43 protein-coding genes and 2 pseudogenes (1 of these 45 running past the window's edge) are annotated in these 57,671 nt (G+C 71.2%); 29 read left to right on the forward strand and 16 right to left on the reverse strand.

The annotated features are described in order from the left end of the window. Positions 1-101 precede the first annotated feature (101 nt). Positions 102-1,100, forward strand: coding sequence for a sugar phosphate isomerase/epimerase family protein (locus tag ACH4TL_RS36705; protein ID WP_398327773.1), 999 nt, complete (start codon positions 102-104; stop codon positions 1,098-1,100). Between the two features lie 75 nt (positions 1,101-1,175). On the opposite strand, the gene ACH4TL_RS36710 is transcribed toward ACH4TL_RS36705, so the two are convergent. Together ACH4TL_RS36710 and ACH4TL_RS36715 are read right to left on the reverse strand one after the other, a co-directional pair. Then, positions 1,176-1,544, reverse strand: a complete 369-nt coding sequence (locus tag ACH4TL_RS36710; RefSeq protein WP_398327776.1) for a hypothetical protein — start codon at positions 1,542-1,544, stop codon at positions 1,176-1,178. A gap of 89 nt (positions 1,545-1,633) precedes the next feature. Continuing rightward, positions 1,634-2,581 (reverse strand): methionyl-tRNA formyltransferase, encoded by a 948-nt coding sequence (locus ACH4TL_RS36715; RefSeq protein ID WP_398327779.1) that lies wholly within the window; start codon positions 2,579-2,581, stop codon positions 1,634-1,636. Between the two features lie 249 nt (positions 2,582-2,830). On the opposite strand from ACH4TL_RS36715, the gene ACH4TL_RS36720 reads away from it, so the two are divergent. The 10 genes from ACH4TL_RS36720 (at position 2,831) to ACH4TL_RS36765 (ending at position 24,396) form a co-directional block, all read left to right on the forward strand. Continuing rightward, complete coding sequence (locus ACH4TL_RS36720) at positions 2,831-4,201, forward strand: lysine N(6)-hydroxylase/L-ornithine N(5)-oxygenase family protein (RefSeq protein WP_398327782.1); 1,371 nt, start codon at positions 2,831-2,833, stop codon at positions 4,199-4,201. A gap of 19 nt (positions 4,202-4,220) precedes the next feature. Further along, a complete protein-coding gene (locus ACH4TL_RS36725; protein WP_398327785.1) occupies positions 4,221-5,279 on the forward strand; it encodes a FecCD family ABC transporter permease in 1,059 nt (352 codons plus the stop codon). After that, positions 5,276-6,340, forward strand: a complete 1,065-nt coding sequence (locus ACH4TL_RS36730; protein WP_398327788.1) for a FecCD family ABC transporter permease — start codon at positions 5,276-5,278, stop codon at positions 6,338-6,340. Before ACH4TL_RS36725 ends, ACH4TL_RS36730 begins: the two co-directional genes overlap by 4 nt. Positions 6,341-6,378: 38 nt before the next feature. Further along, a complete protein-coding gene (locus tag ACH4TL_RS36735; protein WP_398327791.1) occupies positions 6,379-7,230 on the forward strand; it encodes an ABC transporter ATP-binding protein in 852 nt (283 codons plus the stop codon). Positions 7,231-7,335: 105 nt separating this feature from the next. Then, the gene (locus tag ACH4TL_RS36740) at positions 7,336-8,391 is read left to right on the forward strand and encodes an iron-siderophore ABC transporter substrate-binding protein (RefSeq protein WP_398327794.1); all 1,056 of its coding nucleotides are present in this window, start codon (positions 7,336-7,338) and stop codon (positions 8,389-8,391) included. Beyond that, entirely contained in the window at positions 8,388-10,175 is a 1,788-nt protein-coding gene (locus tag ACH4TL_RS36745) for an ABC transporter ATP-binding protein (RefSeq protein ID WP_398327797.1), read from the forward strand. Before ACH4TL_RS36740 ends, ACH4TL_RS36745 begins: the two co-directional genes overlap by 4 nt. A gap of 108 nt (positions 10,176-10,283) precedes the next feature. Continuing rightward, positions 10,284-21,188 (forward strand): amino acid adenylation domain-containing protein, encoded by a 10,905-nt coding sequence (locus ACH4TL_RS36750; protein ID WP_398328107.1) that lies wholly within the window; start codon positions 10,284-10,286, stop codon positions 21,186-21,188. Further along, positions 21,185-22,885 (forward strand): ABC transporter ATP-binding protein, encoded by a 1,701-nt coding sequence (locus ACH4TL_RS36755; RefSeq protein WP_398327800.1) that lies wholly within the window; start codon positions 21,185-21,187, stop codon positions 22,883-22,885. The genes ACH4TL_RS36750 and ACH4TL_RS36755 overlap by 4 nt, the downstream gene beginning before the upstream one ends. A 75-nt stretch (positions 22,886-22,960) precedes the next feature. Next, a complete protein-coding gene (locus tag ACH4TL_RS36760) occupies positions 22,961-23,953 on the forward strand; it encodes an immunity 49 family protein (RefSeq protein ID WP_398327803.1) in 993 nt (330 codons plus the stop codon). A 20-nt stretch (positions 23,954-23,973) separates the two neighbouring features. Continuing rightward, on the forward strand, positions 23,974-24,396 hold the full coding sequence (locus ACH4TL_RS36765) for a PH domain-containing protein (RefSeq protein ID WP_398327806.1): 423 nt from the start codon (positions 23,974-23,976) through the stop codon (positions 24,394-24,396). A gap of 56 nt (positions 24,397-24,452) precedes the next feature. Here ACH4TL_RS36765 and ACH4TL_RS36770 read toward each other — a convergent pair whose 3' ends face one another. From ACH4TL_RS36770 to ACH4TL_RS36780, 3 genes are all read right to left on the reverse strand, one after another. Continuing rightward, positions 24,453-25,550, reverse strand: a complete 1,098-nt coding sequence (locus ACH4TL_RS36770) for an alpha/beta hydrolase-fold protein (protein ID WP_398327809.1) — start codon at positions 25,548-25,550, stop codon at positions 24,453-24,455. 194 nt (positions 25,551-25,744) lie between these two features. After that, on the reverse strand, positions 25,745-26,812 hold the full coding sequence (locus tag ACH4TL_RS36775) for an AI-2E family transporter (protein ID WP_398327812.1): 1,068 nt from the start codon (positions 26,810-26,812) through the stop codon (positions 25,745-25,747). 79 nt (positions 26,813-26,891) lie between these two features. After that, positions 26,892-28,127 (reverse strand): MFS transporter, encoded by a 1,236-nt coding sequence (locus tag ACH4TL_RS36780; protein WP_398327815.1) that lies wholly within the window; start codon positions 28,125-28,127, stop codon positions 26,892-26,894. A gap of 158 nt (positions 28,128-28,285) precedes the next feature. Between ACH4TL_RS36780 and ACH4TL_RS36785 the strand changes: the two genes are divergently transcribed. Continuing rightward, the gene (locus ACH4TL_RS36785; RefSeq protein ID WP_398425424.1) at positions 28,286-28,915 is read left to right on the forward strand and encodes a DUF4132 domain-containing protein; all 630 of its coding nucleotides are present in this window, start codon (positions 28,286-28,288) and stop codon (positions 28,913-28,915) included. A gap of 185 nt (positions 28,916-29,100) precedes the next feature. On the opposite strand, the gene ACH4TL_RS36790 is transcribed toward ACH4TL_RS36785, so the two are convergent. Next, positions 29,101-30,108, reverse strand: a complete 1,008-nt coding sequence (locus ACH4TL_RS36790; RefSeq protein ID WP_398327822.1) for an ArsR/SmtB family transcription factor — start codon at positions 30,106-30,108, stop codon at positions 29,101-29,103. A gap of 56 nt (positions 30,109-30,164) precedes the next feature. Between ACH4TL_RS36790 and ACH4TL_RS36795 the strand changes: the two genes are divergently transcribed. Next, positions 30,165-30,932, forward strand: a complete 768-nt coding sequence (locus ACH4TL_RS36795) for an SDR family NAD(P)-dependent oxidoreductase (RefSeq protein WP_398328110.1) — start codon at positions 30,165-30,167, stop codon at positions 30,930-30,932. A 3-nt stretch (positions 30,933-30,935) separates the two neighbouring features. Next, a complete protein-coding gene (locus tag ACH4TL_RS36800; RefSeq protein WP_398328113.1) occupies positions 30,936-32,300 on the forward strand; it encodes an MFS transporter in 1,365 nt (454 codons plus the stop codon). Here ACH4TL_RS36800 and ACH4TL_RS36805 read toward each other — a convergent pair. Further along, positions 32,194-32,955: a Tn3 family transposase gene (locus ACH4TL_RS36805; protein ID WP_398327825.1), complete on the reverse strand. Its 762-nt coding sequence runs from the start codon at positions 32,953-32,955 to the stop codon at positions 32,194-32,196. The genes ACH4TL_RS36800 and ACH4TL_RS36805 overlap by 107 nt on opposite strands. A 38-nt stretch (positions 32,956-32,993) precedes the next feature. Here ACH4TL_RS36805 and ACH4TL_RS36810 point away from each other — a divergent pair. Next, a pseudogene (locus tag ACH4TL_RS36810) lies at positions 32,994-33,485 on the forward strand (APC family permease); the annotation flags it as partial. A gap of 52 nt (positions 33,486-33,537) precedes the next feature. Further along, the gene (locus tag ACH4TL_RS36815; protein WP_398328116.1) at positions 33,538-33,666 is read left to right on the forward strand and encodes a hypothetical protein; all 129 of its coding nucleotides are present in this window, start codon (positions 33,538-33,540) and stop codon (positions 33,664-33,666) included. A 6-nt stretch (positions 33,667-33,672) separates the two neighbouring features. Here the strand turns inward: ACH4TL_RS36815 and ACH4TL_RS36820 are convergent, their stop codons facing one another. Continuing rightward, positions 33,673-34,593, reverse strand: coding sequence for a LysR substrate-binding domain-containing protein (locus tag ACH4TL_RS36820; protein WP_398327828.1), 921 nt, complete (start codon positions 34,591-34,593; stop codon positions 33,673-33,675). Between the two features lie 172 nt (positions 34,594-34,765). On the opposite strand from ACH4TL_RS36820, the gene ACH4TL_RS36825 reads away from it, so the two are divergent. Further along, a complete protein-coding gene (locus ACH4TL_RS36825; RefSeq protein ID WP_398327831.1) occupies positions 34,766-37,660 on the forward strand; it encodes an FAD-binding and (Fe-S)-binding domain-containing protein in 2,895 nt (964 codons plus the stop codon). 4 nt (positions 37,661-37,664) lie between these two features. On the opposite strand, the gene ACH4TL_RS36830 is transcribed toward ACH4TL_RS36825, so the two are convergent. Then, positions 37,665-38,846, reverse strand: coding sequence for an ROK family protein (locus ACH4TL_RS36830; RefSeq protein ID WP_398327834.1), 1,182 nt, complete (start codon positions 38,844-38,846; stop codon positions 37,665-37,667). A 170-nt stretch (positions 38,847-39,016) separates the two neighbouring features. Here ACH4TL_RS36830 and ACH4TL_RS36835 point away from each other — a divergent pair, with 170 nt between their 5' ends. The 5 genes and pseudogenes from ACH4TL_RS36835 (at position 39,017) to ACH4TL_RS36855 (ending at position 44,275) form a co-directional block, all read left to right on the forward strand. Next, entirely contained in the window at positions 39,017-40,354 is a 1,338-nt protein-coding gene (locus tag ACH4TL_RS36835; RefSeq protein WP_398327837.1) for an ABC transporter substrate-binding protein, read from the forward strand. Then, the gene (locus tag ACH4TL_RS36840; RefSeq protein ID WP_398327840.1) at positions 40,351-41,331 is read left to right on the forward strand and encodes a carbohydrate ABC transporter permease; all 981 of its coding nucleotides are present in this window, start codon (positions 40,351-40,353) and stop codon (positions 41,329-41,331) included. The genes ACH4TL_RS36835 and ACH4TL_RS36840 overlap by 4 nt, the downstream gene beginning before the upstream one ends. After that, a complete protein-coding gene (locus ACH4TL_RS36845; RefSeq protein WP_398327843.1) occupies positions 41,328-42,182 on the forward strand; it encodes a carbohydrate ABC transporter permease in 855 nt (284 codons plus the stop codon). Before ACH4TL_RS36840 ends, ACH4TL_RS36845 begins: the two co-directional genes overlap by 4 nt. Positions 42,183-42,245: 63 nt before the next feature. Further along, positions 42,246-43,274, forward strand: a pseudogene (locus tag ACH4TL_RS36850) (Gfo/Idh/MocA family protein); the annotation flags it as partial. Continuing rightward, the gene (locus ACH4TL_RS36855) at positions 43,271-44,275 is read left to right on the forward strand and encodes a Gfo/Idh/MocA family protein (protein ID WP_398327845.1); all 1,005 of its coding nucleotides are present in this window, start codon (positions 43,271-43,273) and stop codon (positions 44,273-44,275) included. The pseudogene ACH4TL_RS36850 and the gene ACH4TL_RS36855, both read left to right, overlap by 4 nt. 33 nt (positions 44,276-44,308) lie before the next feature. On the opposite strand, the gene ppk2 is transcribed toward ACH4TL_RS36855, so the two are convergent. The 4 genes from ppk2 to ACH4TL_RS36875 form a co-directional block, all read right to left on the reverse strand. After that, the gene (ppk2, locus tag ACH4TL_RS36860) at positions 44,309-45,211 is read right to left on the reverse strand and encodes a polyphosphate kinase 2 (RefSeq protein WP_398327847.1); all 903 of its coding nucleotides are present in this window, start codon (positions 45,209-45,211) and stop codon (positions 44,309-44,311) included. A gap of 17 nt (positions 45,212-45,228) precedes the next feature. After that, positions 45,229-45,462, reverse strand: coding sequence for a hypothetical protein (locus tag ACH4TL_RS36865; protein ID WP_398327850.1), 234 nt, complete (start codon positions 45,460-45,462; stop codon positions 45,229-45,231). Positions 45,463-45,489: 27 nt separating this feature from the next. Then, on the reverse strand, positions 45,490-46,644 hold the full coding sequence (locus ACH4TL_RS36870) for an anion permease (protein ID WP_398327852.1): 1,155 nt from the start codon (positions 46,642-46,644) through the stop codon (positions 45,490-45,492). A gap of 79 nt (positions 46,645-46,723) precedes the next feature. After that, entirely contained in the window at positions 46,724-47,680 is a 957-nt protein-coding gene (locus ACH4TL_RS36875) for a LysR family transcriptional regulator (RefSeq protein WP_398327855.1), read from the reverse strand. A gap of 131 nt (positions 47,681-47,811) precedes the next feature. Between ACH4TL_RS36875 and ACH4TL_RS36880 the strand changes: the two genes are divergently transcribed. From ACH4TL_RS36880 to ACH4TL_RS36895, 4 genes are read left to right on the forward strand one after another with little or no spacing between them, the layout of a single operon-like run. After that, positions 47,812-48,723 (forward strand): ABC transporter substrate-binding protein, encoded by a 912-nt coding sequence (locus ACH4TL_RS36880; RefSeq protein ID WP_398327858.1) that lies wholly within the window; start codon positions 47,812-47,814, stop codon positions 48,721-48,723. Then, complete coding sequence (locus tag ACH4TL_RS36885) at positions 48,720-49,670, forward strand: amino acid ABC transporter permease (protein WP_398327861.1); 951 nt, start codon at positions 48,720-48,722, stop codon at positions 49,668-49,670. Before ACH4TL_RS36880 ends, ACH4TL_RS36885 begins: the two co-directional genes overlap by 4 nt. Then, positions 49,667-50,431 (forward strand): amino acid ABC transporter ATP-binding protein, encoded by a 765-nt coding sequence (locus ACH4TL_RS36890; RefSeq protein WP_398327864.1) that lies wholly within the window; start codon positions 49,667-49,669, stop codon positions 50,429-50,431. Before ACH4TL_RS36885 ends, ACH4TL_RS36890 begins: the two co-directional genes overlap by 4 nt. A gap of 26 nt (positions 50,432-50,457) precedes the next feature. Further along, complete coding sequence (locus ACH4TL_RS36895) at positions 50,458-51,618, forward strand: NAD(P)/FAD-dependent oxidoreductase (RefSeq protein ID WP_398327867.1); 1,161 nt, start codon at positions 50,458-50,460, stop codon at positions 51,616-51,618. Between the two features lie 13 nt (positions 51,619-51,631). Here ACH4TL_RS36895 and ACH4TL_RS36900 read toward each other — a convergent pair whose 3' ends face one another. Next, positions 51,632-52,339, reverse strand: coding sequence for a DUF2470 domain-containing protein (locus tag ACH4TL_RS36900; protein WP_398327870.1), 708 nt, complete (start codon positions 52,337-52,339; stop codon positions 51,632-51,634). 254 nt (positions 52,340-52,593) lie between these two features. Here ACH4TL_RS36900 and ACH4TL_RS36905 point away from each other — a divergent pair, with 254 nt between their 5' ends. The 3 genes from ACH4TL_RS36905 to ACH4TL_RS36915 all read left to right on the forward strand — a co-directional run bounded on the left by ACH4TL_RS36905 (position 52,594) and on the right by ACH4TL_RS36915 (position 56,214). Next, positions 52,594-53,379, forward strand: a complete 786-nt coding sequence (locus ACH4TL_RS36905; RefSeq protein ID WP_398327873.1) for an FHA domain-containing protein — start codon at positions 52,594-52,596, stop codon at positions 53,377-53,379. A gap of 82 nt (positions 53,380-53,461) precedes the next feature. After that, entirely contained in the window at positions 53,462-54,232 is a 771-nt protein-coding gene (locus ACH4TL_RS36910) for a polysaccharide lyase family 7 protein (RefSeq protein WP_398327876.1), read from the forward strand. A gap of 95 nt (positions 54,233-54,327) precedes the next feature. After that, entirely contained in the window at positions 54,328-56,214 is a 1,887-nt protein-coding gene (locus ACH4TL_RS36915) for a serine/threonine-protein kinase (protein WP_398327879.1), read from the forward strand. Positions 56,215-56,224: 10 nt separating this feature from the next. On the opposite strand, the gene pip is transcribed toward ACH4TL_RS36915, so the two are convergent. Together pip and ACH4TL_RS36925 are read right to left on the reverse strand one after the other, a co-directional pair. Continuing rightward, the gene (pip, locus tag ACH4TL_RS36920; protein ID WP_398327882.1) at positions 56,225-57,187 is read right to left on the reverse strand and encodes a prolyl aminopeptidase; all 963 of its coding nucleotides are present in this window, start codon (positions 57,185-57,187) and stop codon (positions 56,225-56,227) included. Positions 57,188-57,409: 222 nt separating this feature from the next. Then, positions 57,410-57,671 carry the final stretch of a LacI family DNA-binding transcriptional regulator gene (locus ACH4TL_RS36925; protein ID WP_398327885.1) on the reverse strand. Its footprint extends 812 nt past the window's final position, so only the last 262 of its 1,074 coding nucleotides appear in the window; its start codon lies off the right edge, out of view; the stop codon is at positions 57,410-57,412.

Raw genomic sequence — 57,671 nt, forward strand, 5'->3', positions numbered from 1 at the left:
TCCCGGAGGACCGGGCGGCCATTCTCCCTGAGCCATCAACGGCAACACCTCATCAGCCACACCCGGTCCTCCCGGACCGCCAACATTCTTAGGGACACCTCATGGCTCTCAAGCTCGGCGCCTACACCGCCTGTCTGCACGACCGCACCCTCACCGAGGCCCTCGACATCCTCAAGGAGAACGGGCTGACCTCCGTGGAGGTCAACACCGGTGGCTTCATCCCCGCCCCGCACTGCCCGGTCGACCTGCTGCTGTCCTCGGCCACCGCGCGTGAGGAGTACCTGGCCACCTTCGCCGACCGCGGCGTGGAGCTGACCGGCCTCAACTGCAACGGCAACCCCCTCAACCCGCTCCCCGGGGTCGGCCCGAAACACGCCGACGACCTGCGCCGCACCATCCGGCTCGCGGGGCTGCTCGGGGTGAAGCACGTGGTGACCATGTCCGGCACACCGGGCTCCGACCCCGACGCCAAGTACCCCTCCTGGGTCGTGAACCCGTGGGACGGCGTCTACATGGACGTCCTGGACTACCAGTGGGGCGTGGCCGTCGAGTTCTGGAAGGAGATCGACGCGCTGGCCCGGGAGAACGACGTCCGGGTCGCCGTCGAGATGCACCCGCACAACCTGGTGTTCTCCCCGGTCACCCTGAAGCGGCTGGTCGACGAGACCGGCGCCACCAACGTCGGCGCGGAGATGGACCCCTCGCACCTGATGTGGCAGGGCATGGACATCGTGGCCTCCATCAAGTGGCTCGGCCCGCTGGTGTTCCACGCCGCGGCGAAGGACGCGATGATGTGCCCCGGCGCCGACATCCGCGGCGTACTGGACTCCTCGTTCACCCGCGTGCCCGCCGACGCCCCCGGCAAGGTGCCCACCGGCTACGGCTTCTGGTGCAACGCCTGGCCGGAGAACCCGGCGTGGAAGTTCGTCGCCGTCGGCATCGGACACGACAACGCCTACTGGACCGAGTTCCTGCGCGCCCTCGCGGAGGTCGACCCGGACATGGCCGTGAACATCGAGCACGAGGACGCCGCCTACTCGCAGACCGAGGGCCTGGCCCTGGCCGCCAAGAACCTGCGCAGCGCCGCGGCCGACCTCTGAGCCACCCCCTTACGTGGCACAGCGGCCCCGTACCCGCGAGCAGCGGGTACGGGGCCACGGCCCGTCGGGGACCTCTTACCGGGTGGGGAACAGGGCCAGCTTGGCCTTGTGGCCGGATGCCGACTTCACCCAGATCTTCAGGTTGTTGAGCTTGACGGTGCCGCCCGGGCTGGTGCTGCCGCTCAGGCTGATGCCGCCGCTGGTGGCAGAGAACTTCACGGTCCGGGAGCTGATGTGCGTGACCTTCAGCTTCCCGAACCCGAACGTGTGGCTGTTGACCGCGATGCTCCGGGGCTTCGACACGGTGATGGTGCACCGCCCGTCGTAGCAGGGCCCGTGACCGGCCCCGTACGCCATCGGCGTCATCACGCCGACTCCCAGTGCGCCCGACATGGTCAGCGTCGCGGCCGTCGTCGCGGCGCGCCGCCGCATGCCCGTGTTCATCAGGGGAACCTCCGGTTCTTTCGAGGGGTTGCTGCCCGGAGTTTGTAACCCGGCGGTCCCGGGACCCCTCCCGAAGTGCCCGGAAGGGCTCATGGGCGGCTGGTCAGATAGCCGCCCATGGAGGTGAAGTACTCGGTGGCGGCCATCTCGTGGCCGTCCTCGGTGCGTACGCGCGTGACGGCCAGGCCGTGGTTGCGGCCGGTGCGGGCGTCGGCTCCGGCGACGATCACCACGCCGTCGCCCTCGCGGTAGAAGATGCGCCCGGGTGTGCCGCCATACCGGGCCTCGGACACGAACGCGGCCAGGATCTCGAGGCGCTTGCCGCGGTGGAAGGCGTAGGCGCTGGGGTACGGCTCGGACTGGGCGCGGACCAGGCGTTCGAGGTCTTCGGCGGGCCAGGTCCAGTCGATGCGGATGTCCTCGGCGGACCGCTTGTGGAAGAAGCTCGCCTGTGACCGGTCCTGCTTGGTGAACTCCGTCCGTCCGGTGGCGATGAGGTCGAGCGCGCCGATCGTGACCGGGGCGATGAGGCCGACGGTCTTGTGGAAGAGGTCGGTGGCGGTGTCCCTCGGCCCGACCGGAACCGCCTCCTGCCGGACGATGTCTCCGGCGTCGAGTTCGTCGTTCATCATGTGCGCGGTGACGCCCACCTCGGACTCCCCGTTGATCAGGGCCCAGATCAGCGGGGAGAACCCGGCGTACTTCGGCAGCAGCGAGTCATGGACGTTCAGCGTGCCGTGGCGCGGCAGGCCGAAGATGCGCGGGGGGATCCAGGTCCGCCAGTTGTTCGCCACGATGATGTCCGGGTCGGCCTCCTTGAGGCGCGCGAACAGCTCGTCGTCGTCCGGGCGGTTGCGGATCAGCACCGGGACGCCGTGTTCCTCGGCGAGGTCGGCGACGGAGTCGCTCCAGATCTTCTCGTACGCGTGCTCGCTCTTGGGGTGGGTCACGACCAGTAAGACGTCGTGTTCGGAGTCCAGGAGGGCTTGCAGGGTGCGGTGCCCCCAGGTCTGGTAACCGAACATGACGACCCGCATGGGGGTTCCTCCTCGTCGCAGGGGATGACCGGGGTCAGTAAAGCAAGGCTTACCTTATCTTGCAACGGGTCGTTGAAGTCCCTCAGTTGGCGGCGAGTGGGCACGTGATTCCCCTGTGGTGACCTATCGACAGCCCCACGGGTTTAGCTTAGGCTCGCCTAAGTTGTTGGCGTGTCGCTCCGTCGGCGTGCCCACCCTTCGCACCCTCCGCACGCCGCACAGGCGATTGCCCCGCACGATGGGAGTGACATGTCACGGGATTTTCCTGGTGACGCATTGCCGGTCCGCGACTTACCGGTCCACGACCTCATTGGCATCGGCTTCGGGCCGTCCAATGTGGCCATGGCGATCGCGCTCAGCGAGCACAACGCACGTGTCGGCGGACACGTGGCGATCAGCGCGCACTTCTTCGAGCAGCAGCCGCGCTTCGGCTGGCACCGTGGCATGCTCATCGACGACGCCACCATGCAGGTGTCCTTCCTCAAGGACCTGGTGACGCTGCGGAACCCGGCCAGTGAGTTCAGCTTCCTCTGCTATCTGCAGAGCAGGGGACGGCTGATCGACTTCATCAACCACAAGAACCTCTTCCCGCTGCGGGTGGAGTTCCACGACTACTTCGAGTGGGCCGCGGCCAAGGTCGGGGACATGGTCTCCTACGGCCACGAGGTCGTCGGCGTCGCGCCCGTCGTCCGCGACGGGGCCGTGGAGCACGTGGACGTGACGGTCCGGTCGGAGGAGGGCCTTGAGGTCCACCGGGCCCGCAACCTCGTCATCGGCACCGGGCTGCGCCCCCTCATGCCGGAGGGCGTGGAGCGAGGCGACCGCGTCTGGCACACCTCCGAACTGCTCGCGAAGGCCGACGGGCTGGAGGGCACCTCGCCCTCCCGGTTCATCGTCGTGGGCGCCGGACAGAGCGCCGCCGAAAACGTCGCCTACCTGCACCGGCGCTTCCCCGGGGCCGAGGTTTGCGCGGTCTTCTCCCGCTACGGCTACAGCCCCGCCGACGACAGCGGCTTCGCCAACCGGATCTTCGATCCCTCGGCCGTCGACGACTACTTCGCCGCGCCCCAGGACGTCAAGCGCCGGCTGATGGACTACCACGGCAACACCAACTACTCCGTGGTGGACATCGACCTGATCGACGACCTGTACCGGCAGATGTACCAGGAGAAGGTCCTCGGCGCCGAGCGGCTGCGCTTCCTCAACGTGTCCCGGCTCACCGATGTGAAGGAAACACCCTCCCAGGTCCGCGCCACTGTGACCTCCCTGGTCACCGGCGAGGAGACGCCGCTCGACGCGGACGTGGTGGTGTTCGCCACCGGCTACAGCCCCGTCGACCCCATCGGCCTCCTCGGCGAGGTCGCCGACCGCTGCCTCCGTGACGACGAGGGCCGTGTGCGCGTCGAGCGCGACTACCGCATCGCGACCGAACCCGGTCTGCGCTGCGGCATCTATCTCCAGGGCGGCACGGAGCACACCCACGGCATCACCTCGTCCCTGCTGTCCAACACCGCCATCAGGGTCGGCGAGATCCTGGACTCGCTCCTCGACCGCGGCGTCACCTCCGCTTCCGGCGAGGCCAGGCGGGTCGCCGACGGAGTCGGCAGCACCGCGCGGTAGGGGATGGCGTACGAAAGAGATGGGCACAACCACAATCGAACGCCCCGTGGCCGGGGTTCCCGCGCGGATGGGCCGCCGGCGGGGGGTGGGGCTGGGCGCGCTCCTGCTGGTCCTCGTCGCCGCGGGCGCGGTGTCGCTGGCCGTCGGCGCGCGCGCGTTGAGTCCCGCCGAGGTGTGGCACGGGCTGTTCGCCGGGCCGGACCCCGACCAGCGGCTCACCGAGATCAGGCTCATCGTGCGGACCGTGCGGGTGCCCCGGACGGTGCTCGCGATCGTGGCGGGTGTCGCCCTGGGGGTGAGCGGTGCGCTGATCCAGGGGCATACGCGCAATCCCATCGCCGACACGGGACTGCTGGGGGTGAACTCCGGTGCCTCGTTCGCGGTGGTGTCGGTGGTCGCCGTGTTCGGGTTCGCCGACCCGTTCCAGTACGTCTGGTTCGGCTTCCTGGGGGCGGCGGTCGCCGGGGTCGTCGTGTTCGGGCTGGCGAGCATCGGCCGCGGCGCGGGCAATCCGCTGACGCTCGCCCTGGCCGGGCAGGGGATCACGGTGTTCCTGGCGGCGATGACCTCGGCGGTCGCGCTGGCGGACCAGAAGTCGCTGAACGCGCTGCGGTTCTGGAACGCGGGCTCCGTGGCCGGTGTCGGATTCGGCGTCATCTGGCCGGTGACCGTGTTCATCGCGGTCGGTCTGGTGCTGGCCCTGACCACGCTGCCCGCCGTCAACCTGCTCAACCTGGGGGATGACATGGCGCGGGGGCTCGGCGTGAACATCGCGCTGAGCCGGACCGTCGGCATCGTCGCCATCACCCTGCTGGCGGGCGCGGCGACGGCGGCCTGCGGCCCCATCGCGTTCCTCGGGCTGATGGTGGCCCATGTGGCCCGGTATCTGACCGGTCCTGACTATCGCTGGCTGGTGCCGTACGCGGGTCTGCTCGGGGCCGTCGTGCTCCTGGTGTGCGACATCGTGGGGCGCTTGGTGGTGCGGCCGGGCGAGCTGGACGCGGGTGTGGTCGTGGCCCTCCTGGGCGCCCCGTTCTTCGCGGTTCTGGTGTGGCGCGGAAAGTTCAAGGACACATGAGCGGAACAGATGTGAAGCGATCGGTGGTCGCGCCGGGTGTGCGGCTCGGTCAGGTGTCGTTCGTGTGGCGGCCCTGGCTCGTCTGCACCACGCTGCTGCTGGCGGCGGCGACCTTTTTGGTGTTCTGCGTGTCCATCGGGGTGGGGGAGTTCCCCATCGGACTGTCCCGGGTGATCGCCACGGTTTTCGGCGAGGGCGAGCGGGTCGACCAGTTCGTGATCATGGATCTGCGGATGCCACGCGCCCTGGCCGGGATCGTGGTGGGGATCGCACTCGGGGTGTCCGGGGCGATCACGCAGTCCGTCGCGCGCAATCCGCTGGCCAGCCCGGACATTCTGGGGATCACCGCGGGCGCGGGCGCGGTCTCGGTGTTCCTGGTGACGGTGTCGGGCGGGGCCACCGCGGCGGTCGTCGGCGCCGTGGGCCTGTCCGCGGCGGCGCTCGTCGGTGGTCTGGCCACCGGGCTGCTGGTGTACTTCCTCGCGTGGCGGCGCGGGATCGACGGCTTCCGGCTCATCCTCATCGGCATCTCGGTGAGCGCCGTGATGCAGGCCATCACGACATGGCTGCTGGCCACGGCCGACATCAAGGACGTGGCGCGGGCGCAGGCGTGGCTGGTGGGTTCGCTGGACAACCGGTCGTGGGGCGAGGTCCGTACGGCGCTGTGGTGCACCCTCGTCCTCCTGGTGGTCGTGTCCTGCGTCGCGTTCCAGTTCAAGCCGATGCACCTGGGCGACGAGGTCGCCGCGGGCCTGGGCGTGCGGTACTCGATGGTGCGGGCCGTCCTGCTGCTGTGCGCGGTGCTGCTGGCCGGTGTGGCGGTGAGCGCGGCGGGCCCGGTCCCGTTCGTCGCGCTGGTGGCGCCGCAGGTGGCGATGCGTCTGGCGAGGTGTCCGACGCCGCCGATGGCGGCCTCCGGCATGGTGGGCGCGCTGCTGCTGATCGGTGCGGATCTGGTGGCGCGTACGGCGCTGCCGATCACGCTCCCGGTCGGCGTGGTGACTGCCGCGATCGGCGGCCCCTTCCTGGTCTATCTGCTGGTGCGGGCGAACCTCAGGTAGGGGGCAAGACATTGGCAATCCTGAATACAGGGGGACGCGTGAGCGCCGAGTGCATCACCGGCACCGAGACCGACACCGAGTCAGGGGCTCAGGGCCCTTCGCGGCTGGCGGCCAGGGACATCACGGTCGGGTACGGCGGACGGAACGTCATCGACGGCCTGGACGTGGTGATCCCGCCGGGCGTGATCACCACGATCATCGGCCCCAACGGCTGTGGGAAATCCACCCTGCTGCGCACCCTGACCCGACTGCTCAAACCGTCCAGGGGGAGCGTCGTGCTGGACGGCGAGGACATTGTCACGCTCCGGACCAGGGACGTGGCGAAGAAGCTGGGCCTGCTGCCACAGGCGCCGGTCGCTCCGGAGGGGCTGACGGTGGCCGATCTGGTCGCCAGGGGGCGCCATCCGCACCAGAGCTGGCTGCGGCAGTGGTCATCGGACGACGCCGGTGTCGTGGAGCGAGCGCTGGCCATGACGGGGGTGGCGGATCTGGCCGACCGCCCGGTCGACTCGCTGTCCGGCGGGCAGCGCCAGCGCGTCTGGATCTCGATGGCCCTGGCCCAGGGCACCGATCTGCTGCTCCTCGACGAGCCGACCACCTATCTGGATCTGGCGCACGCCATCGACGTGCTCGACCTGGTGGACGACCTGCACGAGTCGGGCCGCACGGTGGTGATGGTGCTGCACGACCTCAACCTGGCCACGCGGTACAGCGACAACCTCGTCGTGATGCGGGCGGGTTCGATCCTGGCGCAGGGGCACCCGCGCGATGTGATCACCGCCGAGCTGCTGGACGAGGCGTTCGGGCTGCGTGCCGCGGTGGTCGACGACCCGGTGGGTGACCGGCCGCTCATCGTACCGATCGGCCGTACCCATGTCCGGCCCGACTGAGGAATTGTGTCAAGTAAGGCTAGGCTAGCCTCACTTACTCGGGATAAGGTTTGCCTGCCCTGTGACGGGGGCGTAACGGACGGCGCGACAGCAAAGGGATTCCGGATGCTCCTCCAGAGAACGACGCGTATGACGCCCTGGCGGCGGTTAGCGGCGGTGCTCTCCGCCGCGGCCCTCGGCGTCGGCCTCCTCGCGGGATGTGGTTCCGACTCGTCGGACACGACGAGCGACGACGCCCCGGCCGCCGCGTCCGGCGCCTTCCCGGTCACCGTGGAGCACGCGTTCGGATCCACGAAGATCAGCCAGGCGCCCCAGCGGGTCGTCTCCGTCGGATACACCGACGACCAGGCCATGCTGGCGCTCGGCGTCAAGCCGGTCGGCATGGTCGACCAGTACCCGAACCCCTCGGGCAAGGAGCCCGACATCAACACCCAGTGGCCCTGGGTGAAGGACAAGTGGGGCGGCACCCGGCCCGAGGTCGTCATGAAGAACGGCGACTCGGGACCCGACTACGAGAAGATCGCCTCCCTGCGGCCGGACCTGATCGTGGCGGTCTACTCCGAGATCGACAAGGCCGCCTACGACAAGCTCTCCAAGATCGCCCCGACCGTGGGCCGCACCAAGGGCGAGAAGGAGCCGTTCAGCGCCCCGTGGCAGGACAACGCGGTGCAGATCGCCAAGGCGCTGGGCAAGGAGGACGAGGGCACCGAACTGGTGCGGGGCATCCAGGACAAGCTCGGCGCGGCCAAGGAGGCGCATCCGAAGTTCGCGAACCAGACCGCCGTCGCGCTGTCCTGGTACAAGAACTCGGTGGCGCCGTTCACCTCCATCGATGTGCGCGGACGGCTGGTGACGGGCATAGGCTTCGGCTATCAGACCAAGATCGACAAGGTCGCTGACGGGCAGTTCTACACCGTCCTCTCGCCCGAGCGCGTCGACCTGGTCGACGTCGACCGCATCTTCGTCGTCAACGACGAGGCCGACCAGCAGGCGCTGAAGAAGTTCAAGCTGTTCACCAACCTGGACGCCGTGAAGCAGGGCAAGGTGTCGTACCTGCTGGACAGCGAGGGCCCGGCCGTCGGCGCGGCCATGTCGCAGAGCACCCTGCTGTCCCTGCCGTACGCGATCGACCAGCTGGTCAAGTCGGCCGGTCAGGGGTGAGCGTCACCGACGCGCGTACCATCCCGGCCACCCTGCGCACGGCCACCGGACGGGTGGCCACCCGATGGGTCGCGGCACACTGCCGCGCGGTGCCCTGGCTGACGGCCGCCACCGTGCTCACCACGGTGGCCGGGGCGGCGCTCCAGGTGCTCCCGGTGCTGCTGCTCGGCCGCGTGGTCGACGGAGTGGTCGAGGGCGAACCGCGTTCGGCGCTGGTCACGGTCGGGGTGCTGATGGGGGGCGCCGCACTGCTCGGCGCGGCGGCCACCGCGGTGTCGACGTACCTCATCGGGCGGCTGGGCGCGGATCTGCTCGCGCGGCTGCGGGAAGGTGCCGTCCGCGCGGTGCTGGGGATGCCGAGCGCACGGATCGAGCAGGTCGGCCGGGGCGATGTGCTCTCCCGCGTCGGTGACGATGTGGCCGTGCTGTCCAAGGGCATCCGCACGGCCGTCCCCACGGTGTTCTCGGCGGGCGTGCTGGTCCTCATCGCCACGGTCGGCATGTTCGGCCTCGACTGGCGGCTCGGCCTGGCGGGCGCCGGTGCGCTGCCCGCCTACGCGCTGGCCCTGCGCTGGTACCTCCCCCGGTCCGCCCCGCTCTACCAGAAGCAGCGGATGGCCCAGGCCGACCGCGCACAGGCGCTGATCAGCGGTCTGAACGGGATCGACACGGTCCGGGCGTACCGCCTTGAGGGCGCCTTCCGCGAGAAGGTCACGAGCGAGTCGTGGCGGGTGCGCGATCTCGGTATCGAGGTGTTCCGGTTCTTCGGCCGGTTCGTCGGCAGGGAGAACCGCGCCGAGTTCATCGGGCTGACCCTGATCATCGTGGTGGGGTACGCCCTGCTGGAGGCCGATGCCGCCACCCTGGGCGACGTGTCGTCGGCACCGTTGATGTTCCACCGGCTGTTCACCCCGCTGGGCTCCATCATGTTCACCTTCGACGAGGCACAGAAGTCGGGCGCGAGCCTGACCCGCTTGGTCGGGGTGCTGGGGGAGGCAGCGGAGGACCGGCTGGTGGGCGACGCGGCCGTGGCGCCGCCGGACGCCGTGCCGTACCCGGTGACGGTACGGGGGCTGACGTACCGCTACCCCGACGCCGAGGAGCCCGTCCTCCGGGACGTCAGCCTGACGATCCCGGCCGGGGGATCGCTCGCGCTGGTGGGCGCCACGGGCGCGGGCAAGACGACCCTGGCCGCGCTGATCGCGGGCATCGGCACACCGCAGGCCGGATCGGTGCACATCGGGCCGACCGACCTCGCCGGTCTGGACGAGGCCGGGGCGCGGGCGTTGGTGAGCATCCTGACGCAGGACACTCATGTGTTCTCCGGTTCGCTCGCCGACGATCTGCGGCTGGCCGCGCCGGAGGCGACCGACGCCGAGCTGATGGACGCGCTGCGCACGGTCGGCGCCCACGGGTGGGTCGAGGCGCTGCCCGACGAGCTGAACACCCTGGTCGGCGAGGGCGGCGAGCGTCTGGACGTCACCAAGGTGGCCCAGATCGCCCTGGCCCGGCTGGTGCTGCGCCGGTCCCCGGTGGTGGTGCTCGACGAGTCGACCGCGGAGGCGGGCAGCGAGGGCGCCGCCGAACTGGAGCGGGCCGTGCTGGCCGCGTGCGCGGGCCGGACCACGCTGTTCGTGGCACACCGGCTCACCCAGGCGATGGCGGCTGACCGGATCGCCGTGCTGGACGCGGGACGCGTGGTGGAGCAGGGGACCCACGAGGAGCTGGTGGCGCTGGGCGGCCGGTACGCGCGGTTGTGGCGCGCCTGGCGCGAGGGCAGCTAGGACCCCCGGCCACCGGCCCCGGCCACCGGCCCCGGCCACCGGCCCCGGATTCAGGTGAGGTTGTCATGACGTGGAAGGAATGCTGAGTCTTCGATGGCTGAGTCTTCGATGAGGGAACCGAGTGCTCGTCGCGTACTGCTTTCTCCCGCGCGCCTTGCCGACGTACGCAGGCGGACCGGTGACTTCTGCGATCGGACCATCGCCGCGGCGTGCGCCATCGGGCTGTCGTACTGGGCGACGGGCCGCTGCCCCGACGGCATCGACCTCACCCCCGCCACGCTGTTCGCCGATGTCCTGGCGTGGGCCGACAACGGCGGCTCTACGCAGGGCGGTTGGGAGGTCGGCGCCGAAGGCCACAGCATCACCTTCCCCGACGGAGTAGCACCGGCCGACGCGCAGCTCGCGCTGGACGACCTGGCCGACTTCCCGGACCGGCCCCTCGGCACCATCGGCCCGTCCAGCGTGGCGGCGAGGCTCGACACCCTGGCCCAGTGGAACGACACCCACGCCGACCGGGTCCGCCCGACCATCGTGGAGATGTTCCTCGAACAGGCGCGGACCCGGCCGGACGCCGTCGCCATCGTCGACGAGCACCGCTCGCTGACCTACCGTGCGGCGGCCGAACTGTCCGCCCAGCTGGCCCACCACCTCCTCGACCGCGGACTCCGCCCCGAACAGGTCGTCGGCATCTCCCTCGGCCGCTCCGCCGAGATGGTGATCGGGCTGCTCGGCGTGCTCCGGGCGGGATGCGCGTTCGTGCCGCTCGACCCGCAGTGGCCCGCCGCGCGCCGCGCCGTCGTCATCGACGACGCCGGGGTCGTGGCACAGCTGAACGCCTCGGGCGAGCACGAACCGGGGGAGCCGGACGCCATGGCCGTCGACCTCGGCGACTGGCAATATGGCGCCTATCCGGCGGAGGACACCGGGGTCACCGTCCCCGGCGATGCCCTGGCGTACGTCATCTTCACGTCCGGCTCCACCGGGCGGCCCAAGGGCGCGATGATCCGCCACGAGGCCATCAGCGAGCGCCTGCTGTGGCAGGGCAACGAGATCCTGGGCTTCGGCCACGACGACGCCTCGCTGTTCAAGGCGCCGCTGTCCTTCGACATCTCCATCAACGAGATCTTCCTGCCACTGGTGCACGGCGGCAGGCTGGTGGTCCTGCGGCCCGGCGGCGAACGCGACCCGCACCATCTGCTGAGCGTCATCGCCGAACAGCGCGTCACCTTCACCTATCTGGTGTCGTCCATGCTGGACGTGCTGCTGGAGATGGCGGGCGACACCGGGCGGCTGGACAGCCTGCGCCATGTGTGGTGCGGCGGCGAGGTGCTGACCCCGGAGCTGTACGAGCGGTTCCGCACCCGGCTCGACATCCCGCTGTACCACGGCTACGGCCCGGCCGAGACGACGATCGGCGTCTCGCACGTCATCTACCGGGGCGCGGCGGAACGCCTGTCGACCTCGATCGGCAAGGCCAACCCCAACACCCAGCTGTACGTACTGGACGACGAACTGCGCCCGGTCCCGGTCGGGGTCGGCGGCGAACTGTACGTGGGCGGATTCCTCCTGGGCCGCGGATACATCAACGCCCCCGGCCTGACGGCGTCCCGGTTCGTGGCGAACCCCTTCGCGGCGGACGGGTCCCGGCTCTACCGCACCGGCGACCTCGCGCGATTCGCCCCGGACGGATCGCTGGACTTCCTCGGCCGGGCAGACAACCAGATCAAGATCCGCGGGATGCGGCTGGAGATCGAGGACGTCGAGGTCGGTCTCGCGGAGCACCCCGGCGTACGGCACACCTGCGTGGTGGCGAAGCAGAACGCGGCGGGCGGCACCTATCTGGTGGGGTACGTGATCCCGGCCGCCGGGCGCGAGGACTTGAGCGCGGACGAGGTCAGGGCGTGGGCCACCGGCAACATGGTGGAGTACATGGTGCCCGCCCACATCGTGGTGATGAAGGAGTTCCCGCTCACCGCGAACGGCAAGCTCGACCGCCGCGCGCTGCCGGAACCCGTGGTCGCCGGGGGCTCACTCGTTCCACCCGCCACCGAGAACGAGCGCGTGCTGTGCGCGGCGGTGGCGAAGGTGCTGCGGCTGGACGAGGTCGGTGTCGACCAGGACTTCTTCCAGCTCGGCGGGGACAGCCTGCTGGCCATCTCGCTGCTGAGCGCGGCGCGCGACGCGGGCCTGCACCTCACCGCGCGGCACATCTTCACCAACAGCACGGTGGGGGCGCTGGCGGCGGTGGCGCTCGCCGAGGACACCGCCACCGTGGACCACGGCGATGTCGCCACCGGCACCGTCGAGGGATCGCCCATCGTGCGGTGGCTCGGCGAGACCACCGACACGATCGACGGCTTCGTGCAGTCGGTCGTCCTGAACACCCCCGCGGACCTGACCGCCGACGCCCTCGACGCGATCCTCACCGCCGTGGTCGAGCGCCACGACATGCTGCGCGCCAGGCTGGTGCGCGGCGACCGCTGGAGCTTCGACATCCCCGAGGCGGCCCGTGCTGTCGCCCGGTGGCAGGAAAGCGACCTGCCGCTCGACGTATGCGTCGCGCTCGCCACCGACGGGCTCGACCCGGCGGGCGGTGTGATGCTGCGCGCCGTCCGGCGACGTGAAGCCGGGCAACTGGTCGTGGTCGTCCACCATGTGGTGATCGACGGAGTGTCCTGGCGCGTCCTGATGGACGACTTGGCCATGGCGTGGCGGCAGTACGCCGCGGGCGAGCCGATCGCGCTGCCCCCGGTGGGCACGTCGTTCCGGCGCTGGACGCAGCTGCTGGGGCAGGCCGCGTTCGACGCGGACCGCGCGTACTACCGGCGTCCCCTGCCGGGAGCGGACGGGCCCGTGGGCAGGCGCGCGCTGTCCGAGGCGGACACCGTCGCGCGGGAACGGGTGCGCACCGTCTCGGTCGGCTCCGATGTCACGGCCGCGTTGCTGGGCGGGATTCCCGCGGCGTTCCACGCCGGAGTCAACGATGTGCTGCTGACCGCGCTCGCCGTCACCCTCGCCCGATGGCGCCGCGACCTCGGGCAGGAGCAGACGTTCGCGCACATCGAACTGGAGGGCCATGGCCGCGAAGGACGGTTCGTGGCGGAGGCGGCCGGTTTTGAACCGGAGCTGTCGCGGACGGTGGGCTGGTTCACCACCCTGTTCCCGGTGACCGTGGACCCCGGTGCGGCAGCCGATTTCACCGCGCCCGGGTATCTGACCGCCGCGCTCAAGGCGGTCAAGGAAGACCTCGCCCGAGTGCCGGGCAACGGACTTTCCTACGGCGTCCTGCGGTATCTCAACGGCGTCGAGTTCGACGCGCCAGCACCGCAGGTGCTGTTCAACTACCTGGGCCGGTTCGGCGCGGGCACGGCCGACGACTGGCAACTCGCTGTTAAGACAGGTCAGTTGGGAGAGAAGCGCGATCCGAGGATGCGCCTGCCGCGCGCCCTGGAGTTCAACGCGATCGCCGAACCCGCAGTGACCGGCGCCTACGAACTGACCACCACCATCTCCTGGCCCGACGGGATGTTCACCGACCAGGACATCGCGACGCTCGGCGCGTACTTCCATCAGGCCCTGACCGGCCTGGCGGCGCTCGACGGGGGCGGCCACTCTCCCAGCGACTTCGCCCCGGTGCCGCTGACCCAGGCCGACGTCGACGCCCTCGACGGCCCGGAGCTGCGCGACATCCTGCCGCTGACCCCGTTGCAAGAGGGCCTGTACTTCCACTCGGTCTACGACGACGACTCGGCGGGCGCGTACGTCGAGCAGCAGCTGCTGACGCTCGACGGCGAGGTGGACGCCGACCGGCTCGCTGCCGCCGCCACCCGGCTGCTCACGCTGTACCCGAACCTGACCGCGCGGTTCACGGCCCTCGGCGACGGCCGCGTGGTCTCCGTGCTGGAGAGCGGTGTGGAGGCGCCCTTCACCACGCTGGACCGCCCCGGCATCACCGACGACGAGATCCGCGCCCTGGCCGAGCGGGACCGCCGCGCCGGGTTCGACCTGGCCACCGGCCCACTGATGCGGTACACGCTCATCCGCGGGGGCCCCGGCCGGAACGTGCTGGTGCAGACCGTGCACCACATCATCGCCGACGGCTGGTCGGTGCCGCCGATGCTCCGCGCGCTGCTCGCCGAGTACCGCGCGCCCGGCACCATCCACCCGCTCGGCGGCTTCCCCGACTACGTACGCCGCCTCGCCGAGCGCGACGCCGACGAGAGCGACCGGGTATGGCGCGATCAGCTCGCCGGGCTGCCCGGACCCTCGCTGGTCGCCGAGGGGCACACCCCGTCCGACCGGTTCGCCGAGACCGCGGTGGTGGCCGATGACGACATCGACGCGGTGGCCCGTACGGCCGGTGTGCCGCTCAGCGTGGCCGTGCACAGCGCCTGGGCGGTGACGCTGGCAGGCATTCTGCGCGGCGGCGATGTGGTGTTCGGCTCCACGGTGTCCGGGCGGGACATGGAGGTGCCCGGCATCGAGGACATGGTGGGCCTGTTCATCAACACCATCCCCGTGCGCGCTCGATGGACGGAGGCCACCACGGCGCGTGATCTGCTCGCCTCGGTGCGGGACCACCAGAGCACGGTGCTGTCGCACCAGCATGTCTCGCTGGCGCGGATCGGCCGCCAGGCCGGTGCGGGCACGCTGTTCGACACCCTGGTGGTGTTCGACGTGGCGACCGATGTGGGCGCTCTGCGACGGCCCGGCGACACGCTGGGCATCAGTGGCATCGTCAACGAGGGCGCCCCGCACTACCCGTTGACGCTGGTGGTCGAGCGCGCGCCCGACGGGCGCCCGCGCTTCAACCTGATCTACGACGGCGAACTGCTGCGGGAGGCGACCGCCCGGTCGATCCTGCACACGTTCACCCGGGCCCTCAGCGGCCTGCTCACCCGGCCGGACGCCCTGGTCGGCGAGCTGGTCCCGAACGATGCCAGGCGTCCCGCGTCGCCGGTCACCCCGACGACCCTGGGCGCGCTGTTCGACGCCGCCGCACACCGCGACCCGGCCGCCACCGCCGTCACCCAGTGCGGCCTCGACGGCGGCACCCGGTCATTGACCTACGGCGAACTGGCTTCTGCCAAGGACGAGTTGGCATCGACCCTTCGCTCGGCCGGGGTGGGACCGGGCAAGCGGGTCGCGGTCGCCGTCCCGCGCTCCGTCGAGCAGGTGGTCGCGCTAGTGGCGATCGTCGGCGCGGGTGGCGCGTACGTACCGCTGGACCTGGCGTATCCGGACGAACGGCTGGAGTACATCCTCACCGACGCCGCCCCGCAGGTCGTGCTCGTGGACCGGGAGCAGCGCGACCGCTTCACCCGGCTGCTGGCCCGGGCGGACGTACCGGCGCGTGTGCTGGTGCAGGGGGACGAGCCAGCTGCACCCAACGAGCCTGCTGCCGAGATGAGTTGGCACGATCCCGCGTATGTGATCTACACCTCCGGATCGACCGGTAGGCCCAAGGGCGTCGTCGTACCGCACTCCAGCGTGGTGTCGCTGCTCGCGAACACCCGGCCCGACATGGGCTTCGGCCCGGACGACGTCTGGGTCCAGTTCCACTCCTTCTCCTTCGACTTCGCGGTGTGGGAGCTGTGGGGCGCGCTCGCGCACGGTGGTGAGCTGCTGGTGCCGGAGTACGGGCTGACCCGCTCGCCGGTCGACTTCCACCGGCTGGTCCGCGAGCGCGGAGTGACCGTGCTCAACCAGACCCCGTCGGCGTTCTACCAGTTCATCGAGGCCGACCGGCACGCCGGTGAGCCACTGGCCGCACTGCGCCGGATCATCTTCGGCGGCGAGGCGCTGGACCTCGGGCGACTGCGCGGCTGGGTCGAGCGGCACGGCACCGGATCGCCCGAGCTGGTCAACATGTACGGCATCACCGAGACCACCGTCCATGTCACCCACCGGGTGCTGACCGACGAGGACTTCGGCGCCGGTGACGAGGCCAGCCCGATCGGCGGTCCGATCCCCGGTCTGGTCACGTATCTGCTCGATGACCGGCTCCGGCCGGTGCCACCGGGCCGGGTGGGCGCCATCTATGTCGCGGGCGACCAGGTGTCGCTGGGCTATCTGGGCAGGCCGGGGCTCACCGCGGGGCGGTTCGTGGCGGATCCGTTCGCGGGCGACGGCTCCCGGATGTACCACACGGGTGACCTCGCCCTCCGCACCCTCGACGGTGAGCTGGTGTTCACCGGCCGCGCCGACGACCAGGTCCAGCTCAAGGGCTTCCGCATCGAGCCCAGCGAGGTGGAGACCGCGATCAGGGAACTCGACGGCGTGGTCGACGTGGCCGTCACCGTGGCGGACGGCGGCGACCACCTGGTGGCGCACGTCGTGGGCCGGGTGCCCGGCGACTTCACCGCCCTGCTGTCCGCGAAGCTGCCCGCGCACATGGTGCCCGGCCGGGTGCTGCCGGTCGACGCCCTCCCGCTGACGGTCAACGGCAAGCTGGACCGCAAGGCCCTGACCGAGCGCGCCGCCGCACAGGCCCCCGACACCCCGGTGGCGGCGAACGACGACGCGCTCGCCGCGCTGATCGGCATCTTCGCCGAGACGCTGCCCGAATCCGCCGTGGGCGGTGACACCGACTTCTTCCGGGCCGGGGGCGACAGCATCGTCGCCATCGCCGTCATCAACCGGGCCAGGGCGCTCGGCCTGCCGATCGTGCCACGTGATGTGTTCCTGTACCGGACACCGCGCGCGCTCGCCGAGCACCTGGGTACCCGCCCGCAGCCCGAAGCCCCGGTGCCGACCCTCCCCGAGGACGGCCCGCTGACACCGACGCCGATCATCCTGCGCCAGCGCGAACTGGGCGGATCGCTCACCCGGTTCGCCCAGGCCAGAACGGTGCTGGCCCCCGAGGGCACCGGGCTTGCCGACGTCCAGCGCGCCGCGAACGCCGTGGTGGCCGCGCACCCGGCCCTGCGGCTGCGGCTGCGCGTCGAACACGGCGTATGGGCCCTGCGCACCGAACCCGCCCGCGCGGTCACCGTCATGGCCACGGACACCACCGACACGACCGCCGTGGCGAACGACGCCGCCGGACGGCTCGCTCCCATCTCCGGGGACGTGGTCGCGCTCTCCTGGCGGGAGTCGAGCCGGACCCTGGTGGTCACCGCGCACCACCTCGCCGTCGACGCGGTGTCCTGGCTGATCCTGCTGGACGACCTGGCCACCGCCCTGCGCGGGGAACCCCTGCCGCCACCGACCACGCCGTACGCCGAGTACGCCGATGCGCTGGCCTCCGGGGCCACCCATGCGATCGACGACCTCGGCCACTGGATCAGCACGCTCCAGGCGCCCGAACTACTGCCCGTCATAGGGGAGTTGCGCGAGGCCACGGTCGTGCTCCCGCCCGAGGTGAGCGACCAGGTGACACGTACCGCGCCCGCCGCACTCGGTGTCGGTCTCACCGAGTTGCTGTGCGGCGCGCTGCGTACCGCGCTGACCCGTATCCAGCCGTCGCCCACCGATCTCGCGATCGAGCTGGAGCGGCACGGCCGGGTCCCGGCGCGGGACCACCACGACTACACCCGCACGGTCGGCTGGTTCACCGCCATCGCGCCCGTACGGCTCAGCGCGCACACCGACCCCGTCGTGGCGGCGTACGAGGTGGCCGAACGCCAGCCGGACGAGCGCGGGCACGTCGCCTACGGCCAGCTCAGATACCTCAACCCGCAGACGGCCCCGCTGCTGAAGGCCCGCCCCCAGGTGCTGTTCAACTACCTCGGCCGGGGCGGCGAATCCCAGGCGCCGCGCCTCACCGGCGGCGACCAGGGCAGCCCGTACGGCGTCGAGGTCAACGCCTGGACCGACGCGGCCACCGGCAGTCTGCACACGGACTTCATCCTCGCCGAAGGCATCTCGGACGAGATCATCGAGCACTGGCGCAGCGCGCTGGAACACCTCGCGCACGCCTCCGCGACGGCCGAGCGCACGGCACCGGTCACCCCGCTCCAGCGCGGCCTGTTCTTCCAGGCGCAGCTGGCGGGCGCGGCCGGACACTACGTGGCGCAGAGCTGGTTCACCTTCGACCGGCGCCTGGACACCGACGCGCTGGCCGAGGCGATGGCGTATGTGATCGGGCGGTACCCGGTCGTGGGCGCCGGTTTCGCCACCGACGACGACGGCAACCCGGTCCAGGTCCTCAAAGCCGGACGGCGGGTCGATGTCCGTACGGTCGCCCTGTCGACGGATGCGGAGGTCGACGCCTTCCGCGCCCGGGACCGCGACACCGGCTTCGACCCGGGGGAGCCGCCGCTGATCCGGCTGACCGTGGTGCGCCTGCCCGACGACCGCGACGGGCTGCTGCTCAGTTACCACCTGCTGCTGTGGGACGGCTGGTCCCGCGAGATCGTGCTGCGGGAGCTGTTCGACGCCTACCGGGCCGTCCTCGCGGGCGAGTTGTCCGCACCGGCCCCGATCAGCCCGAGCTTCGAGGACCACGCGCGGGCGCTGGCCACCAGGGACCCCGCCGTATCGGAGCGCTTCTGGGCGGAGCACCTGGCCGGTCTCCCCGGCCCGACGCTGCTCGCCGGACCGGCGCCGTCCCTCACCGACGACCTGCCGCGCACCCTCGTGCACACGCTGTCCGCCGAGCTGTCGGAGCTGCTGCGCGATGCGGCCAGAACACACGGCGTCACGCTGAACTCGGTGCTGACCGGCGCGTTCGGCCTGCTGCTGGGCGCCCATACGGGTCGTAGCGACGCCGTGTTCGGCGTGACCGTCTCCGGCCGGGAGGGCGAGGGCCTGGACGGCATCGTCGGCGTGCTGCTCAACACCGTGCCGATGTGGACGCGGGCCCGGCCGGAGGACACGGTCGGCGCGTATCTGTCGGACGTCCAGGCGGCCAGGGTCGCGGCGATGGACCACGAGCACCTGGGGCTCGGCGAGATCCAGCGGGCCAGCGGGCACGACAACCTGTTCGACAACCTGTTCGTGCTCCAGAACTTCCTGGACATGGACGCGTTCGCCGAGATGAACGCCCGGCACGGCATCACCTCGGTCACGGCCGATGACTCCACCCACTATCCCTTCACCTGGGTCGTCAGCCCCGGCGACCGGCTGAGGATCAAACTGGAGTACCGCGACAAGGACACCGGCAACGCCCGACGTCTCCTGGACGACTATCTGTGCGTGCTCGACGACGTGGCCCGCTCGACCGGGCCGGTCGGCGCGCTGCGCGGACTGGGCCCCGAGCCCGCGCAGAGCGAGCGTACGGACATCGGCACGGACACCGTGGTGGACCGGTTCGACCAGGCGGCCGAGCGCGACCCGCGACGGGTGGCGCTCGTCGCCCACGGCTCGGCCATGACCTTCGCCGAGCTGCGGGACCGCAGCCGCGCGGTGGCCGGTGTGCTCGCCGAGCGTGGCATCGGCCCCGAGGCGACCGTGGGCCTCGCGATTCCGCGCTCGCTCGACTCGATCGTGGCGCTGTTCGCCGTGCTGCGCGTCGGCGCCGCGTACGTACCGCTGGAGCTGGACCACCCGGACGAGCGGATCGCCGCGATCGTCGCGGACGCCCGCCCCGAGGTGATCCTCACCGTGAGCGCCGTGTCGCCCCGGCTGACCCGGCTCAGCGGGGACCTCATCGAGCTGGACCGCCCGCTGCCCGAGGCCGAGCCGTACGCCACGTTCGCACCGGACGATCCGGACCGGCTGCGGCACCCCGCGTACACCATCTACACCTCCGGATCGACCGGGAAGCCCAAGGGCGTGGTGACCGAGTACGCCGGGCTCACCAACATGCTGATCAACCACCAGCGCCGGATCTTCGAACCGGTGCTCGCGGAGCACGGCCATCGCACCTTCCGGATCGCGCACACCGTGTCGTTCGCCTTCGACATGTCCTGGGAGGAGCTGCTGTGGCTCGCCGACGGCCATGAAGTGCACATCTGTGACGAGGAGTTGCGCCGCGACGCGCCCAGGCTGGTCGCGTACTGCCTGGAGCACGGCATCGACGTCATCAACGTGACCCCGACCTACGCGCAGCAGCTGGTGGCCGAGGGCCTGCTCGACAACCCGGCACGGAGGCCAGCACTGGTGCTGCTGGGTGGCGAGGCCGTCACCCCGACGCTGTGGCGGCGGCTCGCCGAAACCGGGGGGACGGTCGGCTACAACCTCTACGGCCCCACCGAATACACCATCAACACCCTCGGCGTCGGCACCTTCGAATGCCAGGACCCGGTGGTGGGCGTGGCCATCGACAACACCGATGTGTACGTACTGGACCCATGGCTGCGGCCACTGCCCGACGGCGTCCCCGGTGAGCTGTACGTCTCGGGCGTCGGCATCGCGCGCGGCTATCTCGGGCAGCCCGCCCAGACCGCCCACCGCTTCGTGGCCTGCCCGTTCGGCGCACCCGGCGCGCGCATGTACCGCACCGGGGACCTGGTGGTCCGCAGGCCCGACGGCAACCTGATGTACCTGGGCCGTACCGACCAGCAGGTCAAGATCCGGGGACACCGGGTCGAACTGGGCGAGGTCGAGGCCGTGTTCGCGGCACATCCGGCGGTGCGGTTCGCCGCCGCGGTCGCCCAGCCCGACCCGCAGGTCGACGGCGCGTACCGGCTCGCCGCCTATCTGGTGCTGGAGGGGGCGGAGCTGGCGACGGTGGCCGCCGACGTGGGCGCCGGGCTGCCGGACTTCCTGCGCCCGACGCACTACGCCCGGGTCGACAGCATCCCGCTGACGGTGAACGGGAAGGCCGACACCAAGGCGCTGCCGGAGGCCAAGCCGCTGGGCGCCCTGACCACGGCGGGGGAGCGGGGGCCCGCCACCGAAACCGAGACGGTGGTGTGCGAGTACTTCGCCGAGGCACTGGACCTGGACGACGACGAGGTGAGCGCGGTGAGCGACTTCGTGTCCCTCGGAGGACACTCCATGCTGGCGGTGCGGCTGATCGGGCTGCTCCGCCGAGAGTACGGTCCCGTGATCACCATCCGGGACCTGTTCACCCTGCGCACCCCCGAAGCGATTGCCCGCCACCTCGACTGCCCGGATCCCCGATGACGACTTCTGACACGCAGCGGCCCCGACCGGGGTCCGACATCCTCCGTACCGCGCTGCGCCGCAACACCGGCGCCATGGCGGGGGGCACCGCCCTCATGGGCCTGTACCAGGCGGGTGAGACGGCCTTTCCCATCGCGCTCGGCCTGATCGTGGAACACACGATGCGGGACCGGAGCCTCGGCGCGCTCGGACTGTCGATCGCCGCATTGGCGGTGATCATCACGACGGTGTCGCTGTCGTGGCGCTTCGGGATGCGTATCTTGCAGAAGGCCAACACGACCGAAGCACACCGCTGGCGGGTCAAGGTCGCCGCCTGTGGACTCCAGCCGGTGGCCCGGGACGTGGACCTCAAGTCCGGCGAGGTGCTGACCATCGCCACCGAGGACGCCGACCAGACCGCCGACATCATCGAGGTGGTGCCGCTGCTGATCAGCTCCATGGTCGCGGTGCTGGTCGCTGCGGTCGCGCTGGGCCTGGCCGACATCCGGCTCGGCCTGCTGGTCATCGTGGGGACCGTGGCGATCCTGTCGGCCTTGAGCGTGCTGTCCAAGCGGATCGGCTCCAGCACCCGCGAACAGCAGGCCCGGGTGGCGCGGGCGGGCGCGAAGGTCGCCGACCTGATCACCGGCCTGCGCCCGCTGCACGGCTTCGGCGGCAACCACGCGGCGTTCGGGTCCTACCGCGCCGTCAGTACGGAGGCGAAGCACCAGGCCATCACCGTGGCCAAGGTGAACGGCGTGTACGCGGGCACCGCCCTGGCCCTCAACGCGGTCCTCGCCGTCGCCGTGACCCTGACGGCGGGTTCGCTGGCGTGGAGCGGCCGGATCACCATCGGGGAACTCGTCATGGCCGTGGGGCTCGCGCAGTTCATCATGGAACCGCTCAAGCTGTTCTCGGAGATGCCGAAGTACGTGATGATGGCGCGCGCGTCGGCCGAGCGGATGGCGCTGGTGCTGGCCGCGCCACCGGTCACGACCCCGGGGGCGGGACACCCGGCCACCGGCGGGGACCTGGAGGTCGACGGCGTCCGGTACGGGACCCTGCGCGGGCTGAAGTTGCGGGTGGCGGCAGGTGAGTTCGTGGCCATCGCCCCGTACCAGCCGCGCGCGGCGGCCGACCTGGCGTCGGTCCTGGCCGTGAACGTCCCGCCCGACGTGTACGAGGGAGCGGTGCGCGTCGGCGGGCAGGAGCTGGAGGGCCTGCCGGTCGAGGCGGTCCGCGCGTACCTGCTGGTCAACCCGTACGACGGGGAGATCTTCGCGGGCACCCTCCGGACGAACATCGACCCGTCGGGCACCAGCCGGACGGTGCCCGAGGCCGTCGAGGCGTCCATGCTGACCGATGTCGTCGCCCTTCATCGCGAGGGGCTCGACTACGGTGTCCGCGACCGCGGCGCCAACCTCTCCGGGGGCCAGCGCCAGCGGCTGTCCCTGGCCCGCGCCCTCGCCGCCGACACCGATGTCCTGGTGCTGCACGACCCGACGACGGCCGTCGACGCGGTCACCGAGCAGCTCATCGCGCGCAACCTCGCGAAGCTGCGCCGGGACCGCACCACCGTTGTGATCACCAGCAGCCCGGCCCTCCTGGACGCCGCCGACCGGGTCCTCGTCCTCGACGACGGCGTCATCACCGCCGAGGACACCCATCGCCACCTCCTCGCCACCGACGAGGACTACTGCGCGGCGGTGGCCCGGTGAACGTCTAGGTGTGCTGTCAGTGCCCGTTGATAACGTGCTTCGTCCAGTCGTGGAGTTCATGGAGGGACGGGGTACGTGCAAGACGTGACATGCCATCAGGTCGGCGAGCAGCGGTTGGCCGAGGCGCTCGACGACATCGACGGGCGGGCCTACACGCGGTGGCACTCGCTGCGGTACGGCAGCATTTCGCCGACGCTGATCCGGGCCATGGCGGACGAACTGCTCGACCATGTCGCCGCGCGAACGGTGACGGAGCCGGGGCTCGACGCCGCGGCCGGCACGGCCGCCGTCACCGCCGCGGAGTGTGTGCACGGAGTGCTGAGCATCATGTGCTTCCCGAACGGGGACCAGGAACTCCGGTTCCCCCTCGTCGGGGAGCGGATCAGCACGGACCCGGACGACGACGAGTTCGGGGACGGGCCCATCACCTTCCGGGACGTCGTCAAGGAGGCGCCCACCGCGCGGACCTGGCTCGACATGTTCGAGATGTGTGTCGTCAGCGGGCATGTGTGGGACTGGGAGCGGGTCACCGGGCTGCTGCTGCGCGGCGACTACGCGCCCGCCATCCGTGACGGCGTGCCCTACAACCGGTACACCTCCGTCTCCCACCCCGCCGACCTCGCCACCATGGACGCCCTGTGCCCCTATCTCACCGAGGCGGCCGGGCATCTGCCCCGCGACTGGCCGACGGTTCCGCTGCGCAAGCCCGACGCCGGGGAGCGCGCGGCGGCCGCCCGGCGGCTCGACGAGGTCGGCGACGCGCTGAGCGCGGACCAGCGGCTGCTCCGCGTACTCCTCGACGACGACCAGCACGCCTTCGAGGACGCCCTCGTCGCCCGGCTGGTCGCGTACCGGGAGAGCGTCGAGGCCGATGCCCGTGATCCCGCGCCCCGGTCCCTCCTCCCCCTCGGCACCCTCGCCCTGGCCTGCCTCGCCGTCCAGGTCCATGGGTGGGAACTCGGTGTCCGTTCCGGGTATCTGCCGTATGGTCTGCTGGGATCGCCGGACGCGCCGCGCCGGGCGGCGGAGGGGAACCGGAACAACTTGGGCTACTGGGTCGCCAAGTAGGCCACCCGGGGGGGCGGGGCATGGGTGTGACGGGCGTGACGGGTGTGATCTTGCGGGAGTACCGCGCCGACAGACGCGCGCGGCTGAAGGTGCTCGCGCTCATCGCGCTGATGCTGGCGTGCGGGGTGCTCGAGGTGGTCATCAACGACCTGCCGGGCTGGGTCGCCGCGATCCTGATAGGAGTTCTGACCATCGTCGACGGCGTGTGGGCCCTGTCCCTGTGGCGCGCCCGCACGGTGGTGCGGGCGCGCGGGATCGCCGTGGTCGGGGTGGTGCGGGTGCGGAAGTGGGCCTGGCCCGACATCCAGGACATCGTCGTGGAGACGGACTCGTCCCCACCGAGGCAGCGCGTACGTCTGTGCGACAGCCAAGGACGGAAGACCACCCTGCCCCACGTCGGCGAACGCCATCTGCCGGATCTCCACGCCCTGCGACCCCGGTAGCCCCGCCAGCGCCGAGCCTCAGTCCGTGTCTTTCGCGATGATCCGAAAGACACGGCCTAGCCCAGTGCCCAGGCGACATCCCTGAGCAGGGCCTGCCGCCAGCCCGCCCGGTCGTGGCCGGACGCCGACCGCGAGACCCGTACGGTCGCGCCGCTCCGTTCGGTCAGGACTTCCGTCAGCTCGCAGTGGGGGAGCATCCCGGTCTCGTGTTCCCCCACGTCGAACGCGACCCGCAGACCGGACAGATCGGGGCCCTCCCGCAGCCGCGCGGCGAGGGCGCCGCCCACCGGGCCGCCCAAGGGGTCCGGCCGGTCCACGGCGTCGGATGTCCACCAGAACGACCCCGACTGACAGGCGATACGGGACACCAGCCCCGGGAACTCCACGGCCGCGTACAGCGCGCTCAGCCCGCCCAGGCTCTGCCCGGCGACCACCAGCCGGTCCGGGTCGGCGGGCACACCGGACTCCGCCACCAGCGGCAGCAGTTCGTCCCGGATCGCCTCCCACAGCGCGGGCTCGCACCCGAACTCGGCCTCCCGGTCCTTGGCCGGGAGGAAGACCAGCGTGGCGGCGGGCATCTCACCGGCGGCGCGGGCCGAGTCGAAGGCGGTCATGGCCGGGTGCAGATACAGCCAGTCGTCCCCGTCGAGCAGCAGGACCACCGGCCCGCCGCCGCCCACCGGGTGGACGCGCACCGTACGCCGCCCGCCGAGCCGTGCGCTGCTCCAGCGGATCCGAGGGCGGGGGAGGGGCAGCACATCGTTGCCGGCGAGGGCGGGCCAGTGCGGCTGGGCCGGGGCGTCCGGGGTGGCGGCGATGGACCGGTCGCCGCCCGCACCGACCGGATTCAGCGGATCGGCGTGCGCCTCGTCGCCCGAGAGGAACTGATAGGTCACCCGCAGCCGCGCGGGCATGCGCACCTCGGCGTACCAGCAGTCCGTGTCGCCCCACCGGCACAGGGGCACGGGCTCGGACCAGCTCTCGAAGACGAGGGTCGCCGGGGACCCGCGCCACAGGAAGAGGGTCACCCAGCCGTCGTCGGCCGGTAACGACGCGGGTGTGCCCGCCGCCGCCCAGAACCCGTCGGTGCCGGGGGTACCGGGCAGCCCGAACTCGACAAAGGCGTTGTCCCTGTCGGCCGTGCCCAGGCGCATGGATCTCTCCTTGTGAGAAGGAAGGGACACAGATAAGCTCCTGCCAATTAGGTTAGCCTAATCTAAATTTGACGTTCACGTCAGGGGAGCCCTGTCCGATGCTCTGCACCAGACTGACGAACGCACGTTTCCTCACCATGGATCCCGGGTGTATTCAGCCGACGCGCAACTTAGCTTAGCCTAACCTGAATAGGTCAGTGCGAGGTGTTGAGCTGCTCGCGCAGGTAGTTCCAGACCACCGCGATCAGCGCGGCAACCGGTACGGCGAGCAGACTGCCCACGATGCCCGCCAAGCTGCCGCCCAACGTCACTGCCAGCAGGACCACGGCCGCGTGCAGGCCGAGTCCGCGGCTTTGGATCATGGGCTGGAACACATTGCCCTCGAGCTGCTGCACCACGACGATGATCGCCAGCGCGATCAGCGCGTCCGTCACCCCGTTGGACACCAACGCGATGAGCACCGCGACCGCGCCCGCGAACAGGGCGCCCACGATGGGCACGAACGCGGACACGAAGGTCAGGACAGCCAGCGGAAGTACCAGTGGCACCCCCAGGGCCCACAGACCGAGTCCGATGAGGACGGCGTCGAGCAGGCCGACCAACGCCTGGGAACGTACGAACGCACCCAGCGTGTCCCAACCGCGCGCGGCCACGACGGGGATGTCGGTGGCGAGCCGGCCGGGCAGTTGGCGGGCGAGCCACGGCAGGAACCGAGGGCCGTCCTTGAGGAAGAAGAACATCAAGAAGAGCGCCAGAACGGCCGTGACCATACCGTCGATCACGGTGCTCACCCCCGTGGCCACCGTGGTGATCATGCTGCTGGCGCTGCCTTGTATGCGGGCGGCCGCAGCGTCGGAGGCCTTCGAGATCTGCGCGTCGCCGATGTTCAGCGGCGGCCCCGCGGCCCACTGCCGCACCTGGTGGATGCCTTCGGCCACGCCCTTGGTCAGTTGACCGGACTCTGATGCCACCGGCACCGCGATCAACGCCACGATGCCCGTGGCGACCAGCAGGAACAGCACGGTAACGGCCGAGGCGGCCAATGCCGGAGGCCACCCGCGCCCGCGCAGAACACGGGCCAGGGGCCAGGTCAGCGTGGTGAGGAGCAGGCCGACGACGAGCGGCCAGACGACCGACCACATCTGACCGAGGGTCCACAGGACCACCGTGGCCATGACCAGGACCAGCAACAACTCACAGGAGACACGCGCCGATGCGCGGAGCGCGGCACGGGCTTTCGCTGAATTCAACGTGTCAGGCATGGGACCACCGGTACCCCGTTCACGCTTCGCTATCGCTGCTGGCCAAAGTGCCTTCGGGTGGCCGGGGCCGCGGATTCCCCTAGCCCTCGACGCGCTTCAGGCCGCGCACGGCCGGGATCGCCAGCAGAAGGGCGCAGGCGACGAGCGCCATCGACGCGGACACGCACAGCAGGGGCACCGTCCCCGCGACGACCGCGAGCGGTCCCGCCAGCGCCTGCCCGACCGGCTTCATCACCAGCGAGCCGGCCGCGTCGTACGCGTGCACCCGGCCGAGAACGTCCTGCGGGATGTGCGTCTGCACGCTCGTGTGGAACATCACGATCCAGAAGGCCATGCCCACGCCGCTCACCCCGTAGCACCCGGCGATGAGCGGCGCGGGAAGGCCGAGAGCGACGCCCAGCGGCATGAGCGCCCAAAGGATCATGGAGAGGGCGCCGGCCCGGAGCGGATGCCGCGGGCGGAGCTTGATCGCGACAATTCCGCCCAGCACACTTCCCGCCCCGAGGGACGACATGACCAAGCCGAACGTCGATGCTCCGTAGTCGGTGACGAGCGCGCTGTTGCCGAGGGTCATGGCGGGACCGGCACCGGCCAGTTGCCACAGCATGAAGACGACGATGACGCTCCACAGCCAGGTCCTGGCCCGGAACTCCCGCCACCCCTCCACGAGATCGGCCCGGAACGACGATTCGCCGTCCCGCGTTGCCGGGCCCATCGGGACCGAGCGGAGCAGGAGGAGGCAGGCGCCGCTGACCCCGTAGGTCAAGGCGTCGAGGGCGACCACCGTCGCCGGTGAGGAGACCGCCAGCAACAGCCCCGCCAGCGACGGGCCGATCACGGCGGTGACGGACTCCGAGATGCGGAGGGTGGCGTTGGCCTTCTGCACGTCCCGGGCCAAGCGCGGGGTGATGCTGGCGACTCCCGGCTGGAAGATCGCGCTGCCCGCCCCGATCAGGGCTAGCAGCACCAGGATCTGCCACAGCTTCGGCGTGCCCAGCAGGAACAGCAGGGCCAGTACCGACTGAGAGACCAGCCGGGCCGTGTCAGAGACGACCATCAACCGCCGGGCGCCGAAGCGGTCGGACAGCACCCCGCCAAAGATGATCAGTGCTGCGAACGGTGCTACGAGCGCGGCGAGCGCGTAGCCCACCCCAGTCGCCCCGTATCCCGCCCGGATCACTGCGGCCGTGATCGCTACGGGGAGCATCGCGTCGCCCAGCAGAGAGGTGGTGCGGGCGGTGAAGAACAGCCGGAAGTCCGCTGTCCACAGCGACGGGTCGGACGAGGTCTCCTCGACTTGCAGGTCATGGGCCATGTCCGAGCCAGCCACCGCACACCGCCCCACGTATGCCGTTGATCCCGACGAAGGCGACAGTGTCGTGCCTCGGCCGTCCGTCGGTCAACGGAATATGTTCGGCGCCGATTGTCGGTGGGTGCTGTCATAGCCAGCGCATGATGAGTCCCCTCGCGTGGGTGCCCGCGATTCACGGCCATGAACTGGCACTGGACGGGACGAGCCTGAGATGCCGTAAGGCCAATGGGCAGATCCTGAAGTCCATCCCCAGCGCCGTGCGGCACAGCCCGGTCGGCGAGCAGTTCGCGGCGCTCCAGGACCAGTTGGCACGGCACGAGAAGGAGTGCCGCGCCACCGTGGAGTCGTGGCTGCTGGGTGGCATACCGGTGCCCGCCGGGCTGCTCGCGCGGGTGTGGCCGGCCCCCGGCTGGCGGACCCGCTTGCAGCATCTTGTGGTGTTTGCCGACGGGCAGACCGGGCTGCTGAAGAAGGTGTCCGCGGAGGGGCGGGTGTGCCTGCGGGAGCGGGACGGCGCGCTGTACGAGCCGCCGGTCGCATCGCCCGTGACGCTGATGTCATCCCGTCGTGCTGGGCGGACTCGGGCCGTGGCGGCGACTGCTGGAGGAGCGGGGGGCCACGACCGGGTCCTCGATCCCGGCCTCGTCCGGGACGAGGTTCTGCCGGGCGGTCGACTGCTGGTCGGTCGAGACCCGCTTGTAGACCAGGTTCGCCACTCGTGGGCCCCTTCCGAACGGAAGGTCGGACCCTATCTGTCGTCAAACCCCTTCAGCAATCACCATCGGATCTGATGGGATTCGAGCCGCCGCGACCCCTCGGATTGCACGGGTTCATTGGACGCGCTGACCGCTTGAGTTCGCCATCGTTTGCCGACAGGGTGAGTCGGTCAGCGGATGGGTGGGGAACCAGCCAGCGGCTTGGTGGAGTGGGTAGTCGTCCGGCCAGGCGGGGTTGGGCGGAGGCGGACTGCTGAGCCTCAGCTGTCGTGGGTTCGCGGTTTGGTAGCGGTGGTCGTGAGTTGGTCGCCGAGTGCGCTTCTCCGATAGAGCACATGCCGTCCGTCACGTGTCCGGGTGATCAGTCCTGTGGCGTGCAGGACACGCAGGTGTTGGGAGACCGCGCTTGGGGTGACCCTGAGACGGCGGGCGAGCTCTACGGTGGGCAACGGCTCTTCCAGGAGGCTGAGCAGTCTCGCTCGGGATGAACCGAGGAGAGACACCAAGGCGGTTGTGTCGACGGTCGGCAACTCCGAGCCCCACAGCGTGGCTACTCCCCGGCTGGGATAGACGAGGCTCGGCGGCTCGTCCGGGCTGACGGGAGGCGCGGGTTTGTGTGCGAACACAGACGGCAGGAGCAACAGTCCCCGCCCAGATGCCGCAACCCGATGCCTGCTGATCATCTTGCGGATATACAGTTCTCCGCTTTGCCAGCGCAGGTTCGGGTGCATGTCGGCGAACAGCAGTCGGGCGCCTCCCAGGGCGAGCTGGCGGGCGCGGTAGGTCATGTCGGCTTCCAGCACCAGTCGCATCTGGGTCCACACCGGTTCGATGGCCACCTCCCAGTACTGCCGCAGGAGATCGCAGATGGCGTCGCGGAGTCTGGCGACAGGTGCGTCTTCGGCGGCGGTGGCGTCGCGGAGCGCTTCGGGAACAGGGTCGGGTGCGTGCGCAAGCAGCAGGTCGTGGCGGACCCGAGCGCAGGACGCTTGACGGACGACGGAGAGTTCTTCTTCGAAGGCCGGCGCGAAACCCGTGGGGTTCGGGGTCAGGAAGTCGGGGAGGGTGCGCCGCTGGGCGACCAGGGACATCAGTAGACCGGTGTCGAGCGTGCCGAGTCTGCCGAGTACGGACCTGCGCCAGGGCAGGTGCAGCGCGGACAGCCCCGGATCCTGGAGCATTCGCAGGCTGAACAGGGTTTCGTGCAGGGGGGAGAGGGCGAAGCGGGTGTCCGCGAGGTCCTCGACACCGAGCACAAAGCTGATCATTAAGACATACGCTACATCGATTGGCGACGCAACGTCGATGCCGTGGACTTCCTCCCATGACACACACAACTCATGTGCAGCAGACGGCGGTTGTCACCGGTGCTGCCCGCGGCATCGGCGCCGCTGTGGCCAGGCGCCTGGCGGGCGACGGCCTGGCGGTCGGAATGATCGATCTGGACGAGGCGGACTGCGCCGATACCGTGGAGGCCGTCACAAGTGTCGGCGGGGCAGCGCTGGCCGTCGCCGCTGATGTCGCCGACGAGGCCGCGGTCACTGCGGCCGTCGCCCGGATCACCGCCGCGTTCGGGCGGCCGACGGTGCTGGTCAACAACGCCGGCATCGGACCCCGTGCCGACCTTGTGGGCATGACCATGCAGCAGTGGGACACGGTCTTGGGGATCAACCTCAGCGGCCCTTTCTTCGCCGCACGTGCCGTCTGCCCGCACATGGTGACGGCCGGTTGGGGACGCATCGTCAACATGTCGAGCATCTCCGCGGTCGGTGATGCTGACCGAGTTGACTACGCCAGCGCGAAGGCGGGCTTGATCGGATTCACCAAGTCCCTCGCTCTCCAGCTCGGACCGCATGGCTTGACTGCGAACGCCATCGCGCCGGGATTCGTCGTGAGCGACATGACCAGGGTCTCAGCCCGGCGGCTCGGCCTGAGCTTCGAGGAGTTCCGGCACAGGGCGGAGCAGTCCATCCCAGTCGGCAGGGTGGACCTCCCTGACGACATCGCGCAAACCGTCTCCTTCCTCGTAGGTCCCGGGGCGGGGTTCGTCTCCGGCCAGGTCAACTACGTTGCGGGCGGGCCGGTGGACTGAATGATGAGCCGCCGGATAGTCCTGATCCTGGCTGTCACGTGCGCCGTGGCGGTGGGCAACATCTACTTTCCGCAGGCCATCGGACCGCTGGTCGCCGCCGGGCTGCATGTGTCACCCGATTCAGCTGCTGCGGTGGTGACCGCCACACAGGCCGGCTACACGGCCGGGATGGTCTTGCTGGTGCCGCTTGGCGACCGGCTCCCGCACCGCTCGTTCCTCGTCGTCCTCCTCGTCCTGACCGGTCTGGCACTGCTCGCAGCGGGTTGCGCGCCGGCTCTGCCGGCCCTCATTGCCGCCAGCACCCTTGTCGGCCTGACCACCGTGGGCGCGCAGATCGTCGGCCCCCTGGCCGCTGGTCTCGTGGCCGCTGACCGCCAAGGAGCGGTGATCGGCACCCTGCTGAGCGGATCGACCGGCGGCATGCTGCTGGCCCGGACCTTCAGCGGCACGCTCGGTGAGTGGCTGGGCTGGCGGGCCCCCTACCTGGTCGCCGCGGTCCTGGCCCTGCTCCTCGCCACCGTCTTGGCGTTCGCGGTGCCGACCACAACCCCGTCCTCCTGCCAGCGGTACGCAACGCTCCTGGCCGAGCCGCTGCGCCTGCTGCGCACCGAGCGAGACCTGCGCCGCTCGTGCTTCTACCAGGCAACCGTCTTCGCCGGGTTCTCCGCGGTCTGGACCTGCCTGGCGCTCCTGCTCGCCGGACCGGCTTACGGGCTGGGTGCCCAGGCGGTAGGAATGATCGCCCTGGCCGGAGCAGCGACCATGGTCTGCACCCCGCTCGCCGGCCGTCTGGTGGACCGCTACGGCCCCGATCCGGTGAACCTGGTCAGCATGCTTGGCGTCCTCGTCTCGGCCGCGATCCTCACCATTGGTGCCCGGGGCGGCACCTTGGGTCTGGCCGCCCTGATACTCGGCACACTGCTCCTCGACACTGCGATGCAGTCCGGCATGGTCGCCAATAAAGTCCGCGTCTACGCCCTGCGCGCCGACGCCCGCAGCAGGCTCAACACCGCCTACATGACCTGCGCCTACCTGGGCGGCAGCGCAGGTTCCTGGCTCGGGATACGAGTCTGGAGCCAGGCTGGCTGGTGGGGCGTGTGCGTGCTCGTCACGCTGCTCGCCGCACTCGCCCTGGTCCGCCACCTACTGGCGCTGTACAAGTTGGAGGAAAGCCCGGACAGGACCCGTGTCGCGAATGCGGATGGCCGCGGTCACCACCCTGGTGCTGGTGAAAGTGATCAGGCCTCGTACGGCGCCTCCGTTACTCGGGCTCGCCGTCGTCTGACTCGTCGTGGGCGTGAGGGTCACGCAACGGGCGCAGGCCAGGCGCCGCGGGCCGGGGGAAAGCGTAGCGGTCGGGGAAGTTGATGTGGTCGTACTGGAGCGGCGAGAACCGGGCGAGCAGTTCGTCGGTGACAGGGAAGCCGTCGGCGGCGAGCTGCTTGACGGCGGTGTCGATGGAGAGGCTGTTGAACAGCACGACAGCGTTGAGCACCAGGCCGAGGGCGCCGAGCTGGTCCTCCATGCCCTCGCGGTAGTGCTGGCGCAGTTCGCCGCGCTGGCCGAAGAAGATCTTCCGGGCGAGGCGGTGGCGGGCCTCGGTGACATTCAGATGGGCACCGATCATCCGCCGGTATCCCTCATCCGAGACGAACTGGAGCAGGTGCAGGGCCTTGAAAATCTGCCCGTAGTGGGCGAACGCGTCGCCCAGCCCAGTCGGATTGCCGTCCCGGGAGAGCATGCGGATCAGGTCGTGACCACGGACCTTGCCCAGAGTCAGGGAACCGACCACACGGAGCATGTCGCCCCAGTGGGCGCGGATGCGGTCCAGGCGGATCGTGAGCGAGTCGCGCAGCGTCCCTGGCACTACCAGCCCGCCAAGCCCCATCACTTGGTCGTTGACGACGTTCAGCCAGGTGGCACCCTTGTGCCGCAGGCCGAAGTACCGGGGATTCGAGCCCGCGTACAGGGTCTGTACCGGGACCGTGCCGGACTCCGTCGGCGGAGGCGACCAGGCCGTCACCCCACGCCCGTACGACGTCAATCTTCGCTTGCGCCTCGATGAACAGGCCGCCACCGCCATCGGCATGGTCGTGCTCGCCCAGCGTCCCACCGTCCCGGACCTGGTGGGGATCGAGCGTCGGGCTGAACGGGCTGGCCAATGTCATCGCCGTCGGCGCGGTGATCGGCATCGTCACCGTGACCTTCTCCTTCATGATGGGCGCCTCCCGCCTCTGGTACGCCCTCAGCCGGGACGGGCTGATGCCAGCCTGGTTCGGCGCCATCCACGCCAAGCGCAAGGTGCCCCACCGCGCCACCTGGGTCATCGGCAGCGTGGCCGCCGTCTTCGCGGGTCTGCTGCCCATCAACGCCGTCGCCGACCTCACGAACATCGGCGTGCTGCTGGCCTTCGTGGTGGTCTGGTCGGCCGTCCTGGTCCTGCGCTACACCAAGCCCCACCTCAAGCGGGGCTTCCGCTGCCCGGGCATGCCCTTCGTGCCCGTCCTCGGGATGGTGTTCTCCGTCTGGCTCATGTCGTTCCTGCACTGGGAGACCTGGGTCCGGATGGGCGGCTGGCTCGTCGCGGGCCCGCTCATCTACGCCCTTGTACGGATACCGCCGCACCCGGAGCGTCATGCCGGGCGGCTCGGTGGACCTCGACGCCCTCGACACCATGACGGAATCCGAAGAGCCCGGGTCCGCGCCCGAGCCGGACCGGGTCCCGCCCCGGTAGCGGCGCCTATGACGCGGGCTCCTCGACCGGGTGCAGGTACGGCTCGTCGGCGGGCACCGCGCGCCGCAGGGTGTCGAGCACCGTGCCGAGCAGGGGATTGGTGTTCTCGGCGCGGTGCAGGGCCATCACCTGGCGGTGCGCGGACCGCTGGGTGAGCCGGGTGGCCTGGATCGCCTCGCTCGGCGCGTGGCCGAGCGCCGGGACGACCGCCACGCCGAGCCCCGTGGACACCAACTCCCGTACGACGTCGTAGTTGTTGCTCCGGAACGCGACCTCCGCGTCGAATCCGGCGGCCGCGCAGAGCCTGACCAGCGAGAGGGCCCCGGCCGTGCCCTCCGCGCTGGTGATCCAGCGCGCCTCGGCCAGCTGGGGAAGGCTTGCCCCCAGCCTGCTGTCCGCGGCCCGCAGCAGGACCAGGTCCTCGCGCAGCAGGGGGTGGCGGGTCAGCCCGGCGGGCCACTGCCGGGGGCTGAGCCCGTACTCGTAGACCAGGGCGATGTCCAGATCACCGCTGGTGAGCAGGGCGATCAGATCCTCCGGTTCGCCCTCCTCCAGCTGGATCCGCGCCCGGGGGTGGGTTTCGACGAGCGCCGACAGCGCGGCGGGTACGAGCCGTACGCTCGCCGTCGGGAAGCTGCCCAGCCTCAGCCGCCCGGTGACCCCGGTGGCCAGCTCCCGCACCTGCTGGTCCAGATCGTCCAGGGCGGCCAGTGCCCGGCCGCTGAGGTCGACCAGCCGGTGGGCCGCGGCGGTCGGACGGATCCCGTGCGCCTCCCGCTCGAACAGGACCAGACCGGTGTCCTTCTCCAGGGCCGAGATCTGCTGCGAGATGGCGGAGGCGGTGTAGCCGAGGTCGCGCGCCGCGACGGCGAACGAACCGCTGCCGACGACGGCCTTCAGGGTGAGGAGGTGCAGGGGCTTGAGCAACGCGGCTCCTCGCGGGCACGGGGCGGACCGGGTACCAGGAGCATAAGGAACGCTTTCCCTCCCCCGTGAAGACTATCGCCCTGCTGAGCCTTGTGAAGCGTCCGCGCCCGCCCACATCGTGGGGTCCCACGGAGGATCCACGTGATCGGTGAGCACACGAGGAGCGAGCGCGGTGAGCACGACAGCGCCAGGCAACGGCGGTCCCGGCCCGGCAGCGGTGGCCGACGCACTCGCCCGGGCGGACTGCGGAGAGGTCTACGGCGACGCCGGACGCCGCGCCCAGTACGCGGCCGACGCCTCCAACTACCGGCAGGTCCCGCTGGCCGTGGTCTTCCCCCGGACGCGGCGCCACGTCCTCGCCGCGCTCTCCGCCTGCCGCCGCCTCGGCGTGCCCGTCACCGCCCGTGGCGCGGGCACCAGCACCTCCGGCCAGGCCGTCGGCCCGGGCGTGGTGCTCGACTTCTCCCGCCACTTCAACCGGCTGCTCGCCCTCGATCCGCGGGCCCGTACCGCGACCGTGGAGCCCGGCATCGTCCTGGACGACCTCCAGACGGCCGCCGCCGGGCACGGCCTGCTGTTCGGCGCCGATCCCTCCACCCACAGCCGCTGCACCCTGGGCGGAATGATCGGCAACAACGCCTGCGGCACCCACTCCGTGGCCTGGGGCCGCACCGCCGACAACATCGAGGAACTCGAAGTCGTCACCTACCGCGGCACCGTGGTCCGGCTCGGCGAGATGACCCAGGACGAGATCGACCGGGCCATCGCCGCCGGAGACGACCGGGGCCGCCTCATCGCCTCCCTGTACGGACTCGCGCGGCGCAACCTCGCGACGCTGCGCACCGAGGTGGGGCGGTTCCCGCGCCAGGTGTCGGGCTACGCGCTGGAACACCTGCTGCCCGAGCGCCGCTTCCACCTCGCCAGGGCGCTGGTCGGCAGCGAGGGCACCCTGGCCGTCGTCCTCTCGGCGACCGTCCGCCTCATCCCGCGCCCGCCCGCCCGGGCCCTGGTGGTCCTCGGCTACGAGGACGCCTGCGCGGCCGCCGACGCCGTACCCGCCCTGCTGGACCACCCGTTGCTCGCGCTCGAAGGGCTCGACCAGGCGCTCACCGATGTCGTCACCCGGCCGGAGACCCACGCGGCCATCGACACCCTGCCCGCCGCGCGGGCCTGGCTGTTCGCCGAACTCGGCGGCGACACGGCCGACGAACTGGCCCCGCGCGCCCAGGCCCTCGTCACCGCGGCCGAACGGACCGCGGGACTCACCGGCAGCGAGGTCATCACCGACCCCGGCCGGGCCCGGCGGCTGTGGCGCATCCGCGAGGACGGCGCGGGTCTGGCGACCCGTCTGCCCGACGGGTCCGAGGCCTGGCCCGGATGGGAGGACGCCGCCGTGCCGCCCGGTCGACTCGGTTCGTATCTGAGGAAGTTCAACGAGCTGATGGACCGGCACCGGCTGAGCGGCGCCGTGTACGGACACTTCGGCGAGGGCTGCCTCCATGTGCGCATCGACTTCGACTTCAGCACCGAGCACGGCACGGCCGTCTTCCGCGCGTTCGTCACCGACGCCGCCGAGCTGGTCGTCGCACACGGCGGCTCGCTGTCCGGCGAACACGGCGACGGCCAGGCCCGCTCCGCGCTGCTGCCGCTCATGTACGGGCCCGAGGTCATCGCCCTGTTCGAGGAGTTCAAGAACATCTGGGACCCCGACAACGGCCTCAACCCCGGCATGATCGTGCGGCCGCTGCCCGTCGACGGCAATCTGCGGGTCACCCCGCACCGCACCCCGCTCCCGCTGACCACGGTCTTCCCCTTCCACGCCGACGACGGCGACTTCGCCAAGGCCACCCGCCGCTGCGTCGGCGTCGGCAAGTGCCGTACGGCCACTCCCGGCGGCGGCGTGATGTGCCCCAGCTACCGGGTCACCCGGGACGAGAAGGACTCCACCCGGGGACGCGCCCGTCTGCTGTACGAGATGACGCAGGGCGAGGTCATCACCGACGGCTGGCGCTCCCCCGAGGTCCGTGACGCGCTGGACCTGTGCCTGTCCTGCAAGGCATGCGGCACCGACTGCCCGGTCGGCGTCGACATGGCCACCTACAAGTCGGAGTTCCTGCACCACCACTACAAGCGCCGTATCCGGCCCGCCTCGCACTACAGCATGGGCTGGCTGCCGCTGCTGTCCCGGCCGGCCGCCCGCATGCCACGGCTGGTCAACGTGCTGACGTCATCACGGCTCGCACCCCTGGTCAAACGGCTGGGCGGCATCGCCGCTGAACGGGAGATACCACGCTTCGCCGACCAGACCTTCCTGTCATGGTTTCGCGCCCACGCACCGGGCGGCGACGGCCACCGCGGACCGGTGATGCTGTGGGTGGACTCGTTCAACAACCACTTCACCCCCGAGGTCCTGCGGGCCGGGGTGGCGGTGCTGGAGAACGCCGGTTTCCAGGTGCGGGTTCCGGAGGGAACCCAGTGCTGCGGGCTGACCTGGATCACCACCGGACAGCTCGGCGTCGCCCGCCGTATCGCCCGGTGCACCACCGCCGCGCTCGCGCCCGCGGTGCGCGAGGGCATCCCGGTCGTCGGCCTCGAACCCAGCTGCACGGCCGCCCTCAGGGGCGACCTGCCCGAACTCCTCGACGGCGACGACGACGCGCGTGCCCTGGCCCGCGCCACCGTCACCCTCGCCGAACTCCTCGTCCACCGCGCGCCCGACTGGCAGGCCCCGGCCCTCGACGCCCGCTCCCTCAGCCAGACTCACTGCCACCAGCACGCCACCTCGGGCTTCGGCGCCGACACCACACTGCTGCACCGCATGGGAGTGGACAACACCGCCCTGGACTCGGGCTGCTGCGGCCTCGCCGGAAACTTCGGCTTCGAACGCGGCCACTACGACGTCTCGGTGGCCGCGGGCGAACAGGTCCTGCTCCCCGCCGTACGCGCGGCCGCACCCGGCACCCACATCCTCGCTGACGGATTCAGCTGCCGTACGCAGATCGCCCAGCGAACCGACCGCACCGCCACCCACCTCGCCCAGCTCATCGCCCGCGCCCTCCCGTCCTGACGCCTCAGCGCGGGGTGAGACTGGTGGGGCGGGTGCGCAGCACGGCCTCGACGGAGGAGAGCGCGAGGCGCACCGCGCCCGTGATCACGGCCTCGTCGCCGAGGGCCGACAGCCGCCAGCGCGGCGGGTCCACGAGGAGGCCGTCGGCGTGCCGCTGGGCGGCGTCGAGGAGGAGTTCGGCGGCGGGCAGCAGGTCGGGGGCGCCGAACGGGCCGGTGCCCAGCACGACCAGCGCCGGGTCGAGCGCGAGCAGTACTGGGGCGATGCCGTCGGCCAGCCGCCGGCCGTACGACGCGACGGCCCGGGCCGCGTCCGGATCGCCCGCGGCCGCGTCCCGGACGGTGTCCGACGCCTGCGGCGGCAGGCCCGGACGCGGGGGAGCGGGCTCGCTGGGGAGGCCGGGGAAGCGGATGAAGCCGATCTCACCGGCCGCCCCGTGGTGGCCGCGCAGCAGCCGCCCGCCGGTGATCACGCCCGCGCCGAGCCGCTCACCGAGCAGCACGAACACCATCTCGTCGGTGTCGCCGCCGACACCGCACCAGCGCTCGCCGAGCGCGGCGAGGTTGGCGTCGTTCTCCACGGTCACCTGGCAGTCGAGCTGCTCGCGCAGGATGCCAACGATGTCCGCCCGGGCCCAGTCCTTGAGGTTGTCGGCCTGCCGGATGGTGAGGTTGTCCCGGTCGACCAGGCCGGGGGTGCCGACCGTCGCGGCCCACACCCGCCGGGTGTCGACGCCCGCCCGGCCGATGGCGGCCTCGATCACCGTCGTCACGGCGCGGGCGCGGGCGCGGCCGGTGAGGTCGGCACGAACCGCCTTGCGCTCGACGGCCACCGCCCGGCCGTCCAGATCGGCGAGGCAGGCGGTCACCGACCGGGCCCGCACGTCGACGCCGACGACGAAGCCCGCGCGGGCCCGGAAGCGGAACCGGCGGGCCGGGCGGCCGGGGGAGCGCTGACCGCGCGCGGACTCCGCCGCGGCGGTCTCGATGAGGCCGCAGTCGGCCAGCTCGTCCACGATGGCCTCCACCGTGGGGCGGGACAGCTTGGTGGCCTTGACCAGCTCCGACAGCCGGGGGTGGCGCTCCGCCGAGCGGACGGCGGCCAGGATGGCGGCGGCGTTGGTGGCGCGCAGGTCCGCCACGCCCACCACCGCGGGCAGGGGCGGGTCCGGATCGGTGATGACCAAGGGATTCAGCCTCCTGACATCGGTACCGGCTCTTGACGCCCACGTGTGCCATGCCGATTATGAAACGAAACTGCTTTATTAAATCACGCCCTGCCTCCCCCGCACAGGGCCCCGCCGCGCCCCGCGCAGCCCGGCATCTCCTCCTCTCCTCGCCGTCTCAGGAGACCCCCGTGAGACCCACCCTTCCGCCCCTGTCCAGACGTGCCTTCCTCGCCGCCACCGGCGTGGCCGGCGCCACCGCCCTCGCCGCATGCGGCAGCCTGACGCCCGGCTCCTCCGCCAAGAAGAGCAGCGCCGGACCCGCCTCCACCGCCGTCCCGACCGGCAAGAAGCTCACCCTCGTGCTCGCCGACGCGGACGACACCACCATGACCCCGGGCCTGGTCAGGGCCTTCATGGCGAAGTACCCCAACGTCACGATCAAGCGCCAGTACACCGGCTGGGACGACTACCTCAAGAGCATCAACACCACGATGTCCGCGGACACCGCACCCGACATCGCCCAGTTCACCTCCGGCATGCAGAACCTCGTCCGAGGGCGGCTGCTGCTCGACATGGGCGCGTACCGCAGGGCGTACGGCTGGCCCAAGAAGTTCCCGGGCCTGGACCAGATCACCTTCTCCGACGACGGCAAGACCGTCGGCACCGGACAGCTGTACGGGGTGCCCGCCGGGCTGTCCTTCGAGGGCGTGTATTACAACAAGGCCAAGGCCCGCAAGCTCGGGCTCCGCCTGCCTCCGGCCACCCTGGACGACCTGGAGGCGATGTTCGCCAAGGCCAAGGCGGCGGGGGAGACCGCGCTCGTCGAAGGCAACCTCGACGGCGGGCTCAACCACCCCTTCAACGTCCTGCTCTCGGTCTTCATGAAACCCGCCGACCGCGAGGCATGGGCCTTCGGCCACAAGGGCGCCACCCTCACCGGCCCGGAGGCGCTGAAGGCCGCCCGGACGCTTCTGCGCTGGGTCGACGCGGGCTATGTGACGCCCAGGACCAACGGCCTCAGCGACAACGACGCCACCGCCGCCTTCGCCAAGGGCGAGGGCGTGTTCCGTATCAGCGGCAACTGGGCCGCGGCGGCCGTCGCCAAGGGCCTCGGCGACGACGCGGGCTACGTCAACGCACCGCCCGCCACCCGGGGCGCGCCCTCGCGCACCACCGGCGCCGGGGTCTACTACTGCGTGTCCAGCAAGTGCGACAACCCCGACGTCGCCGCAGCCTTCCTGGACTTCGCCGCGAGCCGGGCCGCCGCACCCGTCATCGCCAAGGGCGGGTTCATGGCACCCGACGCGGCCGCCATGCCCCGGCAGAGCGGACTGCTCGCCGAGGTGCAACAGGGCTGGCAGGGCATCGTCAAGGACTCCGGTCTGGAGCCGTTCGTCCAGAACGCCTCCACCACGACCATGGCCGACACCCTCACCACCCAGCTCCAGCTGCTCGCCGGGGGCAAGGTCAGCGCGGAGAAGTTCCTGGCCAACCTCCAGCAGGACTACGAGAACTACCACGCATGACCGCCACCGACCGCCTCGCCACCGGAGCCCACCGCCGCCCCCGCACCCGGCAGCGTCCGCGCCCGCGCCCACGTCCGGGCGCGGCCGGGGCCGTGACGACCGACGCGGGCCGACGACGGCGCCGCCGGGCCGTGGCGCTGCTGTACGTCCTGCCCGCCCTCCTCCCGTACACGCTGTTCGCCGTCCTCCCCGCCCTGCACACCGCCTATCTGTCGCTCTTCGACTGGGACGGCGTGACCCTGCCGTCCTTCGTCGGCCTCGACAACTACCGGCGCGTCTTCGCCGACCCACAGCTGCGCGCCGCGTCCTGGCACGCGGGCGCGCTCATCGTGTTCTTCTCCGTCCTGCCCATCTGCCTCGGCCTGGTCTCGGCGGCCATCGTGTCCCGCCGCACCGGCCGGGGCACCGCCCTCATCCGCGCGCTGCTGTTCCTGCCGCAGGTCATCCCGCTGGTCGCGGTCGCCATCATCTGGCGCTGGGTGTACGCCGATGACGGCACCCTCAACCAGGCGCTGCGCGCCCTCGGCCTCGAACGGCTCGCCGACTCGTGGCTGGGCAGCTTCACCTGGGCGCTGCCCGCCGTCGGGCTCATCGGCACCTGGGTCGTCTCGGGCCTGTGCATGGTCCTGTTCCTGTCCGGGACCCAGCGCATCGACCAGGAGATCTACGAGGCGGCCCGCATGGACGGGGCGGGCCCGATCCGCGAGTTCCGGTCCATCACCGTTCCGCTGCTGCGGCCCGAGATCGCGGTCGCCCTGTCGATCACCGTCATCGCCGCGCTCTCCAGCTTCGACCTCATCTACATCACCACCGGCGGCGGCCCCGGCAACACCACCGTCGTCCCCGGCATCCTCATCTACCGCCTCGCCTTCGGCGGTGGCGCCGTCGGCCTCGCCAGCGCGCTGGCCGTCGTCCTCACCGCCGTCATATCGGTGGCCGTCCTCGTGATCAACCGGCTCGCCAGGGAGGCCCCGTGACCACCGCCACCGCCCGACCGGTCACCACCGCCCGCGCGTCCGCCAGGGGGCTCGCGGCGCCCGCCGTCCTCGCCGTGTTCCTGGCCGTCGTACTGATCCCGTTCCTCTCCCTGCTGCTGGCCGCGCTCCAGCCCGCCGGTACGCCGCTCACCGGCTTCGCCTGGCCCCGCGGCATCCATCTGGAGAACTTCGGCCACGCCTGGTCCGCCGCCGGATTCGGCACCCTGCTGCGGTCCAGCGCGGTGATCGCCCTCAGCGTCGTGCCCGCCGCCGTGGTCTGCGCGACGCTGGCCGGATACGCGCTCGCCACGATGGACGTCCCCGGCCGCGGCAAGCTCTACGCGTATCTGCTGCTCGGGCTGTCCATCCCGGTCGAGGTCACCGTCATCCCGCTCTACTACGACCTGCGGGCCGTCGGGCTCACCAATACCGTGCCGGGCCTGGCGCTCGCCGAGATCGGTGCGTTCATGCCGTTCGGCGTGTTCTGGATGCGGGCCCACTTCGCGACCGTGCCGCGCAGCCTCATCGAGGCCGCCCGGCTGGACGGCGCCTCGTCGTGGACCACGCTGTGGCGGGTCCTGATGCCCAGCTCCCGGCCCGCGGTGACCACCCTCGGCGTCCTGTACTTCGTCTGGAGCTGGAACCAGTTCCTGCTGCCGCTGGTGCTGATCCAGGATCCGAGCCGCCGCACCGCGCCCGCCGGGCTCGGCCTGTTCACCGGACAGTACGAGGTCGACGTACCGCTCCTCGCGGCGGCCACGCTGATCGTGATCGCCCCCGTCGTCCTCGTCTACCTCTTCTTCCAGCGCCACTTCATCAACGGAGTGCTCAGCGGCGCCCTCAAGGGCTAGCCCTCAACGTCCAGACGCCCTCAACGTCCAGACGCCCTCAACGTCCAGACGCCCTCAACGTCAGGAAAGGCCATGGCAGAACTCGACATCGCGCTGATCGGCGCGGGCGGCATCGCCCGTACCCACCTGCCCGCCTGGGCCGCGCTCGGTGCCCGCGTACGCGTGTACGCTCCCGACCCGCACACCGCCACGCTCGCCCACGAATTCGGCGCCACCACGGCCGACTCGCTGCACGACGCGGTCAGTGGCGCCGACGTGGTGGACATCTGCACCCCCACCGACACCCACCGCGCCATCGCGCTGGCCGCCATCGCCGCCGGGGCGCATGTGCTGTGCGAGAAGCCCCTCGCGCTGAGCGCGGCCCACGCCGGGGAGATGGCCGATGCCGCCGAAGCCGCCGGGGTGCGGCTCTACCCAGGACACGTGGTGCGTTACTTCCCCGCCTACGCCCGGCTCCGCGCCGCCGTCGCGAGTGGCGAAGTCGGCCGGGTGGCGGTCGCCCGCTTCACCCGCACCGGCCGCTACCCCACCTGGAGCCGCTGGTTCGCCGACCCCGCCCGCTCCGGCGGCATCCTGGTCGACCAGATGATCCACGACCTGGACATCGCCCGCTGGCTGTTCGGCGAGGTGGTCCGCGTCCACGCCTATCAGCGCGGCCACTTCACCGCCCCCGCACCGGCCGCGGCGGTGGCCACCGGGGGCGCGGTCCTCACCCACGAGGGCGGGGTCATCAGCCAGGTCGTGGGCGTCTGGGCGCCCCCGGCGACCCGGTTCCGTACGACTTTCCATGTGGCCGGGACCGGCGGGACCGTACACCACGACTCGCTCGCCGCGCCCGGTCTGCGCGTCACCGGCGCCGTGGCCGAGGAGGACGGCATCCCGGCCGGTGACTTCGGCGAGTCCCCCTACCTCACCCAGATACGCGAGTTCGCCGAGGCGTTCGCGGGCGGCCCGCCGCCCCGGGTGAGCGCCCGCGACGGCGTGGCCGCCGTCCGTATCGCCGAGGCCGCCGCCCACTCCGCCCGCACGGGACGCGCCGTCGAGCTGACCGGCCCCGAGCTGACCGCCGTCGAGGAAGGAATCCCCACGTGAGGGTCGCCGTACTGTCCTTCGCCCACGTCCACGCCGCGACGTACATCGAGCTGCTGCGCGACCGCGACGGCATCGACCTGATCACCGCCGACCCCGGCGCCCCGCCCGGCGACGCCACCCGCGGCCGCGCCCTCGCCGAGCGGCTGGGGGCGGCGTACGCGGACACCTGGGACGAGGTCTTCGCACCGCCGCCCGACGCGGTCGTGGTGTGCAGCGAGAACGCCAGCCACCGGCCCCTGGTCGAGCGCGCGGCGGCCGCGGGCGCCCAGGTGCTCTGCGAGAAGCCGCTCGCCACGACCGAGGCGGACGCCCGCGCCATGATCGACGCCTGCGCGCGCGCCGGGGTCGGCCTGATGACCGCCTATCCGGTGCGGTTCAGCCCGGCCTTCGCCGCCCTCCGGAGCACGTTGACCGACGGCTCCCTCGGGGCCCTCGTCAGCGTCCACGGCACCAACAACGGCACCAACCCCGCCCGGGTGCGCGGCTGGTTCGCCGACCCGGTGCTCGCGGGTGGTGGCGCGGTCATGGACCACACCGTCCACCTCGCCGATCTGATGGACGTCCTGCTCCACGGTGAACAGGCCGTCGAGGTCTACGCCCAGGCCAACACCGTCCTCGACGCCGACTCGCCCGTCGAGACGGCGGGGCTGGTCACCGTCCGCTACCCGAGCGGCGCCGTCGCCACCATCGATTGCAGCTGGAGCCAGCCCCCGGCCCATCCCACCTGGGGCGGGCTGACCCTGACCTGCGTGGGGGAGCGCGCCATCGTCGAGTTCGACGCCTTCCCCCGGCTGCTCGGCGGCTTCGACGCGCGCAGCGGCCGTACCCGCTGGGAACCCGGCGGCACCGACCTGGACGCCGCCATGCTGGACGAGTTCCTGGACGCCGCCCGCACCCGGCGGCGCCCCCGGCCCGACGGCGAGGCGGGCCTGCGCACCCTGCGCGTCGTGCTGGCCGCCTACGCCTCGCTGCGCACCGGACAGCCCGCCGCCGTCGGCTGAGGCTGAGCCCGGCCGACGTGCGCCGTACGCCCGTCAGCGTTCGTCGGCGTCGTCCTCGCCCGCCTCCAGCAGGCCCGCCGCCGCGCCGATGATGCGCGGATCGGGGGTGCCGACGACCTCCTCGTCCTTGCCGGTGTAGTCGAAGCGGGCGAGCACGCTGCGCATGGCCTCGACACGGGCCCGCTTCTTGTCGTTGCTCTTCACCACCGTCCACGGCGCGTGCTCGGTGTCCGTCTCGCGGAACATGGCCACCTTCGCGGCGGTGTAGGTGTCCCAGCGGTCCAGCGAGGCCAGATCCATCGGGCTGAGCTTCCACTGCCGTACCGGGTCCACCTGGCGGATCGTGAAGCGGGTGCGCTGCTCGCTCTGGGACACCGAGAACCAGAACTTCACCAGGTCCACGCCGTCGTCCACGAGCATCCGCTCGAACATCGGCGCCTGGCGCATGAAGCGCTGGTACTCGTCCTCCGCGCAGAAGCCCATCACCCGCTCCACACCGGCCCGGTTGTACCAGGACCGGTCGAAGAGCACGATCTCGCCCGCGGTCGGCAGATGCTCCACGTACCGCTGGAAGTACCACTGGCCGCGCTCGCGCTCGGTCGGCTTCTCCAGCGCCACGACCCGGGCGCCGCGCGGGTTGAGATGCTCGGTGAAGCGCTTGATGGTGCCGCCCTTGCCCGCCGCGTCCCGGCCCTCGAAGACGATGACGAGCCGGCGTCCGGTCTCCTTGATCCAGCTCTGCAACTTCAGCAGTTCGATCTGCTGGAGCCGCTTGTGCCACTCGTACTCCGGGCGCTCCATGCGCTGGGTGTACGGGTAGTTCTCCCGCCAGGTGTCGACCGGGCTTCCGTCCGGCCGGATGAGCACGGGGTCGTCATGGTCGCTGTAGTCGACCCGCAGGTCGGCCAGTTCGGACAGCGAGGGCGGTTTCGTCATCCGGTCCTCCTACCCCCTCAGTGGAACTGCGGCACGATGAGATAGATGCCGTACGCGACCACCGCCGCGCACGCCACGAAGCACAGTCCGGCCTGGGCGAGGCCGACGGTGGAGCCGGTGCCGTTCCCCTCCCGGGCCGCCTCGACGCGGGCGAGGCCCAGCACACCGAGGGCGAAGACGGTGACCACGGCGACGGTGACGCCGATGCTCACCGCGGTGACCTGGCCGAGTGCGGTCCAGTCGAGATGCATCGTTTTGACTCCCCGGTTCGAAAGGGCTTACGCGGCCGTGCCGACCGTGGCCGGCGGCTCGGTACGGATGGTGACCTCGTGGGCGTCGTTGACGTTCTTCGCGTCCACGGGGTGACGGCGCGAGAGGAGCACGATGCCCCCGGCGAGAGCCGCACCGACCAGGGCGACGACCGCCGCGCCGATGTTGCCGCCGTTGGTGACCACGCTCGCGGAGACGCCACCGACCACCGCGGCGGCGGGCAGCGTGATCATCCAGGCGATGACCATGCGGCCCGCGACGCCCCAGCGCACCTCCGCCAGCCGCCGGCCAAGGCCCGCGCCGAGGATGCTGCCGGAGGCCACCTGCGTGGTGGACAGGGCGAAGCCGAGGTGCGCGGAGGTGAGGATGACGGTGGTGGAGGCGGTCTCGGCGGCGAAGCCCTGCGGCGACTGGATCTCGGTGAGCCCCTTGCCCATGGTGCGGATGATCCGCCACCCGCCCAGGTACGTGCCGAGTCCGATCGCGAGGCCCGCGGAGCCGATCACCCACAGCGGCGGACCGGCGTCATGGCCGAGCGCTCCCGCCGAGATCAGGGTCAGCGTGATGACACCCATGGTCTTCTGCGCGTCGTTCGTGCCGTGTGCGAGGGACACCAGCGAGGCCGAGGCGATCTGACCGGCCCGGAAGCCCTTGGTCACCGACTTCTTACGGGCGCGGTCGGTGAGCCGGTACGCGAGGTAGGTGGCCAGCAGCGCGGCGACACCAGCCACGACCGGTGAGGCCACTGCCGGGATCAGCACCTTCTCGACGACCTTGTCGAAGTGCACGCCATGGGCGCCCGCCCCGACCCACACGGCCCCGATCAGCCCGCCGAACAGGGCGTGCGAGGAACTCGACGGCAGCCCGACCAGCCAGGTCAGCAGATTCCAGAGGATGGCCCCGACCAGTCCTGCGAAGATCATCCCCGGGGTGACCAGGGTGTCGTCGACGATGCCACCGGAGATGGTCTTGGCGACCTCGGTGGACAGGAAGGCACCGACGACATTGAGGACTCCGCTCACCAGAACCGCCGTTCTGGGGGTGAGCGCGCCGGTGGCGATGGAGGTCGCCATCGCGTTCGCGGTGTCGTGGAATCCGTTGGTGAAGTCGAAGGCGAGGGCCGTGACGACGACGACCGCCACCAGGAAGGTGATGTGGTCCATTCCTGTATGCAAACAAGCCCAGGCCAATGCCCGGCGAACGCGTGGCAAAGGAAGTACAAGGACAGCGCGCGGGTCGGCTTCAGCCGACGACCGTGGGGTTTTGTGCGCCGCCGCCCCGCTCGGGCAGGGCGGCCGCTGCGGTGTGCAGGAGGGCCAGGGCCTGGGGGAGGAACGGGTTGGGGTCGCTGGTGCGGCGGGTGGCATAGACCCGGCGGGTGTGGGTGGGGTCGGTGAGCCGGACCAGGTGGGTGCCGGAGGCGTCGGGTGAGGCGGAGGTGTCCGCGATGGCGAGCTCCGGCGCGATCGCCACCCCCAGGCCCTGCCGGACCAGTTCGTAGGGCAGGTTGTAGTCGTTCGTACGGAACAGCACCTCGGGCAGGAAGCCACCGGCCGCGCAGATGTGGCGCAGGCAGCGGGCGGCGTCGGTGTCCTCGTGGTAGCTGATCCAGCGCTCGTCCCGCAGATCGGCGAGGCGGATGTGCCGCCGTCCGGCGAGGGGGTGTCCCGCGGGCAGGAGGACGTAGAGCGGCTCTTCGCGCACCAGCGTGTGATCGAGGCCGTCCGGCCAACTGTGCGGTACCACCCCGTACTCGAAGATCACGGCGAGATCCAGCCGCCCCTCCACCACCGCGGGCACGGTGACCTGCGGGTCGCCCTCCTCGTAGCGGACATCGACCTCCGGCCGGTCGCGGAGGAAACCCGTCAGCACCGTCGGCACCAGCCGGAACCCCGCGGACCAGAAGCTGCCCAGCCGCAGCCGCCCCCGTGTCGCGGCGGCGTAGGCCCGCATCTCGTTCTCCGTAGCCGACAGGTCGGCCAGCAGGCGGCCCGCGCGCCGGGCGAGCTGGAGCCCGGCCGGAGTGGGGCGCACGCTGCGCGGTGAGCGCTCGAAGAGCGCGACGCCCAGGGCGCGTTCGACGGTGGATATCTGCTGGGAGACTGCGGAGGGCGTGTAGCCGAGGCGCTGGGCGGCCGAACGGAACGAGCCCGCGGCGACCACCTCGCAGATCGCCTGCAACTGCGGCGGGGTCAGCATCAAAGGAACTTAACACTCCGCGTGGAAACGTTCATTCTCCCTGTTCTTGCCCAGGAGATCGCCATCGCGCAGATTGGGCGGTCACCAGCCCTGTGCCGGTCCCCCGACCAGCAGCCCAGAAGGGAGGCACCGTGCCCGGAAGGCAGGCGCGCGCCCGCGCCACCGCACTTCCCCTCGCGCTCGCGGCACTGCTCACGCCCACCGTGACGGCGTGCGGCGGCGCCACGACCGTCAACCCGTCCAAGGTGCCCCACCAGCGCGTCGACCCCGCGCTCCGCGCGCTGCTCCCGCGGGACATCCGCGACAAGGGGTCCCTCACGTCGGCCGTCGGCAACGACTACCCGCCGCTGTCCCTCCTGGACATCGACAACAAGACCGTCATCGGCGCCGAACCCGACCTCATCCGCGCGGTCGGCCAGGTCCTCGGTCTCCGGGTCCACCTGGTGCAGGCGAACTTCGACAGCATCATCGGCGGTGTCCGGTCCCACCGCTACGACGTGGCGATCCAGGCCATGCTCGACAAGAAGGAACGCCAGTCGCAGGTCACGTTCGTCGACTACATGAAGACCAGCAGCTCGATCCTCGCCTCCGAGAAGGCCGCCGGGGGCATCCGCTCCCTCCGCGGCCTGTGCGGCAACCAGGTCGCCGTGGAGCAGGGCACCTCGCAGGTGGACGACGTGGCGGCGCAGGCGAGGAAGTGCGCGGCGGACGGCAAGCCCGAGCTGGAGAAGCTGGTGTTCCCCGACTCCGTCGGCTGCTTCCAGGCACTGTCCACGGGCCGTGCCGACGCGTTCGTCGGCGGCACCCCCACCGTCGTCTACCAGGCCCGGATGTCGCACGGCAGGTTCCGCACGGCCGGTGAGCCGTACCGCTACCTGCCCTACGGAATCCTGATCGACAAGGAGGAGCGGACGTTGATACGGGCTGTCCGCGGTGCCCTTCAGAAACTCATCGACAACGGCACCTACGCGAAGATCCTCGACCAGTGGAACATCACCTCCGGGGCCCTGAAGCGCGCCACGGTGAACGGGGGCGCGGCATGACCGACACCCTCACCAAGGCGGACCCCGGCGGCACCGGCTCCGGCCGCGCCGCGGACACCCTGCGCGCCGTCCCCGTACGCCGCCCGGGGCAGCGCGCCGCCGCGGTCGTCGTGGCCTTCCTGCTGGTCTTCCTGCTGGAGGGCTGGATCACCAATCCCCGGATGCGGTGGGGGACCGTCGGGGAGTTCCTCTTCTCCCCGGTGATCATGGAGGGGCTGCGCACCACCCTGCTGCTGACCGCCCTCGCCATGGCCGTCGGCATCGTCGGCGGTGTCGTCCTCGCCGTCCTGCGGATGTCCGCGAACCCGATCCTGTCCCGGCTCAGCTGGGCCTACATCTGGCTCTTCCGCGGCACCCCGCTGCTGGTCCAGCTCCTCTTCTGGTACTTCCTCTCCGCGATCGTCCCCACCATCGGCCTCGGCATCCCCTGGGGACCGACGTTCGTGGAGGCCGAGACGAACGTCCTCATCACCCAGCTCACCGCCGCCGTCCTCGGCCTCGGGCTGCACGAGGCCGCGTACATGGCCGAGATCGTCCGCGCGGGCATCACCTCCGTCGACGACGGCCAGAACGAGGCCGCCCAGGCTCTGGGCATGTCCCGCGGGCAGACCCTGCGCCGGATCGTGCTGCCGCAGGCGCTGCGCATCATCATCCCGCCCACCGGCAACCAGGCGATCTCCATGCTGAAGACCACCTCGCTGGTCTTCGCCATCGCCGTGCCCGAGCTGCTGACCTCCATCCAGGGCATCTACTCGCGCAACTTCCAGCAGGTGCCGCTGCTGGTCGTCGCCTGCTTCTGGTACCTCGTGGCCACCTCCGTGCTCAACGTCGGCCAGTACTACCTGGAACGGCGCTTCGGCCGCGGCACCAGCCGCACCCTGCCGCCCACCCCGCTCCAGCGGCTGCGTACCGCGGCCCGGAAACACCGTGAGGAGAGCGCACGTTGACCGCCGCCGTGATCAGAGCCGAGGGCGTGCACAAGAGCTTCGGCCGCACCGAGGTGCTCAAGGGCATCGACCTGACCGTCGCCCCAGGGGAGGTGATGTGCCTCGTGGGCCCCTCAGGGTCCGGCAAGTCCACCTTCCTGCGCTGCGTCAACCACCTGGAGACCATCGACCGGGGGCGCCTGTACGTCCGCGACGAACTCGTCGGCTACGAGGAGCGGGACGGCAGGCTCCACGAGCTGAGCGAGAAGGCCGTCTCGCGCCGCCGCCGGGGCATCGGCATGGTCTTCCAGCGCTTCAACCTCTTTCCGCACATGACCGCGCTGGAAAACGTCATCGAGGCTCCCGTCCAGGTCAGGAAGGAGCCGAAGGAGCAGGCCCGGAAGCGCGGCGCGGAACTGCTCGACCGCGTCGGCCTCGCCGACAAGACCCACTGCTACCCCGCCCAGCTCTCCGGCGGCCAGCAGCAACGCGTGGCCATCGCCCGCGCCCTGGCCATGCGGCCCGAGCTGATGCTGTTCGACGAGCCCACCTCCGCGCTCGACCCCGAACTCGTCGGAGAGGTACTGGAGGTGATGCGCGCGCTCGCCGACGACGGCATGACCATGGTCGTCGTCACCCATGAGATGGGCTTCGCCCGCGAGGTGGGCGACTCGCTGGTGTTCATGGACGACGGCGCCGTCATCGAAACCGGCCCGCCCGCGGACGTGCTGAGCGACCCGCGCCACGAACGCACCCGAGCGTTCCTCAGCAAGGTCCTCTGAACCGCCTCGCCTCCGAAGGAGTCTCCATGACCCGTGCCCTCGTCATCGGCGCCGGAGTGATCGGCGCCGCCACCGCCCACCGCCTCGCCGAGGCAGGCGTCGACGTCACCGTGCTCGACGCCGGCGGACCCACGCCGGGCACCTCCAGCGCCACCTTCTCCATCGACGTCACCCACCTGAAGACGCCCCACTCCTACTTCCTGCTCAACCAGCGCAGCGCCGCGCTCCACCGGGAACTGGCGGAGGAGTTCCACGCCCGCACCGGAGCCCCCGGCTGGCGCCACCCCGCACCGCTCGTCCAGTGGGGCCACACCGAGGAGGAACAGCGCACCCTCCGCGCGCGTGCCGAACGCCTCGCCGCATGGGGACACCCCTGCCGCACCGCCGACCCCGGCGAACTGCGCACGCTCGCACCCGCCGTCGACCCCGCCTCCTGCCGCGCCACCGAACTCGTCGTGCACGACGACGCCACCTGGTACGACGCCCCCCTCCTCGCACGCACCCTCCTCGACCGGGCCGCGGTGCTGGGCGCCGACATCCGCTACGACACCCCCGTCACCGCCCTGCTGCGGGACGGGACACGCGTCCGCGGCGCCGAGGCGCGCGGCTGCCGCTTCGAGGCCGACCACGTCGTCAACTGCGCGGGCCCCGGCGCCGGGCGCATCGCCGAACTCGCCGGGGCACGGCTGCCGCTGCGCCGGATCCCAGGGCTGGTGGGCGAGTCCGTCCCCCTCGCCGAGCCGCTGCGCGCCATCGTCGCCACCCCCGGCGTCGACCTGCGCCCCGCCCCGGGCAACCGGGTCTGCGCCATCTCCTGGCCGGTCGACGCCCTCCTCGACCCGACCCCGGCCACCCGGGTGCCGTCCGAAGCGGACCTCCTCGGCCGGTGCGCCGCGGTCCTGCCCGCCTTCCGCGCCCTGGGAGCCACCCGGATCGGTGTCCGCCCCGTTCCCGAAGACGGCCTGCCCCTGGTCGGCCCGCACCCCGACGCACCCGGCCTCTACACCATCGCCACCCACAGCGGCGTCACCCTCGCCCCGCTCCTGGCCTCCCTCGCCGCCGGGGAACTCACCACAGCCACCCCCGATCCAGCCCTGGCCCCCTACCGCCCCGACCGTGACACCTCGCAGCCCATCCGCGACGAGAGCCTGGCCGTGATGAGCGGCCACCGCGCCGACGCCGGTTGAAGGTGCGGGCGGTTCAGGCCAGCAGGTTGCCCGTGTGGGCGAGGCGGCGCGCCGTGGTCAGCAGGGCGTGGATCTGGGGTCCGGCCTGGTTGAGGTGGGTCACGGGGGTTTTGAACGGCAGCCGGACGTCGTGGTACCTGCGGGGGTGTTCGAGGCGCAGGGTGATGCCGTAGCGGTCCATCGCCACGGGGAGGGCGCGCACCATGCCCTTGTCCGGATGGGGGTGGACGAGGCGCAGCAGCAGGGGGACGAGTTCGCTGTGGTCGTCGACGAGATGGGTCAGCATGCTCGCCTCGCTGGTGGCGATGGGGTCGAGCGGCGCCGCCTGAAGGGTGTGGAGGGTGACGTACGTGCGCCCCCGGTCGTCCTCCAGGACCGCCTGGCCGAACTCCAGGCAAGTGCTCTCCTTGGCCTCCGCGTCGTACGGAGCGGCCAGCAGCCCGGTCACCGTCACGCGGGCGCGCAGGCGGTCGCGTACGGGCGTGGGGGCGACGTCGGTCAGCTCCAGCCGCACCGGAATGCGCATCGCCGTCCGGGCCCCGGGGGTGCCCTCGAACGGCGGGTGGAGATGGAAGTGGCCCATCGCCCCCGTGCCGTCGAGGCGGCGTACTTCGGTGTGGACCCCGTCGCTCACCACGGTCATCGAATGGGCGGCGGTGAGGATCGACCGGACGCGCTCGGCGGCGGTCGGGGCGGTGGCGGGGGTGGGGAGAGGACGCATCCGGCAGACTCCAGGCGCGGGTAGGACGGACATCGAGCGAACAACTTAGGTATGCCTAACCTAACTCATGATGGAGGATCCGGGTAGCCCGCCGCCACCCTCTGTCCGCGCCGCCGGGCCCTCCCGCTTCGTATAGGGCACGCGGGTCGGCCCGTACGGTGGGGGCGGGACGTGCCGTGGGGACGGGTCCCGGCGCAGGGCGCGCACCCTGGGCGGGTGTCACCGCGCATCCCCCCGACCCGAGGAGTCATCCGATGCCCCTCTCCGCCAGCCTCGCGCGCGGAGTCGCGCCCACCACGCCCGGCAGCCTGCACGCCCGCACCCTGACCGGCGACCTCAGCGCACCGCCCCGGCCGGGACTCACGGTCTGCTTCGGGCGCGGTCAGAAGCCGGACGTGGACCTGGGCGTCGGCGTGGACGACCTCCGGGTGAGCCGACGGCACGGGGAGCTGACGTACCGCCAGGGGCAGTGGTGGCTGCGGAACACCGGGCGGCAGCTCGTCCGGCTGCCCCGCGGCAGGATGATGCACCTCAGCACCGAGCCGATCCCGCTCGACACCGGCTACACCCCGCTGTTCGTCAAGGGCTCCGGCTACCGTGAACACCTGGTCGAGCTGTACGTGGCGGGCCACGACGACCTGGGGCCGGTCTCGCGGCGGCGCGCCGAGACCCTGCGGCCTGAGATCTGGCCGCTCGACGACGACGAACGGCTGCTGCTGGTCGTCCTCGGCCAGCGGTATCTGCTGTACGAGGAGGATCCGCGCCCCATGAGCTACGCCGTGGCGGCCCGGCAGCTCGGCGATCTCCACCCGGACGCGGGCTGGAACGAGCGCAAGATCGAGTACCGGATCGAGGCCGTACGCCGCCGACTGCACCAGACCGGCTTCAGGTACCCGCTGATGCACGACAAGTCGCAGGGGCGCCCCGCCGACAACGGCCTGCTGCACAACCTGCTCAAGGGGCTGGTGGAGTCCACGACGCTCGTACCCCCGGACCTGGACCTGATCGAGGACGAGGCCCCCTGGCCCGATCCCGCGTGAGCGCCGGACCGCTTCCCTCCGGGACCCGTCCCGGAGGCGGCGTCGAACGATGGGAACGGCTCACCCAGGAAGGAGCATTCCCATGACACGCATGCGCATCGCCGCTCTCGCGGGCATCACCACGGCCGCCCTCGCGATTCCGGCACAGGCCGACGCCGCCGGCGCCCCCGGGGCCGCGACCGCCCGCTGCAAGTACCCCGCCGATGTCCTCGATCTCACCGACTGGAAGATGACCCTGCCCACCGGCGAGGAGGAGGACCCGACCGAGATCACCCAGCCCGATCTCGCCACCTTCTCCGCCAGGCCCTGGTTCCAGGCCACCGAGGACTGCGACGCGGTCCGGTTCCGGTCCGCCGTCGACGGCGTGACCACCGGAGGCTCCGGCTACCCGCGCGCCGAGCTGCGGGAGATGACGGACGGCGGGGAAGACGAGGCGAGCTGGCCGACCACCGAGGGCACCCACACCCTTGAGGTCGACGAGGCGTTCATGGCGCTCCCCAAGGACAAGCCGCATCTCGTCGGTGCGCAGATCCACGGCGGGGACGACGATGTCACGGTCTTCCGCCTCGAAGGCAGCAATCTCTACATCACCGAAGGCGACGACTCCCACCACCACCTCGTCACCGACGACTACGAGCTGGGCACCGCGTTCGAGGCCAGGTTCGTGGCACGGAACGGGAAGATCGCCGTCTACTACAACGGGCGCCGCGAGACCACGATCTCCTACGACGGCGACACCAACTACTTCAAGGCAGGGGCCTATACGCAGGCCAACTGCTCGAACTCGCAGCCGTGCGACCGCGACAACTACGGCGAGGTTCACATATCCCGCATCGAGGTCGACCACTCCTAGCCGGACCGGTGCGTGCCCGTCCCCGAGGGCAGTAAATTCGGTCTGCGTGCCAATGGGCGGCAGGGATTCTGGCTTCGCGTGAGGGGGAGTTCGTCGTGCGGCGGGGGGAACGGGTGGGCAAGTACCGGCTCACAAGGGGGCCCGTCGAGGGAGGGAGGGGCGCGGTCTGGTTCGCCGTCGACACGGAGCTGGGCCGGCCGGTCGTCCTCAAACGGGCCCTGGTCGACGACAGCAGTCCGGCCGGGTTCGACGAGTTGCTGGCCGAAGCGCGCGCTCTGGCGAAGTTCAGTCACCCGAACGTCGTCACCCTCTACGACGCCGTCCGCGCGGGCAAGGGCAAGAAGGCCACCTTCTGGCTGGTCATGGAACATGTGACCGGCGGCAGTCTGGACGTCCCGGTGAAGCTGGCCCCGGAGCAGGCGGCGCACGTCGGCGCGCAGATCGCGGGCGCGCTGGCGGCGCTGCACGCCAAGGGCATCGTGCACTGCGACGTCAAGCCCGGCAACATCGTGGTCACCCAGGAGAGGGTCGCCAAACTGGCTGATTTCGGCGCCGCGTACCGGGTGGACGGCAGCGAGACCATCACGCCCAACGGACCGGTCAGCCTCACCCCGTACTACGCCGCTCCCGAGGCGTTCCGCGGAGCGCCCGAACGCGCGTCCGACGTGTTCTCCCTCGGCGCCACCCTGTACTGCCTGGTGACGGGGACTCCACCGCTGCGCGGCGCCGGGCGCATGGTCCGGCTGGAGGCCATCAGCCCCCTGGCCGGGCCGCTCCGGGGAGTGCTCACCGCGATGCTCCAGCAGGACCCAGGGGCCCGGCCCACCGCCGCCGAGGCGCTCGGCGCCCTGACCGACATCGCGGTCTCGCCCGAGCAGTTCCCGGTCCTCCCCGAGGCCGCCCCGGCGACCACGCCCTACACGGCCACCGTGGCGTACCGCGAGGGCGCCGCGGGAGGGCGGCAGCCGCGCCCGATCGCGAGCCTGGTCCGGCGCCGCCCGCTGCTGACGGCCGGTGCCGCCGCCGTCACGGCACTCGCGATCGCCGTCCCGTTCCTCGTGACGAGCCTCGGCGGCGATTCCGGGGACGGCGAGGCCGCTCCGTCGTCCACCACACCGGCCGAGTTGACCAGCGCGGACTTCATCGGCGACCCCCGTACGGCCAACCCCTGCGCCCTGCTGAACGCCGGTGTGTTCGACCGCTACGAGGACGCCGCGCTGGACCCCGACTACGGCAACTTCAACCGATGCGACGTCATCCTGAAGCAGCGCGGCGAGGAGGTCGTGGACGTCAGGGTGGAGCTCGACGCCGATCCGCTGCCGGAGGGCGTGGCGCGGAAGACCATCGGCCGGGTCACCGTCGTGCGGCGTGCCGCCGAGCGCGACGAGTGCGAGCGGGCCGTGGCCGTGACCGGCGCCCGGGAGAACAGCCTCCGGGTCACCGCGGCCGCGAGACGGCCCGCCGAGGTCAGGGAGCCGCTGTGCGACACAGCCGACGCCGCCACGGGACGCGCGGTCAAGGTGCTCAACCGCGGTGCGATTCCCCGGCGCTCCCCGGGCTTTCCGGCCGATTCGCTGGCGCACATGGACGCCTGTACGTTGCTCGACACCAAGGCGCTGGAGGAGGTGCCCGGCATCGACGCCCGGGACCCGGACGTCGGATTCGGCCGCTGGGAGTGCCAGTGGAAGAGCACCACCAGCGCGTACGAGGTGGACCTGCGGTTCGACCAGGGCAGCCTGCCGGACGACGAGAACGCCCGGTCGACCCGGCTCAGTGATCACCAGGCCATCGTGCTGCCGGACGACGAGGGCCCGGGGAGCTGCCGCGTCGAGGTGGTCCATCGCGAGTACACCGGCGTGGACCGGGTGCAGGGCACCGAGCGGGTGGCCCTCGTCCTCAAGGGCGCGGGCCGCAAGGACCGGCCCTGCGGGATGGCCACCGATCTCGCCGGAGCGGCCGCCGCAGCGCTGTCGTCCGCCTGAACCGGGGCCGTTAGGCGTCCTTCCCGAACCGGGCGGTCGCTTCCAGGATCGCGTCCCGCATCGCGGGGCTGCCGGTGTGCCCCGAGTCGTCGATCACCTTCAGCTCCGCGTCCGGCCACGCCTTGGACAGCTCCCACGCGGTCTTCAGCGGGCTGCCCAGGTCGAGCCGGCCGTGGATCAGCACCGCCGGGATGCCCGCCAGGCGGTGCGCGTCCCGCAGCAGTTGGCCGTCCTCCAGCCAGGCGTCGTGGGCGAAGTAGTGCGCGCAGATCCGGGTGAAGGCGAGCAGCGCGTCGTCGGTCTTGTCGCTGTAGTAGCCCGGATGGCCGAGCGTCTCGTGGGCGATGACCGCGTCCTCCCAGGCGCACCAGTCCCGTGCCGCCTTGGCCCGTACCGCCTCGTCCGGGCTGTTCAGCAGCCGGTCGTAGGCGGCCACGAGATCGCCGTCGCGGTCGGTCGGCGGCAGTGCGTCGCGGAACGCCTCCCAGGCGCCGGGCAGCAGGCGTCCGACGCCGCGGTAGAGCCAGTCGGTTTCCTCCGGCCGCGTCATGGTGACGCCGCAGATGACGATCTCGGAGACCCGCTCGGGGTACCGCTCCGCGTACGCCAGGATCAGTGTGGAGCCCCAGGAGCCGCCGTGGAGCAGCCAGCGCTCGACGCCCAGGTGCTCGCGCAGCCGCTCCATGTCGGCGACGAGGTGGTGGGTGGTGTTGTGGGCGAGGCCGACCGCCGGGTCGGAGGCGTGCGGCAGGCTCTCACCGCAGCCACGCTGGTCGAACAGGACGACCCGGTAGACCTCGGGGTCGAACATCGTGCGGCTGCCACGGCGTCCCCCGCTGCCGGGGCCGCCGTGCACGCACAGCGCCACCTTGCCCTCGGGGTTTCCGCTGGTCTCCCAGTAGATGCGGTTGCCGTCGCCGACATCGAGCAGGCCGTGCGCGTCCGGTTCGGCGGGCGGGAAGGGCTGGGCCATGGTGGTCCTCTCCTCGAAGGCGCGGCGAACGCGGGCGCGGCGAGCAACCTCGCGAGGCTAGCGGACGGCCGCGTCGAACCGCGCGTGGTTTACGCGGACCGGGGCGGCCCTTCGTGACCGACCGTGTCGAGCAGCAGCTTCGCCGCCAGCTACGACCTGCGCCAGGGGTTCGATGTCCCCGCGCGATCCGTACGCCGACAACAACACCGCCTGGCCTGTGTGTTATCCCTCGATGGGAGGGGCAGTGCTCTGCCGTACGACGAGCTGCGGAGTGGGAGCCTGCACGGAGCGGGGGGTGGGTCGTTCGGCCATGACGCGGAGCAGTTCGGTGGCCGTGAGCGTGCCGAGTGCGAAGGTGTCGCGCGTGAGCGCGGTGAGCGAGGGGTGCGCCATCGTGGTGAGTACGGAGTCGTCGAAGGACACCACGGAGACCTCGCCGGGGACGGCGATGCCCATCTCGGTGGCCACGCCGAGTCCGGCGACC

It is taken from the genome of Streptomyces sp. NPDC021115 (genome assembly GCF_044333065.1).
Taxonomy (GTDB): domain Bacteria; phylum Actinomycetota; class Actinomycetes; order Streptomycetales; family Streptomycetaceae; genus Streptomyces.

Bases quoted from the DNA above. Each gene is read 5' to 3' on its own strand.
- ACH4TL_RS36715 (WP_398327779.1), bottom strand. From the start codon at position 2,581: ATGCGGGTCGTCATGTTCGGTTACCAGACCTGGGGGCACCGCACCCTG.
- ACH4TL_RS36730 (WP_398327788.1), top strand. From the start codon at position 5,276: ATGAGCGGAACAGATGTGAAGCGATCGGTGGTCGCGCCGGGTGTGCGG.
- ACH4TL_RS36885 (WP_398327861.1), top strand. From the start codon at position 48,720: ATGACCGACACCCTCACCAAGGCGGACCCCGGCGGCACCGGCTCCGGC.
- ACH4TL_RS36900 (WP_398327870.1), bottom strand. From the start codon at position 52,339: ATGCGTCCTCTCCCCACCCCCGCCACCGCCCCGACCGCCGCCGAGCGC.
- ACH4TL_RS36770 (WP_398327809.1), bottom strand. From the start codon at position 25,550: ATGCGCCTGGGCACGGCCGACAGGGACAACGCCTTTGTCGAGTTCGGG.
- ACH4TL_RS36895 (WP_398327867.1), top strand. From the start codon at position 50,458: ATGACCCGTGCCCTCGTCATCGGCGCCGGAGTGATCGGCGCCGCCACC.
- ACH4TL_RS36775 (WP_398327812.1), bottom strand. From the start codon at position 26,812: ATGCCTGACACGTTGAATTCAGCGAAAGCCCGTGCCGCGCTCCGCGCA.
- ACH4TL_RS36800 (WP_398328113.1), top strand. From the start codon at position 30,936: ATGAGCCGCCGGATAGTCCTGATCCTGGCTGTCACGTGCGCCGTGGCG.
- ACH4TL_RS36755 (WP_398327800.1), top strand. From the start codon at position 21,185: ATGACGACTTCTGACACGCAGCGGCCCCGACCGGGGTCCGACATCCTC.
- ACH4TL_RS36705 (WP_398327773.1), top strand. From the start codon at position 102: ATGGCTCTCAAGCTCGGCGCCTACACCGCCTGTCTGCACGACCGCACC.
- ACH4TL_RS36750 (WP_398328107.1), top strand. From the start codon at position 10,284: ATGAGGGAACCGAGTGCTCGTCGCGTACTGCTTTCTCCCGCGCGCCTT.
- ACH4TL_RS36720 (WP_398327782.1), top strand. From the start codon at position 2,831: ATGTCACGGGATTTTCCTGGTGACGCATTGCCGGTCCGCGACTTACCG.
- ACH4TL_RS36875 (WP_398327855.1), bottom strand. From the start codon at position 47,680: ATGCTGACCCCGCCGCAGTTGCAGGCGATCTGCGAGGTGGTCGCCGCG.
- ACH4TL_RS36780 (WP_398327815.1), bottom strand. From the start codon at position 28,127: ATGGCCCATGACCTGCAAGTCGAGGAGACCTCGTCCGACCCGTCGCTG.
- ACH4TL_RS36795 (WP_398328110.1), top strand. From the start codon at position 30,165: ATGACACACACAACTCATGTGCAGCAGACGGCGGTTGTCACCGGTGCT.
- ACH4TL_RS36865 (WP_398327850.1), bottom strand. From the start codon at position 45,462: ATGCATCTCGACTGGACCGCACTCGGCCAGGTCACCGCGGTGAGCATC.
- ACH4TL_RS36910 (WP_398327876.1), top strand. From the start codon at position 53,462: ATGACACGCATGCGCATCGCCGCTCTCGCGGGCATCACCACGGCCGCC.
- ACH4TL_RS36905 (WP_398327873.1), top strand. From the start codon at position 52,594: ATGCCCCTCTCCGCCAGCCTCGCGCGCGGAGTCGCGCCCACCACGCCC.
- ACH4TL_RS36765 (WP_398327806.1), top strand. From the start codon at position 23,974: ATGGGTGTGACGGGCGTGACGGGTGTGATCTTGCGGGAGTACCGCGCC.
- ACH4TL_RS36740 (WP_398327794.1), top strand. From the start codon at position 7,336: ATGCTCCTCCAGAGAACGACGCGTATGACGCCCTGGCGGCGGTTAGCG.
- ppk2 (WP_398327847.1), bottom strand. From the start codon at position 45,211: ATGACGAAACCGCCCTCGCTGTCCGAACTGGCCGACCTGCGGGTCGAC.
- ACH4TL_RS36840 (WP_398327840.1), top strand. From the start codon at position 40,351: ATGACCGCCACCGACCGCCTCGCCACCGGAGCCCACCGCCGCCCCCGC.
- ACH4TL_RS36725 (WP_398327785.1), top strand. From the start codon at position 4,221: ATGGGCACAACCACAATCGAACGCCCCGTGGCCGGGGTTCCCGCGCGG.
- ACH4TL_RS36790 (WP_398327822.1), bottom strand. From the start codon at position 30,108: ATGATCAGCTTTGTGCTCGGTGTCGAGGACCTCGCGGACACCCGCTTC.
- ACH4TL_RS36870 (WP_398327852.1), bottom strand. From the start codon at position 46,644: ATGGACCACATCACCTTCCTGGTGGCGGTCGTCGTCGTCACGGCCCTC.
- pip (WP_398327882.1), bottom strand. From the start codon at position 57,187: ATGGCCCAGCCCTTCCCGCCCGCCGAACCGGACGCGCACGGCCTGCTC.
- ACH4TL_RS36710 (WP_398327776.1), bottom strand. From the start codon at position 1,544: ATGAACACGGGCATGCGGCGGCGCGCCGCGACGACGGCCGCGACGCTG.